General features: G+C 55.0%; 42 protein-coding genes, 1 other RNA gene and 2 pseudogenes (1 of these 45 only partly in view). 27 read left to right on the top strand and 18 right to left on the bottom strand.

What is annotated here, in order from left to right:
* A pseudogene (locus TH25_RS11720) lies at positions 1-379 on the top strand (methyl-accepting chemotaxis protein); the annotation flags it as partial.
* Between the two features lie 115 nt (positions 380-494).
* On the opposite strand, the gene TH25_RS11715 reads toward TH25_RS11720, so the two are convergent.
* The 8 genes from TH25_RS11715 to TH25_RS11680 all read right to left on the bottom strand — a co-directional run bounded on the left by TH25_RS11715 (position 495) and on the right by TH25_RS11680 (position 6,760).
* The gene (locus TH25_RS11715) at positions 495-986 is read right to left on the bottom strand and encodes a copper chaperone PCu(A)C (protein ID WP_181847573.1); all 492 of its coding nucleotides are present in this window, start codon (positions 984-986) and stop codon (positions 495-497) included.
* A gap of 34 nt (positions 987-1,020) precedes the next feature.
* Positions 1,021-1,740 (bottom strand): cytochrome c oxidase assembly protein, encoded by a 720-nt coding sequence (locus TH25_RS11710; RefSeq protein ID WP_114088615.1) that lies wholly within the window; start codon positions 1,738-1,740, stop codon positions 1,021-1,023.
* A 302-nt stretch (positions 1,741-2,042) separates the two neighbouring features.
* Positions 2,043-3,395, bottom strand: a complete 1,353-nt coding sequence (locus TH25_RS11705; RefSeq protein ID WP_114088591.1) for an Nramp family divalent metal transporter — start codon at positions 3,393-3,395, stop codon at positions 2,043-2,045.
* 307 nt (positions 3,396-3,702) lie between these two features.
* Positions 3,703-4,623, bottom strand: a complete 921-nt coding sequence (locus tag TH25_RS11700) for an AraC family transcriptional regulator (protein WP_114088590.1) — start codon at positions 4,621-4,623, stop codon at positions 3,703-3,705.
* Positions 4,624-4,956: 333 nt separating this feature from the next.
* Positions 4,957-5,772 carry a TIGR00282 family metallophosphoesterase gene (locus TH25_RS11695; RefSeq protein WP_114088589.1) on the bottom strand — a complete coding sequence of 272 codons (816 nt, stop codon included), beginning with the start codon at positions 5,770-5,772 and terminating at the stop codon, positions 4,957-4,959.
* A 137-nt stretch (positions 5,773-5,909) separates the two neighbouring features.
* Positions 5,910-6,070, bottom strand: a non-coding RNA gene (gene ssrS / locus TH25_RS11690) — 6S RNA.
* Between the two features lie 59 nt (positions 6,071-6,129).
* Entirely contained in the window at positions 6,130-6,468 is a 339-nt protein-coding gene (locus TH25_RS11685; protein ID WP_114088588.1) for a cell division protein ZapA, read from the bottom strand.
* 4 nt (positions 6,469-6,472) lie between these two features.
* On the bottom strand, positions 6,473-6,760 hold the full coding sequence (locus tag TH25_RS11680; RefSeq protein ID WP_114088587.1) for a DUF4164 family protein: 288 nt from the start codon (positions 6,758-6,760) through the stop codon (positions 6,473-6,475).
* A 239-nt stretch (positions 6,761-6,999) separates the two neighbouring features.
* Here TH25_RS11680 and tkt point away from each other — a divergent pair, with 239 nt between their 5' ends.
* From tkt to TH25_RS11620, 12 genes are all read left to right on the top strand, one after another.
* Positions 7,000-9,009 (top strand): transketolase, encoded by a 2,010-nt coding sequence (tkt, locus tag TH25_RS11675; RefSeq protein ID WP_258549127.1) that lies wholly within the window; start codon positions 7,000-7,002, stop codon positions 9,007-9,009.
* 102 nt (positions 9,010-9,111) lie between these two features.
* On the top strand, positions 9,112-10,119 hold the full coding sequence (gene gap / locus TH25_RS11670) for a type I glyceraldehyde-3-phosphate dehydrogenase (protein WP_114088585.1): 1,008 nt from the start codon (positions 9,112-9,114) through the stop codon (positions 10,117-10,119).
* Positions 10,120-10,241: 122 nt separating this feature from the next.
* Complete coding sequence (locus tag TH25_RS11665) at positions 10,242-10,709, top strand: hypothetical protein (RefSeq protein ID WP_114088584.1); 468 nt, start codon at positions 10,242-10,244, stop codon at positions 10,707-10,709.
* Between the two features lie 60 nt (positions 10,710-10,769).
* Positions 10,770-11,414, top strand: coding sequence for a thiamine phosphate synthase (gene thiE, locus TH25_RS11660; protein WP_114088583.1), 645 nt, complete (start codon positions 10,770-10,772; stop codon positions 11,412-11,414).
* A 148-nt stretch (positions 11,415-11,562) separates the two neighbouring features.
* Positions 11,563-12,129, top strand: coding sequence for an elongation factor P (efp, locus tag TH25_RS11655; RefSeq protein ID WP_114088582.1), 567 nt, complete (start codon positions 11,563-11,565; stop codon positions 12,127-12,129).
* Positions 12,130-12,171: 42 nt separating this feature from the next.
* A complete protein-coding gene (locus TH25_RS11650; RefSeq protein ID WP_258549126.1) occupies positions 12,172-12,981 on the top strand; it encodes an inositol monophosphatase family protein in 810 nt (269 codons plus the stop codon).
* A gap of 241 nt (positions 12,982-13,222) precedes the next feature.
* A complete protein-coding gene (locus TH25_RS11645) occupies positions 13,223-14,749 on the top strand; it encodes an OmpA family protein (protein ID WP_114088581.1) in 1,527 nt (508 codons plus the stop codon).
* A 12-nt stretch (positions 14,750-14,761) separates the two neighbouring features.
* The gene (locus TH25_RS11640) at positions 14,762-15,946 is read left to right on the top strand and encodes a flagellar motor protein MotA (protein ID WP_073954005.1); all 1,185 of its coding nucleotides are present in this window, start codon (positions 14,762-14,764) and stop codon (positions 15,944-15,946) included.
* Positions 15,947-15,950: 4 nt separating this feature from the next.
* Positions 15,951-17,114 carry a peptidoglycan -binding protein gene (locus TH25_RS11635; protein ID WP_114088580.1) on the top strand — a complete coding sequence of 388 codons (1,164 nt, stop codon included), beginning with the start codon at positions 15,951-15,953 and terminating at the stop codon, positions 17,112-17,114.
* Between the two features lie 244 nt (positions 17,115-17,358).
* Positions 17,359-17,895, top strand: coding sequence for a DUF2628 domain-containing protein (locus TH25_RS11630; protein ID WP_114088579.1), 537 nt, complete (start codon positions 17,359-17,361; stop codon positions 17,893-17,895).
* 144 nt (positions 17,896-18,039) lie between these two features.
* Complete coding sequence (locus tag TH25_RS11625; protein WP_073954001.1) at positions 18,040-18,615, top strand: hypothetical protein; 576 nt, start codon at positions 18,040-18,042, stop codon at positions 18,613-18,615.
* Between the two features lie 112 nt (positions 18,616-18,727).
* Positions 18,728-19,912 carry a benzoate/H(+) symporter BenE family transporter gene (locus tag TH25_RS11620; RefSeq protein WP_114088578.1) on the top strand — a complete coding sequence of 395 codons (1,185 nt, stop codon included), beginning with the start codon at positions 18,728-18,730 and terminating at the stop codon, positions 19,910-19,912.
* A 21-nt stretch (positions 19,913-19,933) separates the two neighbouring features.
* Here the strand turns inward: TH25_RS11620 and TH25_RS11615 are convergent, their stop codons facing one another.
* Entirely contained in the window at positions 19,934-20,473 is a 540-nt protein-coding gene (locus TH25_RS11615; protein WP_258549125.1) for an Lrp/AsnC family transcriptional regulator, read from the bottom strand.
* Between the two features lie 484 nt (positions 20,474-20,957).
* Between TH25_RS11615 and TH25_RS11610 the strand changes: the two genes are divergently transcribed.
* The 4 genes from TH25_RS11610 to TH25_RS24910 all read left to right on the top strand — a co-directional run bounded on the left by TH25_RS11610 (position 20,958) and on the right by TH25_RS24910 (position 26,314).
* The gene (locus tag TH25_RS11610; RefSeq protein ID WP_114088577.1) at positions 20,958-22,544 is read left to right on the top strand and encodes a tyrosinase family protein; all 1,587 of its coding nucleotides are present in this window, start codon (positions 20,958-20,960) and stop codon (positions 22,542-22,544) included.
* A gap of 26 nt (positions 22,545-22,570) precedes the next feature.
* Positions 22,571-24,316 (top strand): hypothetical protein, encoded by a 1,746-nt coding sequence (locus TH25_RS11605; protein WP_114088576.1) that lies wholly within the window; start codon positions 22,571-22,573, stop codon positions 24,314-24,316.
* A 67-nt stretch (positions 24,317-24,383) separates the two neighbouring features.
* Entirely contained in the window at positions 24,384-25,988 is a 1,605-nt protein-coding gene (locus TH25_RS11600) for a hypothetical protein (protein WP_114088575.1), read from the top strand.
* Between the two features lie 152 nt (positions 25,989-26,140).
* Entirely contained in the window at positions 26,141-26,314 is a 174-nt protein-coding gene (locus TH25_RS24910) for a hypothetical protein (RefSeq protein WP_181847571.1), read from the top strand.
* A 231-nt stretch (positions 26,315-26,545) separates the two neighbouring features.
* Here TH25_RS24910 and TH25_RS11595 read toward each other — a convergent pair whose 3' ends face one another.
* On the bottom strand, positions 26,546-26,977 hold the full coding sequence (locus TH25_RS11595) for a VOC family protein (RefSeq protein WP_114088574.1): 432 nt from the start codon (positions 26,975-26,977) through the stop codon (positions 26,546-26,548).
* Positions 26,978-27,333: 356 nt separating this feature from the next.
* On the opposite strand from TH25_RS11595, the gene TH25_RS11590 reads away from it, so the two are divergent.
* Positions 27,334-30,816, top strand: coding sequence for an indolepyruvate ferredoxin oxidoreductase family protein (locus TH25_RS11590; protein ID WP_114088573.1), 3,483 nt, complete (start codon positions 27,334-27,336; stop codon positions 30,814-30,816).
* 77 nt (positions 30,817-30,893) lie between these two features.
* Here TH25_RS11590 and TH25_RS11585 read toward each other — a convergent pair whose 3' ends face one another.
* The 4 genes and pseudogenes from TH25_RS11585 to TH25_RS11570 form a co-directional block, all read right to left on the bottom strand.
* Positions 30,894-31,337 (bottom strand): MmcB family DNA repair protein, encoded by a 444-nt coding sequence (locus tag TH25_RS11585; RefSeq protein WP_114088572.1) that lies wholly within the window; start codon positions 31,335-31,337, stop codon positions 30,894-30,896.
* A 95-nt stretch (positions 31,338-31,432) separates the two neighbouring features.
* The gene (locus TH25_RS11580) at positions 31,433-31,678 is read right to left on the bottom strand and encodes a DUF2312 domain-containing protein (protein WP_007090950.1); all 246 of its coding nucleotides are present in this window, start codon (positions 31,676-31,678) and stop codon (positions 31,433-31,435) included.
* Between the two features lie 119 nt (positions 31,679-31,797).
* Positions 31,798-32,958 (bottom strand): annotated as a pseudogene (locus tag TH25_RS11575) (carboxylate-amine ligase).
* Between the two features lie 10 nt (positions 32,959-32,968).
* On the bottom strand, positions 32,969-33,769 hold the full coding sequence (locus TH25_RS11570; RefSeq protein ID WP_258549124.1) for an N-formylglutamate amidohydrolase: 801 nt from the start codon (positions 33,767-33,769) through the stop codon (positions 32,969-32,971).
* Between the two features lie 218 nt (positions 33,770-33,987).
* Between TH25_RS11570 and TH25_RS11565 the strand changes: the two genes are divergently transcribed.
* The 3 genes from TH25_RS11565 to TH25_RS11555 all read left to right on the top strand — a co-directional run bounded on the left by TH25_RS11565 (position 33,988) and on the right by TH25_RS11555 (position 38,307).
* A complete protein-coding gene (locus TH25_RS11565; protein ID WP_114088570.1) occupies positions 33,988-34,749 on the top strand; it encodes a FadR/GntR family transcriptional regulator in 762 nt (253 codons plus the stop codon).
* An 80-nt stretch (positions 34,750-34,829) separates the two neighbouring features.
* Positions 34,830-36,143 (top strand): glycerate kinase type-2 family protein, encoded by a 1,314-nt coding sequence (locus TH25_RS11560; RefSeq protein WP_114088569.1) that lies wholly within the window; start codon positions 34,830-34,832, stop codon positions 36,141-36,143.
* 448 nt (positions 36,144-36,591) lie between these two features.
* Positions 36,592-38,307, top strand: coding sequence for a methyl-accepting chemotaxis protein (locus TH25_RS11555; RefSeq protein WP_114088568.1), 1,716 nt, complete (start codon positions 36,592-36,594; stop codon positions 38,305-38,307).
* A 95-nt stretch (positions 38,308-38,402) separates the two neighbouring features.
* On the opposite strand, the gene otnI is transcribed toward TH25_RS11555, so the two are convergent.
* On the bottom strand, positions 38,403-39,191 hold the full coding sequence (gene otnI / locus TH25_RS11550) for a 2-oxo-tetronate isomerase (RefSeq protein WP_114088567.1): 789 nt from the start codon (positions 39,189-39,191) through the stop codon (positions 38,403-38,405).
* A 75-nt stretch (positions 39,192-39,266) separates the two neighbouring features.
* Positions 39,267-40,190, bottom strand: coding sequence for a transcriptional regulator GcvA (gcvA, locus tag TH25_RS11545; protein WP_114088566.1), 924 nt, complete (start codon positions 40,188-40,190; stop codon positions 39,267-39,269).
* A gap of 122 nt (positions 40,191-40,312) precedes the next feature.
* Between gcvA and TH25_RS11540 the strand changes: the two genes are divergently transcribed.
* Positions 40,313-40,990, top strand: coding sequence for an FMN-dependent NADH-azoreductase (locus TH25_RS11540; RefSeq protein WP_114088565.1), 678 nt, complete (start codon positions 40,313-40,315; stop codon positions 40,988-40,990).
* Positions 40,991-41,072: 82 nt separating this feature from the next.
* Here the strand turns inward: TH25_RS11540 and TH25_RS11535 are convergent, their stop codons facing one another.
* A complete protein-coding gene (locus tag TH25_RS11535; protein WP_114088564.1) occupies positions 41,073-41,981 on the bottom strand; it encodes a LysR family transcriptional regulator in 909 nt (302 codons plus the stop codon).
* A 137-nt stretch (positions 41,982-42,118) separates the two neighbouring features.
* On the opposite strand from TH25_RS11535, the gene TH25_RS11530 reads away from it, so the two are divergent.
* On the top strand, positions 42,119-43,129 hold the full coding sequence (locus TH25_RS11530) for an NAD-dependent epimerase/dehydratase family protein (protein ID WP_114088563.1): 1,011 nt from the start codon (positions 42,119-42,121) through the stop codon (positions 43,127-43,129).
* Here TH25_RS11530 and TH25_RS25255 read toward each other — a convergent pair.
* On the bottom strand, positions 43,112-43,408 hold the full coding sequence (locus tag TH25_RS25255) for a hypothetical protein (protein ID WP_220151398.1): 297 nt from the start codon (positions 43,406-43,408) through the stop codon (positions 43,112-43,114). The two genes, TH25_RS11530 and TH25_RS25255, sit on opposite strands and share 18 nt — an antisense overlap.
* Before the next feature lie 12 nt (positions 43,409-43,420).
* On the opposite strand from TH25_RS25255, the gene TH25_RS11525 reads away from it, so the two are divergent.
* The 4 genes in view from TH25_RS11525 to TH25_RS11510 are tightly spaced (at most 17 nt apart) and all read left to right on the top strand, a layout consistent with a single transcriptional unit that may run on beyond the window.
* Positions 43,421-43,924 carry a lysophospholipid acyltransferase family protein gene (locus TH25_RS11525; protein ID WP_258549123.1) on the top strand — a complete coding sequence of 168 codons (504 nt, stop codon included), beginning with the start codon at positions 43,421-43,423 and terminating at the stop codon, positions 43,922-43,924.
* Positions 43,921-44,862, top strand: a complete 942-nt coding sequence (locus TH25_RS11520) for a phosphatidate cytidylyltransferase (protein WP_181847570.1) — start codon at positions 43,921-43,923, stop codon at positions 44,860-44,862. Before TH25_RS11525 ends, TH25_RS11520 begins: the two co-directional genes overlap by 4 nt.
* Positions 44,863-44,879: 17 nt before the next feature.
* Positions 44,880-45,251: a hypothetical protein gene (locus TH25_RS11515; protein ID WP_114088560.1), complete on the top strand. Its 372-nt coding sequence runs from the start codon at positions 44,880-44,882 to the stop codon at positions 45,249-45,251.
* 9 nt (positions 45,252-45,260) lie between these two features.
* On the top strand, positions 45,261-45,507 hold the beginning of the coding sequence (locus tag TH25_RS11510) for a CDP-alcohol phosphatidyltransferase family protein (RefSeq protein WP_114088559.1). 416 nt of this gene lie beyond the right edge of the window; the window shows 247 of its 663 coding nt (coding positions 1-247); its start codon is at positions 45,261-45,263; its stop codon lies beyond the right edge, outside the window.

Raw genomic sequence — 45,507 nt, 5'->3', positions numbered from 1 at the left:
AAAGGCCACCGATGAAATTGCCGGGCAGATTTCCGGCATTCAGAAATCGACCGGAGAATCGGTTTCGGCCATCGAAATGATTGGCACCATCATTGAAAGCATCAATGAAATTGCCACCACCATTTCGGCTGCCGTCGAGGAACAGGGGGCTGCCACCAACGAAATCACCCGCAATGTTCGCAATGCAGCCGAACGGACCCGGATGGTTTCCACCTCGATCAGCGATGTTGCCGACGAGACCGGCAAAACTGGCGAATTGTCCGGTGAAGTGCTGCAGACGTCGCAAGATGCGGCACAGAAAATTCAGGTTCTCAACAGCCGTATCAACGCGATCCTGGACGATCTGCGCAACAAGGCCCATGACCGCGCAGCTTCATAATATAAACATATGATATGAAAAAAGGCCCGCCACCTTCCTGGTCGCGGGCCTTTTTTGTACAGAACGAAACGGTCGTAAGCCTGCTTCTTCCACATCGGGGTAAAGCGATTTGCCTTTAATGACCGCTTTCCTTTTCAATAACGATCTTGATGGTTTTGTGCCCCGCCTCGCCAAAGTCCAGTGTCAGATCAAAAGACCCGCCCTCTTCCAACGGTTTTTTCAACCCCGACAGCCAGATATGTTCACGCCATGCGGCGAGGCCGACCGGCTTGTTGGGCGGCAATGTGATATGATCCACCCAGCTTTCCACACCGTCTTTTTCCGTGCGGAACCGCACCTTTTCGGCGATGTCGGTACTCGCCCCTTCCAGGGTCACGGCCTTGGTCCCGGCATTGAGGAACGGGCCATAAACCGCCGCGCCCTTGGCATCCTGTGCCGCGGGTGGTGCCCAAAAATGACCAATCATAAGCGTGCCCAGCATATAGCTGTGCGCCGCCGCCTGTGGCGGCAAAAGGCCCGTACCCCCGCCACTGATCACCGCCCCCGCGCCAAAGGCAACGGCCACCGTCATCAGGCATCGACGCAAACCAGTCTTCCCAGGTTTCATAACGCTCCCCTGTTCTGTGTTCCCGGATCCAGGCCTAGTGACGGCGGACGTCATTTTCCAGATCAATCTTTTCGGATTTGGACAATTCATCCTCCTTCTGGTCTGATCCGGCCTTCAATTCGCGGGCATCGGCAATTTCCTGATCGGTCAGGTCCGATTGCCGGTAAAAAGTGTAAGACAGCGTAATGTCTTTTACCTCGGCCGTGTTCGGATCTTTGTGGATCTGGTCGTCAACATATAACACCAGCGGCATACGTGCGCTTTCGCCAGGTGCCAGCTTTTCATTGGTAAAGCAGAAACACTCGATCTTGAAAAAATACTGGGCCGATTTATAGGGGGTTACGTTAAAAACGGCACGGGCGACAATCGTCTCGTCCGAATTGTTTTTGGCGTAATAATAGGTTTTTACCGGCTCGCCCAGTTTGGCTGTTACCTTGCGTTCTTCGGGGTAAAATTCCCACGGCAGGCCACGCGCCACATTGGCATCAAAATACACCTCGACCATATCACCGGCATTGGCGACGGTATTTGTCGCATCAGCCCCCTGCCCGGATGACGAGGCTGCATTATCAGCCGTTTTATTGGGTACCGATATTTGCCGAACCGTGCCGCCCACACCGGTAACGGCACAAAACATGCGATACAGCGTGGGGGAATAAATCACTAAACCCACCATCACGGCAAAGGCACACCCCATCCCAATCAGAGTGCGCCGCTTGCCTTTTTTCGTTCGGTCTTCGGGGCGGTCAGTCATGGCAACATCTTTTGTTGTGGTGACGATCGAAACGTTCCTGGCACCCTGCCCGGTCATCCAAAACGGTCATGATCCCGTGGCAGGAACAAACATTAAAATGCTGATGGTACTATAGCCATCCCGGCCCGCGACGTAATTGCGAATTATTAATCATCACCAGAAAATCGCGGCCAGGGCGAAAATTGGTACCGCGCCCCTGCCCTGCATTCAAGCCCGGACATATAAAAAGGCCGGGAAGCGCCCTCACATTGATGTGAAGTTCTTCCCGGCCTTCGCAGACCCGACAAAAACATTTCAGCCGGTCAAACCGCACCCATCGAAATATCGTAAAGCAGCTTCACATTCAGCGCGATGATGATCAGGGCGATAATGGCGGAAATAAATGTCAGCCAGCGCGGGGCGCACAATTCCTTCATTTTCTGGCGCGATGCGGTAAACATCACCAGCGGCACCACGGCAAAAGGCAACTGAAAACTCAGCACCACCTGCGAAAGAATCAGCAGCTTTGCCGTTTCCGCCTGACCATAAATCACCGTGACGGCAATGGCGGGAATAATCGCCACCACCCGGGTAATCAAACGACGCAGCCAGGACGGGATCGTCATTTTGATGAACCCCTCCATCACGATCTGCCCGGCCATTGTTGCGGTGACAGTTGAGCTTAATCCGCAGCACAAAAGCGCAACCCCAAACAGGATCGGCGCAATTGACGCCCCCAGCAGCGGGGCCAGAAGTTCGTGCGCGATCCCGATGTCATCAACATTGGTCTGGCCCGAGACATGAAAGGTTGCCGCCGCCAGAATAAGAATGGACGCGTTGATCACCAGGGCAAATGTCAGGGCCACGGTCGAATCGAGGGTAGCAAAGCGCAATGCCTCGCGCTTGCCCTTCAGCGTACGGTCATAATCGCGCGTCTGGACAATGCCCGAATGCAAATACAGGTTATGGGGCATCACGGTGGCGCCGATAATCCCCAACGCCAGATACAGCATATGCTGATTGGTCAAAACATCGGTTGTCGGGGCAAAACCGGTAATAACGCCGTACCAGTCCGGATCGGCCATTGCGATCTGGATGGCGAAACACAGCGAAATAACCCCGAGCAGGGCGATAATAAAGCCTTCCACCCAGCGAAAACCGCGACTTTGCAACCACAAGATCACCAACACATCGGCCGCGGTAATGAGAACCCCCAACTCCAGGGGAATGTTAAACAGCAAGTTCAACGCAATGGCCGTGCCAATCACTTCGGCCAGATCGGTCGCACAAATCGCCAGTTCGGCAAACAGCCACAACGGCCAGGACATCCAGGCCGGAAAGGCATCACGGCAGGCCTGGGCCAGGTCACGCCCGGTGGCAATGGCAAGGCGCGCACACAGCGATTGCAAAATCACCGCCATGATATTGGACAACAGGGCGATACACAAAAGCGCATAGCCAAACTGCGATCCACCCGCCAGCGACGTCGCCCAGTTACCCGGGTCCATATAACCCACCGCGACCAGATAGCCCGGCCCGGCGAATGTCAGAAATTTGCGAAAAAATCCCGCATCCGGGGATACCGCAATCGAGCGAAACACCTCGACCAGCGACGGCTGCTCCACTTCATAGCGCCAGTCTCCCGGTTTGCGTTTTATTTCACCCGTATCAGACATGCACCTGCTCCACCGACGGTCGCCCGCCTGTATTTATAATAATTCAAGTTTTGAAAAAGATTGCGACCAGCACGCAAAGGCCGGACGCAAATCCTGACATGTCCCTAATTGTTGTGCGGACTTTAAAAGTTAGTCAAGGCTAAATTTATGCCGTAAGCCCAATTTGCGTCTTCCCGACATCCCCAAAACAAACAAAACGGCAAAAGTTCCCTTCCGGATAAACTTTTGCCCCTGTTGTGGCGGACAAAAAAGCAAATGTGCTGGTCTTACAGGCCATAACGGCGCGGAACCCTTGTTTCAAAGATGTTCAGGCAAGCTCGATCATCCCCGACGCGGCCGAGAGTCGCAATTGTTCGACATCGCGCCGGGGGGGTGCCCCAAACAGGCGGCGATATTCACGGGAAAATTGCGACGGGCTGTCATATCCGACATGATAACCGGCACTTGCCGCATCCATCGCACGGGCCAAAATCAGGGTCCGCGCTTCCTGAAGGCGCAACTGTTTTTGATATTGCAGCGGGCTCATGGATGTTACCGCCTTGAAATGCTGATGCAGGGCCGATGCGCTCATATTCGCCTCGCGGGCCAAAATATCGACACTGAAAGGTTCGCGAAAATGCGTTTTGATCCAGTCAATCGCGCGCGAAACCTGGTTGAGTTTACTATCGGCCATCGCCAGTTGTTGCAGGCGCAACCCCTGTGGCCCATTCAAAAGACGATAAAGGATTTCGCGTTCGATAAGTGGGGCGATTATGGGAATATCCTGCGGCGTTTCCAGTAATTCCAGCAGCCGCACGGCCGCGTTGATCATCGCGTCATCCGCATCACTAACCTGAATGGCGGCCCCAAGCTGGCGGGACGAGGACAACGTTTTGTGTTCATGCGCAGCCATCAGGATTTCAGCCATGATTTTGGTATTGAGCGCCAGCCGCAGGCACAAATAAGGGCTTTCGGCACTGGCAACCGTAATCTGCCCCATAACCGGCACATCCAGCGAGACGGTCAAATACTGGCCAGGACGATAGACATACACCTCGTCGCCCATCATGACCCTTTTTTCACCACTGGCGAGAATACAGACCGACGGCTGGTAAATCACATTCGCCGGTTCCGTCAGTTTGTCCGCCCGCAACAACGTGACGCCGGAAATTGCGGTTTCACAGCGCCTCTCGCTGGTGCAGTTTTGTTTAATCAGTTGTGCAAATTTATCCAGTCCTGCAAGCGCCATTGCATGTCCCCTTATTCATCCGAATGCCCGAAATCGCCGACATTTGGCCAATATCCTGAAAACGAGACATAGGGTGTGATTGCACAAAACAACAGGGCAATTTCACCGGTTTGCAGGATTGTGCAATCTTTGTGGAGGACTGGGCTATCTCCCCCAGGCGGGCCTGCTTTATGTTCCTTTCAGTCCGGTAAACAACCGTGACGGCATCAAAGTTCTTCCCCCCGACCCCGCGATGTTGTCATGGCTGAGAACGGCAAAACGGGCTGATGCGATATCACATCAGCCCGTTCCATTTTGCTTTGCTACCGGATTATCCCGACATACTTTCTGAATTCAGGCGTTCGGCCAGCTTCCGCGCAATCGCCCGCCAATGCGCACCGGCTCTATCCGTTTGGCAAGGCCAGTGGCATCATCGGTTTCCACATAGACCCCGCACACCGTGGCGGGGCCTTCGGCCGGTTCAAAACGGCCTGAGGGCATTTTGGTCAGGAATTTTGCCACCGAATTTTCCTGTTTCATGCCGATCACGGAATTAAAATCGCCGCACATGCCCACATCGGTCTGATAGGCCGTGCCCTTGGGCAAAATCTGGGCATCTGCGGTTGGCACATGGGTGTGCGTGCCCAAAACCAGCGACGCCCGGCCATCACAATGATGCCCGAACGCCATTTTTTCCGATGTGGTTTCGGCATGAAAATCAATCAGGACCGCATCAACATTTTTACCCAGCCGGTATTTGCCAAACAATTTGTTGGCCCCCTGAAACGGGCAGGAAAGCGGGTCCATATACAAACGGCCCATCATATTGATGACGGCAACCTTTTTGCCCGACTTTGCGGTAAAAACACAATCCCCCTGCCCTGGCGTGCCATCGGGGAAGTTCCACGGGCGCAGCAGCGTTTTGTCTTCGTCGATATAGGTGATGATTTCGCGCTGATCCCAGACATGGTTGCCCGTTGTCAGCACATCGGCCCCGGCAGCATAAAATTCGCGGCAAATTTTTGCTGTAACGCCAAACCCGTGCGCGGCATTTTCCACATTTACCACCGCCACATCCACCATCAGGCGATCACGCAACATCGGCAGGGCCTCCAGCGCGGCCTTGCGCCCGGATTGCCCCAAAACATCGCCCAAATGTAAAAGCCGCATTACAAATTCCGTTATTGTCTGTTTGCCGCATGACCAAACGCGACGATACCTACCACCCCACGGGGCAGGTCATCCCCCCGAAACAACAGCATATCATGTACTGCTAAAAACAAAGGCCCGCTTTCCGGTAAAGGAAAGCGGGAGCCACCACTGCCGTTGGCTATATGGTAATTCCTCGTGACCTGCAGGTGCAGGTGGGCGCCGTATAACGAGACCACGGTCCCGCCAGGGACAGCTCCCTAGAGAAATGAGCATCGGCCCCGGGAATTAGCGAGCCTGACGCACAGGGCAGCCCCCTTGACGGACCCACCCTTGATCGCCCCGCAGGGCGCATCGCGGGCGGCATCCGATGCCAACTTAGTCAGCCGAGAGCCTTTGTGCAATAGCCTCGATACGGCCAGCCAGATTTTCCATGCTTTGCGCCATCTGATCGGCCTCGTCCGGCCCAACCGCCCCTTCGGGCAAAGACACCCGGGAGGCCGATGCCAGCTTGTCGTGCATGTCGCTTAATTCATCGGCGATCAGAAGGCTGGTCATGACCAAAAGGCGCTGTTCGCCAATCTGGCCGACCATATGGGCGATTTCACCCACCCGCTCGTCAACATAGGCCGCAAGCTGACCCAGGCGCTCTTCCTGACCATCCTCGCAGGCAACATCATAACTGCGACCATTAATACGGACTGATACCTGTGCCATGAAATTATGCCTGCTTCTGTTCTGTTTCGTCATTCAGGACCAGCCGCAGCTGACCCACCGCACCATCCAGACGGCGCGACACGGTTTCGGTCGTTTGCGCCAGCGCGTCATAGTCGCGTTTCAAGGCATCCAACTGGGCGCGCATTTCTTCGGACCGGGCCTGCGCAGCCGCATGTTCGCTGGCACCAGACTGAAGCGCTGCTTCCGAGCGGGCCAAGCGCGACTCCACGGCTGCCTCCAACGCAGCAAGGGCATTTTCAAGACGTTCACCAGCATTTTGCAGACGTGACATATCGTCCTTCCTGATCCTTCATCATCAATTGACAGGATAGGTTGTGGCAAAGTGGGGCGTCAACTGTTCCGCGATACCGCTTGACCAAAACCGATCCTGATCTATTTCTAGCATGTAAGGGTTAACCACAATCTAAGCAATCGAGACCGTTTTTCGACAGAATTGGTTGACGTATCCCGACAGCGGGGGCATGTTCCGCCCGACTTCTTTGCTTTTTAAGCCATAGTAATCAACGCCAGATAGCGAACCCCCAGGAAGCGCATTCAATGACGAAACCCGTAGAACATAGCCGCATGGCAAATGCCATCCGCTTTCTTGCCGCCGACGCCGTGGAAAAAGCCAAATCCGGCCATCCGGGCATGCCGATGGGCATGGCCGACGTCGCGACGGTTCTGTTTACCAAGTTTCTGAAATTCGATCCGAAACATCCTCACTGGCCCGACCGCGACCGTTTCATTCTGTCTGCCGGTCACGGATCCATGCTGCTTTATTCGCTGCTTTATCTGAACGGTTACGAAGATTTCGATCTCGACCAGATCAAAAATTTCCGCCAGCTTGGCGCGCGTACCGCCGGCCACCCGGAATTCGGTCATGGGGCCGGTATTGAAACCACCACCGGCCCGCTGGGCCAGGGCATTGCCACCTCGGTCGGTTTCGCCCTTGGCGAACGCATCATGAATGCCGCCTTTAACGATGATCTGGTGGACCACTACACCTATGTCGTTGCCGGTGACGGCTGCCTGATGGAAGGCATCTCGCAAGAAGCCATTTCGATGGCAGGCCACATGCAGCTTTCCAAGCTGATCGTCCTGTTTGACGATAACGGCATTTCGATCGATGGTCCGACCACCCTTTCGACCTCGGAAGATCATAAAAAACGCTTTGAAGCAGCGGGCTGGGACGTTCAGCAGATTGACGGCCATGACCCCGAAGCCATCGAGGCCGCCATTGCCAAGGCAAAAACCACCGGCACCCCGTCGATGATCGCGTGCAAAACCGTGATCGGTTTTGGCGCACCGACCAAGGGCGGCACCTCGGCAACGCACGGCGCCCCGCTGGGGGCGGATGAACTGGCCGCTGCCCGCGAAAAGCTTAACTGGTCCTATGGCCCGTTTGAAGTGCCGCAGGATGTGCTGGACGCATGGCGTGCCACCGGTGCCCGTGGCGCGGATGACTTTGCCGCCTGGAGCCAGCGTTTTGACGCCCAGAATGCCGATATTCGCGCCGAATTTGAACGCCGCGTCGAAGGCAAGCTGCCGGAAAACTGGGTCGATGCCTTTAATGCGTACAAAAAGCAGATCACCGAAGAACAGCCGAAGATCGCGACCCGTAAATCGTCGCAGAACGTTCTGGAAGTTCTGACCCAGGCGATCCCGGAAATGATTGGCGGTTCGGCCGACCTGACCGGCTCCAACAATACCAAAACCGCCGTTCAGGAACCGATCTCGGTCCAGAGCGGTTATGATGGCCGCTACATCTATTACGGTATTCGCGAACACGGCATGGCGGCAGCCATGAACGGCCTGGCCCTGCATGGTGGCGTTCTGCCCTATGGCGGAACCTTCCTGGTGTTTACCGATTATTGCCGCCCGGCCATTCGCCTGTCCGCGCTGATGAACCAGCGTGTGGTTTATGTCATGACCCACGATTCCATCGGTCTTGGCGAAGACGGCCCGACCCACCAGCCGGTCGAGCATGTGGCTTCCCTGCGCGCCATGCCGAACGTGCTGATGATCCGCCCGGCTGATGCGGTTGAAACCGCCGAAGCCTGGGCAATGGCGATTACCCATGACAGCGGCCCGACCGTTCTGGCGCTCAGCCGTCAGAATTTGCCGGTGTTGCGCACCGAATATCGCGACGACAACCTTGTCGCCCGTGGCGGTTACATCATTTCCGAGGCCGAAGGCGAAACCCAGGTAACGCTGATCGCAACCGGTTCGGAAGTTGAAATTGCTGTCGATGCCCAGGCAAAACTGAAGGCCGAAGGCATTGCCGCAGCGGTTGTTTCCCTGCCCTGCTGGGAACTGTTTGACGCCCAGTCGCCGGAATATCGCAAAAGCGTTCTGGGTACCGCCCCGCGCATCGCGATCGAAGCCCTCTCGGTCTTTGGCTGGGAAAAATATGTTGGCGACAATGGCAAGGTCATTGGCCTGCATGGCTTTGGCGCATCGGCTCCGGCACCGGAACTGTATGAACATTTCGGCATCACGGCGGATGCTCTGGTCAAAACGGCCAAGGAACTGGTTTAATTTTTGGGCCGGATCGGTAAAATGCCGGTCCGGCCTTTTTGATTGTCCCTTTCGTTGGGTTCGGACCATCCGGTCACAATCAGTATGTATCTGGAGGAATTAATGGCTATTCGTGTTGCGATTAATGGTTTTGGCCGTATTGGCCGTCTGGTTCTGCGCTCCATTATCGAAAGTGGCCGCACCGACGTGGAAGTCGTTGCCATCAACGACCTGGGCGATGTCAAAACCAATGCCCACCTGCTGAAATACGATTCCGTTCATGGCACCCTTGCCAATGACGTCAAAGCCGAAGGCAATGATCTGGTTGTCGATGGCAAGGCCATCAAGGTTTGTTCCGAACGCGACCCGGCGAACCTGCCGTGGGGCGAGCTGAAGGTTGATGTTGCCTTTGAATGCACCGGTATTTTCCTTGATGAAGCAGGCGCAGGCAAACACCTGACGGCAGGTGCCAAACGCGTTCTGATCTCGGCCCCGGCAAAGGGCGACATCAAAACCGTTGTCTATGGTGTGAACAGCGACAGCCTGACTGCCGATGACGTGATCGTTTCCAACGCGTCGTGCACCACCAACTGCCTGGCACCGGTGGCCGATGTTCTGAACAAAACCGTTGGCATCACCAAGGGCTTCATGACCACCGTTCACGCCTTCACCGGCGACCAGAACACAGTGGACAGCCTGCACAAGGATCTGCGTCGTGCCCGTGCGGCATCGCTTTCCATGATCCCGACCTCCACCGGGGCGGCCAAGGCTGTTGGCCTGGTCCTGCCGGAACTCAAGGGCAAGCTTGATGGCACCGCCGTTCGCGTCCCGACCCCGAATGTTTCGATGGTTGACCTGACCTTTGTTGCCGGTCGTGACACCAGCGTTGACGAAATCAACGCCGCGATCAAGGAAGCCGCCGAAGGCCGCCTGAAGGGTGTTCTGGGTGTGAACGAAGCCCCGCTGGTTTCGATTGACTTCAACCACAACCCGAACAGCTCGACCTTTGATGCCACCCAGACCCAGGTGATGGACGGCAACTTCGTTCGTATCCTGTCCTGGTATGACAATGAATGGGGTTTCTCGAACCGTATGTCGGACACCGCCGTTGCGATGGCGAAGTTCCTTTAATCCGGTGTGATACCTGATTTTCTGCCTGATTTTCAGGGGCGGCCTTCGGGTCGCCCTTTTTATTTGCACCTGCCTGCTATATTACGGGCGAATCCTTTTTCCCAAACCGTGCATCATCTGGCATGACACCACATCCACCCCATATCCGCAGTCACAGTTTCAAAGGTGCCGCCATCGCCTGCAAGGTTATGGGGGAACATGCCTTTTTTCTGCATGGTCCTGTTAATGCCGGGCAGGTCATGGGCGCACAATGGTTTGCCGATATGCTGACAGAATTGCGGGCTGATTATCCTGATGCCCGCATCTTAGGGGTGCTGGATTGCCGAAACCATACCGGGCAGGCCTTGATGGCACTGGAATGTGGCATTGACCATGTACTGGTTGGTACCGTTCCAATAGCGGCATTTAGCGCCCTGCAAAGCATCGCCTCGCAAAATGGTTGCCACATCTGGCGTGACATTGGCCCCTCGCCCGATACGGAATCATCGGCTGAGATGCTGCCTGCCGCTTCCCTGTTTGATATGAAGGACCATTACCTGCCCGCTTCCGAATGTAAAAAGCGGCTATTGGCCCATCTGGCACAGCAATGATTGCCAATCGGGCCCTTGCAGGTTAAACAGGGCACAGCATTTCCATCAGGACAGATCACTGTGAATAGCGACGCGCAAACCGGCCTTTACCTGCTAACCCCTGCCAAAATCGATCTTGAGACATTCCCGGCATTGCTGGCGGATGTTCTCGATACCGGGGCGGTGGACTGTGTGCAGCTTCGCCTGAAAGACATTGACGATAACGGCGTTGTTGCGGCGGTCAAAAAGCTGCTGCCGATTTGCAGTGAACGCGATATTCCCCTGATTTTAAACGACCGCCCGGACCTTGCGCATAAAACCGGCTGTGATGGCGTGCATATCGGCGAAGACGACGGCAGCTATGACGAAGCCCGCAAAATCATGGGCGAAGAACATATTGTTGGCGTTTCATGTTATGATTCCCGCCACCGGGCAATGGAACTGGGCGAAAAAGGGGCCGATTACGTGGCCTTTGGCGCATTTTTCCCCACCAAAACCAAAGACCCGCGCACCTGGGTGGAACCGGAAATCATTGAGATCTGGACAACCTTTACCACCGTTCCCTGTGTTGCCATTGGCGGCATCAATGCCGATAATCTGGCCCCGCTGGTTCAGGCCGGTGCCGATTTTGTCGCAATCAGCGGGGCGGTCTGGGACCATCCTGACGGGCCTGTAGCCGGGGCAAAGGCCATTCGTGCTGCCATAGCGGCTGCCAGCGCGGAATAACGCCCTTTTGCGGCAGCCATGCACACACACAAAGGGCGACATGCGTTTGTGACCCATCAATAGGCTTGCGGCGAACCCCGCAAACTGATAGGTAGACGCCACTTTTTTCCACATTGTGAATCTGTGATCTGAAAGAACGGTTGGTGCCATGAAAATCAACGGCAACGAAATCCGTCCGGGTAACATTATTGAACATAATGGCAGCCTGTGGCGCGCAGTAAAATGTAACGCAGTAAAGCCGGGTAAAGGCGGTGCGTTCAACCAGGTTGAACTCAAAGACATCCGCAACGGCACCAAGCTGAACGAACGTTTCCGTGCCTCGGAAACGGTGGAGCGTGTACGCCTCGACCAGCATGAATATACCTATCTGTTCGCCGAAGACGACATGGTGACGCTGATGGACAGCGAAACCTTCGAGCAGATCACAGTCAACAAGGACCTTATCGGGGAACCGGCTGTCTTTTTGCAGGATGGCATGGTTGTGACCGTTGAATCCTTTGAAGGCGAAGCCCTTAGCGTCAGCCTGCCGGAACATGCCGTGTTCCAGATCGTCGAAGCCGACGCGGTTGTGAAGGGTCAGACCCAGTCTTCTTCCTACAAACCGGCCGTTCTTGAAAACGGCGTTCGCATTCTGGTGCCGCCGCATATCGAATCCGGTACGCGCATTGTCGTGAATACCAGCGAAAGCACCTATGTCGAGCGCGCCAAAGACTAACGCCGCATTCCTTTTTACTTCTTAAATACCGGGAGATGAGCCGTGCGTGGCGCCGCCCGTCGTTCAGCCAATATCAATGTCATGTTCAAGGCCGTCGAAAAGGCGGCCTATGGACTTAAGCGCGACTTCGGTGAAGTCGAAAACCTTCAGGTTTCCATGAAAGGTCCGGGGGATTTCGTTTCTGCCGCCGATCATCGTGCCGAAAAACGCCTGCGTGAAGAACTTGAGCGGGCCCGTCCCGGTTATGGTTTCATTCTCGAAGAAGGCGGTGAAATCAAGGGGAGCGATCCGGAACACCGCTGGATCATCGACCCGCTTGATGGCACCACCAACTTCCTGCACGGTATTCCGCATTTCGCCATTTCGGTTGCCCTGCAAAAGGGCGACGAAATCATTGCCGGCATCATCTATGACGTTGCCAAGGATGAATTCTTCTGGGCCGAAAAGGGTGTTGGGGCGTATCTTGACAACCGCCGCCTGCGGGTTTCGGGCCGTCGCCGTTTGAACGAATGCGTTCTGGCCTGTGGCGTCCCGCATATCGGGCGCGGCGACCATGCCGCCTTTGAAAAACAGCTTCATGCCGTTATGGACCGGTGCTCGGGCGTGCGCCGTTTTGGTGCCGCATCGCTTGACCTGGCCTATGTCGCGGCGGGCCGTTACGACGGATACTGGGAAACCCACCTCAATGCGTGGGATATTGCCGCAGGCCTGATCCTGATTTCCGAGGCCGGTGGCTATGTTCGCGACATCAATGGCGGGACCAATATGCTTGGTACCGGCAGCGTCGTTGCCGCGAACGACTATATCCAGCCGGTTTTGGCAAAAACCCTGAAAAAGGCGACCTCGGCCTAAGCCGTAACCCCTTTGAACACCATCGCGAAAAGGCATTCACAGATTATTGTGGATGCCTTTTTTGTGTTCAGGTCAAACCGGTTGTCGGCAACACTGTGGTAAGTTATGGTGCGATGGGACCGTCGGGGAAGAAAAAACCGCGGCGGAACAGGGGTGGCACGGGCCGTGCCGTAAGATCGTCACAAAAAGCATATTCAATGTGTGCGGTCGCGAAACAGGATAACAAGGGGCCTGCGAATAGATGACGGGGAATACGAAGATTTCGGCGATTGCCATTGCGGCGGCGCTCGGAACATTGATGGCGACCAGCCAGGGCGCGACTGCCGCGTCATTTTCCCCGGTGATGCCGGGTAACAATGTACAGGTAGACCTTGGCGTTCTTGACCGGCTTGATACCCGGGATGCCCCGGCTACCGGCTTCCTTTCGTCACAAAACAATACCCAGCGCATCGAGATTGACCGCCAGCTTGTCATCTATCCCCGCACCGCGCCCAAGTCACGTTTTCTGGCACCGCAGCTTTTGCTGACGCCGCCGTCTGATCCGTCGCGAATCGATACATCTGGCAGCGACAGCTATACCTCCTCCGGCGCGGATTTTGGCACCGTGGTTATTGACGGGGCCGGTATCGTGCCCTCCGAAAATGCAACGCCACAGCGTGCGCCCTTCCACCTGAACCCGCCACAAAACCAGGAACGCATCCACCTGCGCCCGCCGGCTTCCTATCCGGCCCGGCCTGCGGTGGAACGCCTGGAAACACCCCCGGCGTCACAACCATTTTTCAGTCGCGGCAATCTCGGGGGCAGCCTGAACAGGCAGGACCTTGACGATGACGGCGCCCCGCAGATCATTCATCTGGTTGCGCCCAAGGCGCATAATGTTGATGGCCTGCCCCGCAATCGCCCGGCACAGGCAACCCCGGCAGCCACCGCAACACAAGGCAACGTAACAGCGGCGCAAAACCGGCAGGCGGCCCCCCAACAAGCTGCAACAACAGCACCGGCCAAGGGCGGCCCCCTGCTTGCTGAAAACGACGTGAAACCATCCGTTCCGGCGCCCCCGAAAGTGGCCAAACCCGACAGCAAAACGCCAAACGAAACGCCAAAAAACAAAATACCGGCACCCGAGGTAAAAAAAGCCCCGCTGCCCAAAGCCGACAAACCGGCACCGGCCCAGCCAGCACCGGACAAGGCCACAGCGCCCCAGCCGCTGACAAAGGATAATGCGGTTAAACCGGCACCTGCCCCGGCACCGGATACCACCACACCGCCGCAAAAAATGCCGGATCAGCAATCGGGCACTCTGCCCAAGCCGCCGGCATCTAAAAAAGCGGCCCACAATAACGACCCTGCCCCCGAGCCCCGGGTAAAACCGCAGATACCGGCGCGCGAAACCGCATCGGTCCCAACGGCGGACCCGGCATCAGCCCCGGCAAAAAAATCCGGCCCTGCACCGGCAGGCGGTGATTACAGCCTGCCTTTTGCCGCTGATAGCTTCGAGCTGGACGCAAGTGCAAAAAAAAGCCTTGATAAGGTGATAGGCAACCTTGCCCAAAATGGCGATTTGCGTGTTCAGCTGCAGGCTTATGCCGCCGGTGAATCGCAAAATGCCAGCAAGGCGCGCCGTCTTTCGCTTTCGCGTGCCTTGCAGGTTCGCTCCTATCTGATCGATGGCGGCGTTCGCTCCACCCGGATCGATGTCCGCGCGCTGGGTGCCAATGTCCCCTCTGGCCCGGCCGATCGCGTCGATATTAAAACCGTTCAACGCTAGGATTTATCTGTCATGAGCAACAATGCGTCCAACGGCGCGGCAAATACTCCGGCAATCACCAAACCGGGCGCCTATCTGACCCGGATGGGTATTTTTACCGCCGTTATCGTCGCCATCGCAGCCCTGTTATATCCGACCCTGTCAGAAGCCTTTCTGGCAAGTGCCGTGTTGAACGGCCTGATCATCGGCGTGTTCATCATCGGGGTGGTTTATACCTTTCGCATGGCGTTTAGCCTGAACCCCGAAGTTTCCTGGATCGAGGATTTCCGCCGTAACCGCCCGGGGTTAAGTTCGCAGGATACGCCAAAGCTTTTGGCCCCGATGGCACGCATGATGCAGGAACAGCGCCGCGACCGGCCGCAGCTTTCCACCCTTGCGACCAGCACCATCCTTGATTCCATCCGTTCCCGCCTGGATGAAAGCCGCGAACTTTCGCGCTATCTGGTCAGTCTTCTGGTGTTTTTGGGCCTGTTGGGGACCTTTTGGGGCCTGCTGCAAACCGTGAATTCGGTCGCCGATGTGATTGGCAATGTCAATGTTGGTGGCGGCAGCAATATGGAATTGTGGTTCGGCCAGCTTAAGGAAGGTTTGGCAAAGCCGCTGAATGGCATGGGCACGGCCTTTTCATCCTCGCTGTTTGGTCTGGCAGGATCGCTGGCCCTTGGTCTTCTTGATATGCAGGCAGGCCAGGCACAAAACCGATTTTTCAATGAACTTGAAGAATGGATGTCGAGCTTCACCCGCGTGTCCTCTGGCGGGCCGCTTTCGGATGGTGAACAGTCGGTTCCGGCCTATCTTTCGGCCCTGATCGAACAGATGGCCGACAATATGGAAGGGTTGCAAAACTCGATCCAGCGTTCTGAATCCTCGCAGATCAAGTCGCACAATACCCTGATCGACCTTGCCGACAAACTTTCGACCCTGACCGACCAGATGAAGGCCGAACAGCAATTGATGGTCAAACTGGCGGAAAGTCAGATGCACCTGAAACCGGTGCTTGATCAGCTTTCCGATTCCATGCGGGGCGGCAGCTTTGGCATTGATGATAATACTAGGGCGCATATCCGCTCGCTTGATAACCAGTTGGGCCGGGTTGCCGACGAACTTTCGATGGGTCGCCAGCAGCAGACCCAGGAAATCCGCAGTGAAATAAAACTTCTGGCCCGTACCATCGCCGCGATTGCCGAGGAGGGTTAACCTCATGTCAGGCTTGTCTCGCCGCCGCAATCGCGATGTCAATACGTGGCCGGGTTTTGTCGATGCGCTCGCCACCCTGCTGATGGTGATCATCTTTTTGCTGATGATCTTTGTTGTCGCCCAGGTTTATCTTGGCGCGGCCCTGTCGGGCCGTGACAAGGCGCTTAGCGATCTGACATCCCAGGTCAATGAACTGACCAACCTTTTGGCCCTGGAACGCAATAATAACCAGGAAATGCAGCTTGAACTGACCCAGCTCACGACCGAGCTTTCAACCACCAGCGATGATCGCGATGCGTTGAAAAACCGTGTCTCATCGCTGGCAGAAAAGCTCTCCTCGGCCCAGGCTTCCGCCGAGGAACAGGAGAAAAAGCTTCTCGCCGCCCTCGCCGCCCTGGAAGACAAAAAATCCGAACTGGCCAAGGTGCAGGAAACCGCGGATGCGAAGGAACAAAGCCAGGAAGAGCGCATCGAACAGCTTTCAAAGCTGCTGGCCCAGCGGGCCAGCGAGCTTGATGACCAAAAAGACATCAGTGAATCGGCCCGCGCCCAGGTGGAAGCCTTAAACCAGCAGCTTGTTGCCATTCGCCAGCAACTGGCAAAACTGCAAGATGCCCTGGAAATCTCCGAGTCCAAAAACAAGGATCAGGCCGCACAGATCGTCAATCTCGGCCAGCGCCTGAATGCGGCGCTCGCCTCCAAGGTGGCGGAACTGCAACGCTATCGCTCGGAATTCTTTGGCCGTTTGCGCCAGGTCCTGGGCGACCGGCAGAATATTCGTGTCGTGGGCGACCGTTTTGTCTTCCAGTCCGAGGTTCTGTTTGCCTCCGGTTCGGCCGATATTGGTGACGAAGGCAAGGTGCAACTTACCAAGCTGGCGGATACGCTTAAGCAGATCGCCAAGGAAATTCCCAGTGACATTGACTGGGTGATGCGGGTTGATGGCCATACCGACAAGGTGCCCATTCGCAATAACGAGTTCAAATCGAACTGGGAATTGTCCGCCGCACGTGCCATTTCGGTGGTCAAATTCCTGATCGAACAGGGTGTGCCGCCCAACCGGCTGGTCGCCGCCGGATTTGGCGAATATCAGCCGCTCGATAACCGGGATGATGAAATCGCCTATCGCCGAAACCGGCGCATCGAATTCAAGATCACCGAACGATAACGTGAAAAGAGCTCCTTCGGGGGCTCTTTTTTTTTCGCATCCTCCAAAGTCGCCCGTCACGTTTTCAGCGCTCCGGACACAACCTGGAGATAAATCCGCCAAATTCCTGCCACCTTTGATCGGTAATTGAAAAACAGTCCAAAAATAAAACAACTATGGGCCAAATCATTGAAGCATAAGCCGAAAAAGGCAGCTTCACACGAACGAGCAAAAGCAAGCAAACGAGCAGAAGGGGATTTTCCCAATGACTGAAAACGCGACAACCGTAAATACGGGGAAAGATTACAGCCCGTCCTGGCAGCGACGGTTTGAAATGCTGGACTATCTGGAGGCCGACAAGCTTTCCTATGATGCCATGCGGAAAACCGACAAATACAAGGCCCTGAGCTTTGGTGAAAAATTCCGTGTATCGCGGAACTTTCTGGCGCTCTTTTTTGGCAGCATTTATTATTTTTGCAAGGGGATGTGGGCCAAGGGCCTTTTCATCATCGCGGTATCAAGCATTTACAGCATGCTTTTGATGACGATTGAGGCAGCAGCCGGACGCCTGTTTATACCGTCTATTGCTTATTGGCTGCCACCGGGAATTTTCACATTCCTGCTGGCAAACTACGATTACTACCGCAAGGAAAAACTTGGCGAGAAAATCTGGTCCGTCATCCCGGCGGTTTTCGGCGAGATCAAAGTCATCTTGCCGATTGCCGTTATTGCCTTTGCCGCAAACATCTATTTTGCCTATCAAATCACGATGATGCTGCCCGATCCCTATTTGGGTTACTAAACCAGCACGATCATTCAACAGCGCATAACCTTCCGGGTTGTGCGCTGTTTTTGCGAAATATTGGAACTTTAAGGCACCTGTTTCGTTAGATGTTATTCAACCCAAAGGGGTAAAATAACAGCGAAACCAAAGCAGGAGCGGTCGATGTCTGACGAACAGGAAAAAAACAGCCGCCAGATCATCGGTGTTTTTGACAATGCCGATCATATGCACAATACCGTTTTGGCCCTGCAAGAAGCCGGCTTCCGTCAGGATGACATGAGCCTGATCGCCAATGAGCATACGATCAACGAAAAACTCGGGCAGTTTTACCAAAAAACAGACGACCTTGAAAAAGACCCCTCGACACCCAAAATCGCCTATACATCGCCCGACCCCACCGGCGATGCACAAGGCGCGCTGATTGGCACCCCGATGTATGTGGCCGCTTTTACCGCTGCGGGCGTCATGATTGCCGCTGGCGGACCAATGGCTGCCACAATCGCCGCCATCGTGGGCGCAAGTGGTGCCGGTGCCGCCCTTGGCGGTGTGATGACAAAGCTGTTTGGCACGCAAAATTCAGACAAAATCCAGCAAAAACTGGAAACCGGTGGTCTGTTGCTGGTGGTGCGCTGCGACACTGACACGACCGAGGAAAAAGCCCGCGAAATTCTGTCACAACAGAATAACGCCGACATTTTTTCCTATGACCCTGCCAACATACGCTTGGCGTCGTCCTGAAAAGAACCCGCCACAATTGTAAAATACAAGACGGCCTGAAAACAGTTTTCTGGATTGAAAACAGAATATTGGCTAACGTCTCGCGGTTATTCCCATCTGCCGGAGCAGAGCGATGCTGCGAGACATGTCCGCCCAAACCTTTTTTATGGGGTTCCTTGCCGCCTTTGTCGGCACGGCCAGTGCCTTTGCCGTCGTTCTCCAGGGCCTTGCTGCCGTAGGGGCCACCCCGTTCGAGGCGGCATCGGGCCTGATGGCGGTATCGGTGGCAATGGGCCTGTGTTCCATTATTCTGTCCCTTAAAACCCGGATGCCCATCAGTATTGCCTGGTCCACACCCGGAGCAGCCCTGCTTGCAACATCCGGGACCATCGAGGGCGGCTTTCCGGTGGCGGTTGGCGCATTTGTCATTTGTGGCATCCTGATTTTCATCTGTGGTATCTGGAAACCGCTTGGCAAAGTGGTTGCCGCCATTCCCGGCCCGCTTGCCAATGCCATGCTGGCGGGGGTGTTGCTGGGTCTTTGCCTGGCCCCGATCAAGGCAATTGCCTTTAATCCGCTATTGGGTCTGCCAATTTTCATTACATGGCTGGTTGTGGGGCGATTTAACCGCATCCTGGCTGTTCCAGCAGCCCTTGGCGCGTTTGTTCTGGTCCTGGTCTTTGGCGTCACGTTTCCAGAGGGTGCCGTAACCAACCTCAATCTGTCGCTTGCACCACCGGTCGAATTTGTCATGCCGGAATTCACCCTGGCCGGACTGATGGGTATTGGTTTACCGCTGTTTATAGTGACAATGGCCTCGCAAAATATTCCCGGGACGGCTGTTTTGCGCGCCCATGATTATAACACCCCACCCGGCCCGCTTTTTGCCGCAACCGGCATTTTCTCGCTGCTTTCCGCCCCCTTTGGCGGCCATGCGGTGAATTTGGCCGCAATCACCGCCGCCATGTGTGCCGGCGAGGATGCCCATCCCGACCCGAAAAAACGCTATTGGGCCGCCATTTTTGCCGGGATGTTTTATGTTCTGTTTGGCCTGTTGGCCGGGGTGATCACGGCCCTTGTCAGCCTGGCCCCTTCCATCCTGATCGAGGCGGTAGCAGGCCTTGCCCTGATCGGGGCCTTTTCCGGCTCCGCCCTGGCCGCCTTTCGCGATGACAACAACCGCGAAGCCGCTGCCGTCACGTTTCTGGTCACGGCATCGGGTCTGACATTTTACGGCATATCGGGCGCGTTTTGGGGGCTTCTTGCCGGTGTTCTGATCTATACCCTCACCCATCTTAAACAGCGTAAAGCAGGGTAAGATGCTCAGGATCAGGACCTGTTAATTATCGATCAGTGGCAATTCCCAATTTTGACGGATCGAACGCACAACCAGTTTCGAGGAATAATTCTGAATCGGAATGTCCTGATAGGTTTCAAGAAAATGGTAAATGTAATCGGTATATTCGTTTGCATCCCGGAACTTGGCGATGATCAGGAAGTCGAATTCGGCTGACATGAGATAACAATGCTGAACCTCGGGCCGCGTTTCGAGAATGCGCTGCATCCGCCGGTCGATATCGGGGGAATCTTTTTCCAGCTTGACCATAAAAACTGCCGTTACCTGGAACCCCAATTTTTTCTCGTCAAGCAGCGCGCGCCGCGCCTTGATCACCCCGTCCGTCTCAAGACGCTTGATCCGCCGATAGCAACTGGTGGAGGAAAGTCCTACGCTCTCGCTGAGGGCATCCAGATTCATCGAGCAATCTTCCTGAAGCTTCGCCAGGATCTTCAAATCAAGTGCGTCTGCCATAAAACTTTCACCTTCCCCCTTCAGGCGCAATAAATCGGTCACGAAATCCCGGATAATGCAAAATTTCATGCACGCTTCCCTAGCGGGACCACACTACCGCACAGAATCGAATGATCAACAAAATTCGTCGCGCCAAACGCCTGAATTGAAAAAACGACCGCATCTGCGAAATCTGAATAAAGTTTCAGCAATACAGTTACTTGATCCGATATTCCAATTTCGATTCGGAATTTGCGATTTGCAACGCAGCACCCTGCCCGGGCGCTGCTGGAATATCCTTATCCCCTGGCAATAAATCATCATTCGTCCGGCCAAATTGCAAAAATGCAGGCGCAGGTTTCTGAAGATTGCAAAATCTATCCAAAATGATCGGTTAAAATGTTTTCCACCGGGGATTGATAACTCTCGCGCAGGTCGCGTTGCGGAATTTGGGGGGAAACCAGTGATTATTGCCAAGCCAACATGGGAGGACGACGTCAGGGCTCTGTTTGAAACCCCTTACTGGGTATCATCAGGCGAACAGGCGAAAATCATACGCCAATGGATTGGCTCCATGACAGCATACCTGGTCAAACTTGATAACGTATCTTCCGTTCGGGAATGGTCTGTCACCATCTATCATCATCTGACAGCGCGGACCATGCTGCTGACAACAGACGAGCAGCAACTTTGGCCCCTGGAGGCGCTTGAGACCTTCAGGCTGTGGGTCAATCAGGGCTGGCGCATTGACCGTAATTCATCGTTTGACAGGGCCAACCGCCTTTCACCGCCCAAACTGCCCGACCCTGTTTTACGAATTCGCCCCGACATTCGCGCGCTTTCCGAAGCGGAACTTAACATGTATCGCGCCCGTCTCGACGATGTGATGCAAACCGGCCATCTCGATACCGTGACGCCCTGGCAGAAATATTCAAATATTCACACCAACTGGTGCTTCAGTCACCAGGAGGCATCTGTTCTGTGGCACCGCGCCTATCTGTTGTATCTTGAGGAACTGATCGATCATCCTATTCCCTATTGGGACTGGATGGCAGAAAATGCCGACACGGATGGCAATCCCGAAGCGGGCCTGCCACAGGCCTTTATTGACGAAACCTATATTCACCCGGGAACCGGCGAAAAACGCCTTAATCCGCTTCGTTACGCTGCCGCCACGGCTGACAATGCCAAACCCTGTGTTTCCGGACAAACAGACACGCCTGATTGCCGCTATGTTCAGCGTAATCCGCTGTTTTACACGGTCGGCCCTGATCATCGCGCCGAACGTTCCGCGCTCTATGCAACGACCCGCATTTTTCAGCAGAAGATCATCGACGCGCTGAAACTTGATACCTTCAGCATCCCACAAAACACTCTCGAATATCCCTGGGTCAATATCCCGGCTGTCGATCCGCTCTTCTGCTCGTTTCATGCCAATCTTGATCGTATGCTTGAAGTCTGGATGAGAGCGCATCCTGCCGTCAAGTTTACCACCCAGACCCTGTTGCAACCTTTCCTGGGTGCCGGCGCCAAAAGCATCCATTTCACCACTTCCGCACACTGGCGTTACACCTCGATCGGGGAAATGGCCCAGGACAGCCGCCGCATTGGCTATGACTACGGCAAGCCGGTTGCAAGGCAGTTCAAGGGAGCCAATAACCATAAACCGTTTGCAGCAAAATCGGCCCCCCTCCCGTCAACCGATCTGTCTGGCCTTCGACATCTTCATTTGCGAACAACCGACATGGCAGAAGGGCCCTGGGTTGTTTTTGATGACGTTGGCCGTTCGCATGACCATTACCACATCGATGTTTTTATCAATCAGCCCGATGCCCGCCCAAGCGATGCCAATAGCTGCAACATGCATTATGTCGGTCGTTTGAAGCGGACCGGCACCGGACCTGTCGATGACAAAAAACAGTATCTGCCAACCGGTGTCTCTCACCGGCTGGACGCAACAAATGTCATCCGCGCGCTCAATCTTGCGCTCACAGACAGCCCGACGGTCTCAATTCTTGTCACCGAGATCGATAGTGGCCGCCTTTTGTCTGTCGAGGAATATGCCACGCGACCCGGCTTCGTCCCGCAACTGATCTGGGACGAACCACCGCAACCGATGACAGAAAATATGGCGCATCCCCTTAGCTGCTCTATGCACTAACGTTTAACCTCTCCTGGAGATCAGAAATGAGCACGCCTTTTACCAAATTCACCTCGCCCGCCCATCAGGCGCCAAAAGATTATAAAAAGCTCGGGATGGAAAACGAACTTCCGCAGTTCGAAAACGACTGGAATGCTTATGTTGCCGGGTGGACGGAATCCTCGATCATCGGCAATCCCTGGACGGACCTGAACGATGCCCCGCGTTCGGAATATTATAACCCTCTGGTCGAGGGATTTGGCGAGGCAGGAGATGCCGTTATCACATGGACGCCTTTTCCCAACCGTTTGATCACCTTTTTTAATTCGCCAGATGCCGCAAACAACCCGCAACTGGGCGGCAAGCCGCTCACCATGAATGACGTCATGAGTCTTGCGGATACGGGAAAAATCTCGGTCGATGGCAAGGACCTTTACCTCTATGATCCAAGCGGCACCCAAACGATCCTGCAAATTCCGGTAACGCTGTGCCCGCAGATTGACTGGGAAGGCAAATATCAGGATTTCTCGCCCTCCGGTCCCCGCGGCTGGCTTGACGAATATTGTGAATGGTCGATTACCTACGATGGGTCCGGGGCCATGCGCAGCGTCATGTTTACCTGCGAAAACCCGGCTTACTATCTGGCAATGTGGCGTATTGATCCTAAGGCCGTTCTCGGCCTTTATCAAACCTATATTGATCCGGCCGTGAAGCTGGAGGATCTTTATCTGCGCTATACTGCCGACGTCCCCACCGGAAAAAAAGGGGATCCGGTGATGGATCCGACCACCGGTCGTCCGGCCTATGATGTGACCAATAAATGGAATAATGGCACCGTTCGTGTTCCGGGCCAGTCTGGCGGGGCCATGCACCTGACCTCTGGTCCAAACACGCTTAGCGCGGAAGTTTATCTTGCTGCCGCCGCAACCATTCAGCGGCCGGATGCCAGTAGCCGCAACGCGCAAAGCCTCATTTGTTGTGCAAAATATGGCCAGAATTTCCGAAATTCCGACCCGCATATCGGTTTTGTCGCCAACCGGACCGCGGGTGATTCACTGATCTCGCTGACGGATCCGGTCGGGCTTTATATCCAGCAACCCCAGAACTTTGCCAACTGGAAAGGACCAAACGGAGAAGATGTCAGCCAGTATTGGCACATCACGCGCGGAACCGCAGGAACCGGCCCCAATGGGTCAGACCAGATTCTGCATGCCATTTTCGAGATTCCCGAAAGTGCCGGTTTCACAATCAACGATGTCACCATAAACGACGAGAAAATCGCCCATGTCGGTGACATCGCCAATCAGATGCACATTGCATTGTCGGTAACAGAAATGGCACCAAGCCCGGAACACCCGCTTCAGGCCCCGATGAAATGCGTCACCAGCAAAACCAGCGGCATTCAACCCTGGCCCGTTCAGTTTATCCCGCAGGAACTGTTTTATGGCCTGTCCCCAACCGATCTTCCCGCACTTCTGAAGCCAGGCACAACGCACAGCTTCACCCTGATCGTGCAGGGGGCGGATGTAAACACAACACCGGAAACAGCACGAATAGAGTTCTCGGTTGAAGGAATCACAGCCAAAGTGACCGAATTTCTACCCGAGGCAACACCCATCCCCGGGAAAACCGACGGGGGCGGCACACAAGGCTTCCAGGTTGACGTTTCGGTCGCCCCGTCGGTTCCGGCCGGACCGGTACAGATGCGCGTCCTGAACCCGGCAGAACCGGCCAACCCCAGCGATCAAGAACATCCCTGGGAAAGCGGCCTTGCCATCGTCGCCAACAGCTAAATATGGAAACGGTATCCGAGGGAGGGGGACTCCCCGGATACCTTCAAGACACAGGGGAGTCCATACCATGTTAAAGCACCGTATCGGCATCACCGTCTTGCTTGCCGGCACGCTGGTCCTGATTGTCTATGCCCTTTTATGGGTCATTGACGTTCCGCGAAGCAACGCGCAGGAGATGCCGGCAACCGAAATTGCCCAGTCAAACGACACCTGCTTGAACAGTTTGAGCTTCGATCCCACCAGCGGCGGGTTTCTGACCAGTGATACCCTGATGCTGCCGACCCAGGAAGGCAATAACTGCTATGCCTGGCAAATGTTCATTGCAATGAACTGGCCAACCGACCCGGGATGGCCTGCCACCCCCGATCTTGCCGGGGAGCCGGACAGAAACATCGATGTATCGGCATGGGGGGTGCCACAGGATGCCACCAAACCGATGGCCACTGTACCTGTTTGGGGCAGCTACAAGGCAGCCCAGGCGATCTTTTTGCCAAATGCGGCAAAGCCGACCGGTTGGGGCGTTGACCTGCCTGCCCCGTCTGGCTGCCAAAGTAATGCAAAACTGTCAGGCTATGCGACGGGCAGCACAAAATATCTGACCGCAGTCTCAAAGAGTGCGATCAACCCGGCACATCGTTTCCATTTGTCAACCGGAACACTCGATACGCAATCCAACGAAATCATGGAGGCGACGGGCGGATGGCTTACTGATCAGGATGGCAATCTGGTTTTCTTTGAACGCCGGGTTGGCAAGGCCGAATTTGATTATATTGTCTCAAACTCACTTTATGATGCGGCAGATCAGCTCCGCGTTGCCACAAATGCCGATCAAAAAAACCCGGCCGGGCTTTCTCTGCCAGTCGGAGGATACCTGCGGCGACCCCCATCAGAACCCCAAAATCAGGCAGAACTGGGCGCGTTCGAGCTTAAGGCCGCCTGGCGCATCCTGACCAAACATCCAGAGCAATATCAGCGCTATCTGACGACGGTTGCCTGGTTAAAACGCCCGGATACCGGGGAGTGCACCCAGGAGGTTATCGGTCTGGTTGGCCTTCACATCATTCACAAGACCGATACGTTCCCGGATTTCATCTGGGCGACTTTCGAGCAGGTTGACAATGTACCCGATGATCAGGCTGCCAAGCCGCCATATGGCTATTCTTTCAACAACCCTGATTGCACGGGAAACGACTGCACGCCGAACCAGCCGCGGATCGACTGTAACAAAGACACAGGTTGCAAAGATCTGTTTCCCCGCAATCAGCCGGTACAGGTGACGCGGGTACAACAAACCACGTCCGCACTTACCAGCCTCAATACTGACATCCAGAACAAAATTTCCCGGGAAACCGGCGGAAAATCCGTTTTTCAGTATTACAAACTGGTGAACGTCCTTTGGGATGGCAGCCCCAATGGTGCACCAGACCCCGAACCTGGCGCCAATGCGAAGGTCCCGCTCCGCTACGGCACCTTTGAATCGCAAGACAGCCTGAAGGTCGCCAATACCACGATGGAAACCTACATCCAAAATCAGTCCTGCAACTTCTGTCATATGAATGCGACCATCGCGGGCAGCACAACCCTTGCCTCGGATTTTTCATTTCTCTTTCAGGATGCCGGGTCGGCAAAGAACCCGTCACTCGTCAAAGTCGTCCGGGACGTTAAGCCATGAAACTCTTGCCATCATCGCAAGCCTCGCGGCTTTGCCTTTCAAAGGGTGCGATGATCAAGCCCCGTGTCCTGAATGATCCGCTCGAACGAAAAAACAGGTTTCACGAGAATCACAGAATATTGTGATGTCGATAATATTCACGGAGATCCGTTATGGCCGTAAATCACAGAAAACTTGAACATTCCATCAATGCACTTGCCAAAGAGCTGAGCCGGGCCGAAAACACATCAGCGCAATACAGGGAGGCCGCACTTTATATTGCAGCGGCAAAAGATGCCCTATACACGCTTCAAAATGCTCCCCAGCCGGAATTCACCCGTGAATAACGGCATCCCTGGAAACATTGAAGCCCATAACTGAACCTTGCCCCCCCCTGCGACAAACCCCCTGCGCAACAACCGCGATAACAATTGTTGCGCAGGGGACCAGGTCATCAATCGGCCCTGGAAACTGAAAAGATAAAGAAAAAACACTGGCAAAACATTGGCACATTCCCGGTTGGTTGGAACAGGAAGCCCGGCAAAGGCCTGAAATCCCCAAAGCAACCGTTGCCCGTTTTAATTTTGCGGCGGAATGATCATGTGCCCGTCTTTTGTGATGGTCCAGAACGGATTATAGGCCACCTCCCAAGGGTGGCCGTCCGGGTCCAGAAAATAGCCGGAATAACCGCCCCAATTGACCTTTTGCGGCGGTTTTTGAATATGTGCCCCGGCCTTTTGCGCCGTGGCAAAAATATCGTCTACTTCGGCTTCACTTCGTGCATTATAGGCCATCGCCATACCGGAATATGTCGCCCCGTCATCCCTGAAATGGCCGTCCTTTGCCATTTCCGACCGAAGGTAAAGCCCGAAAATCAGACCATTCATCTGATAAAACGCCACGTCATCGGTGGTAAAAACCGGCTTCCAGCCCAGTCCGGTTTCATAAAATGCGCGCGCCCTTGCCATATCGGCCACGGCAAGGGTCATCAGGCTTAGTCGCTGCTCCATCGTCTTTCTCCAACCAGCAAACACCCGTCCCGTAACATTTTATCAGCCCCTTGCGGCCCTTACGAGAACAGACTCGTTGCCACGCAGCATTTCGCATTGCACACCATACGCAATATAATTGCGCGCAAATCGGTACCGGAATAAGCAAATAACAAGTTGACGTTACGTCAACCCGTGCAATCGGGCGTTTTGATGAATGCACTGCGACAGTGATTGAAAAAAGGTCAGCATTCATTACCATTATAGTCAAAATAACGGGCATTTCGCAGTACCGCCTTACGACCCATATTAAACAATAAAAATGCGAAAACCCGCGAGGCTTCCCCGCAAGAGACAAGACCAGAGAGGTCATCAGCATGGCTAAGTTGGCAGCAGTTACCCTGGACGACAAATATACCCTGGAAGAAGGCCGCATTTACCTGACGGGCATTCAGGCCCTTGTTCGCCTGCCTTTGATGCAGCGCCAGATGGATGCGCGCGCGGGCCTGAACACGGCAGGCTGCATATCGGGCTATCGCGGATCGCCGCTGGGCGGGCTTGACCAGCAATTATGGCGAGCCAAAAAATTCCTGACCAAACAGCAGATCGAATTTCAGGCCGGCGTAAATGAAGACCTTGCCGCCACTGTGGTTTGGGGAAGCCAGCAGGTCAATATGTATCCGGATGCCAAATATGATGGCGTTTTTGGCATGTGGTATGGCAAAGGCCCGGGGGTGGACCGCTCTGGCGATGTTTTCAAACATGCCAACTATGCGGGCACATCGCGCAATGGCGGTGTGCTTGTTCTGGCCGGGGACGACCATTCGTGCAAATCATCCACCCTGCCCCATCAAACCGAATATGCCTTTATCGATGCCCAGATCCCGGTTTTAAACCCGTCCGGCGTGCAGGATATTATTGATTTTGGCCTGCATGGCTGGGCCATGAGCCGCTATTCCGGCTGCTGGGTGGCGATGAAAACCATTGCCGAAACAGTCGAAAGTTCTGCCGCTGTTGACGTGGCACCCAACCGGGTCAGCCCGGTCATGCCCGATTTTGCCATGCCCGAAGGGGGTGTTCACATCCGTTGGCCCGACACGCCAAAGGAGCAGGAACACCGCCTGATGAAATACAAGCTTTACGCCGCCCTGGCCTATGCGCGTGCCAACAGGCTGAACCGCATCGTGATCGACAGCCCGACCCCGCGCCTGGGCATCATCACCACCGGCAAGGCATATCTGGATGTCATGCAGGCCTTTGATGACCTTGGCATTTCCGAACAGGATGCCGCCGATATTGGCATTCGCGTGCTGAAGGTCGGCATGAGCTGGCCGCTGAACCGCGATGATGTGCGCGAATTTGCCAAGGGGCTGGAAGAAATCATCGTTGTTGAGGAAAAACGCGCGGTGATGGAAAACCAGGTCAAGGAACAGCTTTATAACTGGCGCGAAGATGTCCGCCCCACCGTCATTGGCAAGTTTGATGAAAAGGGCGAATGGATTTTGCCCTCGATGGATGAACTGACCCCGGCCCGTATTGCCCAGGTCCTGGCGGCACGCATCAACCGTTTCTTTGACAGCCAGAAAATCCACGACCGCATTGAATGGCTGGCGCAAAAGGAAAAGGAAATTGCCGAACCGCGCCCGGATGTGGCCCGCATTCCCTGGTTCTGCCCCGGTTGCCCGCATAACAGTTCCACCAAGGTGCCCGAAGGCAGCCGCGCCATGGCCGGGATTGGCTGCCATTACATGGTCAACTGGATGGACCGTTCCACCGAAACCTTCACCCATATGGGCGGCGAAGGTGTGACCTGGATTGGTCAGGCCCCCTTTACCACCACCAAGCACGTTTTCCAGAATTTGGGCGATGGAACTTATTACCATTCCGGCTCGCTCGCGATCCGCGCGGCCATCGCATCAGGGGTGAATATCACCTATAAAATCCTGTTTAACGATGCCGTTGCCATGACGGGCGGCCAACCGGTTGATGGCCCCTTAAGCGTGCCGCAAATTACCCGCCAGATGGCCGACGAGGGTGTAACCCGGATTATCGTTTTGTCAGACGAACCGGATAAATACCCGATTGATGCCCATTTTGCCCCCAATGTCGATATTCGCCACCGCGACACCCTGGACGAAACGCAAAAGGAATTGCGCGAAGTTCCCGGTACCTCGATCCTGATTTTTGACCAGACCTGTGCGGCGGAAAAACGCCGCCGCCGCAAACGCAAATTGATGGTCGATCCGCCCAAACGGGTTTTCATCAATGATCTGGTTTGCGAGGGCTGTGGCGATTGTGGTGAAAAATCCAACTGCCTTGCCGTTGTACCGGTCGAAACCGAATTTGGCCGCAAACGCGCCATTGACCAGTCGGCCTGCAACAAAGATTTTTCCTGCCTGAACGGGTTCTGCCCCAGCTTTGTCACCATCGAAGGCGGCGCCCTGCGCAAGCCCGAAGCCGCCGCCAAAGGGGATAATCACGGCGATGCCGTTTTCGCATCCCTGCCCAAACCAGCCCTGCCCGCACTCACTGAACCTTGGTCGGTTCTTGTGACCGGTGTGGGCGGTACCGGCGTTGTTACCATTGGCGCGCTTTTGGGCATGGCCGCCCATATTGAGGGCAAAGGCATTGTCGGGCTGGATATGGCGGGCCTGGCGCAAAAAGGCGGGGCTGTTGTCAGCCATATCCGCTTTGCCGACCGTCAGGAAAAACTGCATGCCGCACGCATTCCGGCGGGTGAAGCCAATGTGGTGCTGGGCTGTGACCTGCTGGTCGCTGCCAGCTTCGAGGGGCTGGCGAAAATGCGCCGCAACTTCACCCAGGCGGTGATCAATACCCACGAAACCATCACCGGCGCCTTTACCCGCAACCCGGATTTCGAGCTTAAAAGCAACGAGCATAAAAAGGCCATTCTGGATGCCTGTGGCGATGATGCCGTCAATTTTGTGGAAGGCAGCGATGTCGCCACCCGCCTGATGGGGGATTCCATTGCCACCAACCTGTTTATGCTGGGTGTGGCGTGGCAACGCGGCCTGATTCCGATTACCGAAGAAGCCCTGATGCAGGCCATCGAGCTTAATGGTGTAGCGATTGACATGAACAAGCAGTCCTTTTATTGGGGCCGCCTGTTTGCCCATGACCCGCAAAAGGTGATTGATGTGGTCGGCCCGGATGAAAAACAGGCCCATCCGATTGCCACAACCCTTGATGACATGGTGGCAAAACGCAAAAAATTCCTCACCGGCTATCAAAACGCCGCCTATGCCCGCCGGTATGAATCCCTGGTGACAAAGGTGGCCCAGGCCGAAAAGAGACTGGGTGACGGGCAGGATCACCTCGCCAGGACTGTGGCAAAATATTACTTCAAGCTGCTGGCCTATAAGGATGAATACGAGGTCGCCCGGCTTTATACCGACCCGGCCTTTACCGCCAAGCTGCGCAAAAACTTCACCGGGAATTACAAGGTCAAATTCCACCTCGCCCCGCCTGCCCTTGCCAGTAAGGATGCGGAAACCGGCAATCTGAAAAAGCAGGTATATGGTCCCTGGATGATGTCGGCCTTTGCTGTACTGGCAAAATTCAAGTTCCTGCGCGGCACGGCACTTGACCCGTTTGGCAAAACCCATGAGCGCAAAACCGAACGCGCCCTGATCACGCACTATGAAGAGCTGGTTGATGAAGTGCTGGCGGGACTGAACCCCGACAATATCCGCATTGCCGGGGCGCTTCTGGCCCTGCCGGAGCAAATTCGCGGTTACGGCCATATCAAGGATGCCAATATCGCCAAGGTCAAACAGCGCGAAGAGGAACTGCGCAACCAGTTCCATAATCCGCCGGAACACCTGCAAGCAGCCGAGTAAAACCCGACCTGATCACGACAAACGCCGCAGCATCCCTTTTGCTGCGGCGTTTTTTTGCCTCGCGGAAATATCCGGTATCAGGAAATCAGCATATCCATCTTGTCGTCACCGCGTAACCGCCCGGCGGATAACCGGCCAAAATCAATCAACAGCTTTTTTCGGCGTACTGCATTCAGCTTGCACTCTTCGGCTGGCCTGACAATCGCAGCTTCAAATCTGTCCGCCACAATCAGCCCCTCTTCTTCCGGGATCAGATCACGGGGAAATTCCATTGGCACGGCGAAGAAAAACCGGTCGCAATAATCGCGATATGTTTGCCATTTGGCATCAACACGAAAATCCTCGACCGATGATTTCACCTCCACCGCCCACAGTTCGCCCTTTGGCCCCAATGCCAAAACATCCAGCCGCCGCCCATTCCCCAACCGCAATTCCGTGATGCAGGCCATGTTATGGTGATGCAAAAGCCTGCACACCCCCTCGGTCACTTCGACAGTAATTTCAGGGCGGGATCGGGTCATAGTCGAATACTCCGGCAATTCATAAAAAAAGGGCCTGCTGTTTTCAGCACGCCCTCTTTTATCAGTTCCCGCTGTCAGGATATGGCAGCAGAGAGTTAGCTCATCCCCAGTGCGCGTTTATACACTTCAAGGATTTCTTCCTGTTCGGTGCGTTCGTGGTCTTCCATTTTGCGCAGGCGGATAATCTGGCGCAGGATTTTCACGTCATAGCCAAGGGCTTTGGCTTCGCCGTAAACTTCCTTGATATCGGCCATCAGGTTGGCCTTTTCTTCTTCAAGGCGCTCGATACGCTCGACATAGGATGCGAGCTGGTCGGCTGCAATTCCTCCGACTTCGGTCATTCTCTGATCTCCGATGATATGCGGGTGCGTTGCGGATGCCCGAAACGCGAAATTTCAATGCGGCGCGACGATACCCAAAGCACCAAATGATGACAAGCCTTCAGAGCGCCGATAAACGCCTAAATCGATGCGGTGCTGGCAGGGCTGGTTTCCGCAATCAGATAATCCGTCACCTTGATCAGGGCATCACGCGGGCTTTCGCCGCGTTCGATGGCGGCGTTATAGATGTTGCGCTGGCGTTCGGAACTGGTGCCGCGCTTTAAAATCCGGCGGGCATGTTCAATTTCGGCAACACAGCCAAAATGTTCGGCATCAGGGCGGACAAGCTCCAGAATTTCTTCAAGCAAATCGGCATAGGGCACAATTTCGCCGCGGCCAAAATCGATCAACCCTCCATTATCGCTATTGGTACTGCCATAACGGCAGGCCCGCCAGCGATTTTCGCGGATCAGCATATTGGCATAAATGCGCCAACGTTGATTATTGCGCCGCAGACGATAAAGCATGCGCAAAATACAGCGCGTGATGGAGGCCACACAAATCGCGTCTTCCAGATTGGTACAAACATCGGCAATGCGCATTTCAAGGGTCGGCCAGCGGTCGCTGGGACGCAAATCCCACCATAATTTGGTGCCATCCTCGATCACACCGGCATTGATCAGCATATCGACATGGCGGCGATATTCCGCCCAAGAGCCGAAAACCTCCGGCAGGCCGGTGCGCGGCAAATTATCAAACACCGACAGGCGAAAGGTTTGCAGGCCGGTATCGCGCCCGCGTCAGAACGGCGATGACGTGGTCAGGGCCAAAAGATGCGGCAGGAAATAGGCCGCCTGCGCCATCAGTTCGATGCGCAAATCATCATCCTCGATCCCGACATGAACGTGCATGCCGCAAATCAGCAGCCGTTCCACCACCGTGCGCAAATCGCGCGCAATAGTGCTGTAGCGTTCGCCTTCGGTGTGTTTCTGGCTGTCCCAATGGGCAAAGGGATGTGTCGATGCCGCCAGAAGCGCCATATCATAGCGCCCGGCCACATCACACAAAACCGACCGCATATGTGTGAGTTCTTCTCGGGCATCGCCCGCACTGTGGCACACTTTGGTGCCGATCTCGACCTGGCAACGCATGAACTCGCTTGAGACATGATCGCCCAGTTCCGCCTTGCAATCCTTTAAAAAGCCTGCTGCCGGGTCGGTGGCAACATCGCGCGTTTTGCGATCAACCAGCCAGAATTCCTCTTCAATGCCAATCGAAAATGCCGGTTCCTTGCGCGATATTGCGGGCAATTCAGTCCCTCCGGAGTTTGTAAAGGTTCGGGTCGGCCAGGATGCTTTCCAGCGCATCGCCCAAAATACCCGCCCATTTTTCACAGCCATCGTCAGTATCAATCAGGTCCTGGCGAATTTCAACCGACACGCACGGCAGGTTGGCGGCCTCGGCATGATGGTCAATGGTGTAATCAGCCATGTGACGGCCCGAATAGGGTTCGTTATCCCCAATGGTCAGATCCGGGTTCTGGCGACGCAGATTTTCGAGCAACGGTAGCGGAATACGGTCATCCTGATCCCACAGAATGCCAATCTCCCACGGGCGTTCAAACCCCTGAAACACCGGGGTAAAACTGTGGATCGCGACAATGGCCGGGGCAATTTTATGGGCATGAAACCGGGCAATGCGTTCTTCAATCGCCCAGTGATAGGGCAGGAAAATTTCGCGGATGCGCTTCATATGTTCGCGCGGCGACACATTCTGGTTGCCCGGCACCACGGTTTTATCTGCCACTTCGGGCATGCCGGTCGGGTCCCAAAGCTGGCGGTTACAATCAATCACCAAACGGGAAAACCCGCACAAAACCGCCGGACAGTCAAAGCGTTTGACCAGAATTTCCGTCACCTTGCGCGCGCCAATATCCCAGCCGATATGGCGTTTGCGTTCTGCCTCGGGCAGGCCGAGTGTGCCCAGCGATTTGGGAATCGCCCGCGAGGCATGATCACACACAAACAGCGCATGTCCCGCCCCCTCATCATTGATAATTTCATACGGTGCGGGGTCTTCACTGCACAGCAGTTGCGCGGGATGGTGGCTCACGCGAATTCTCCTGATTTTTCCGAAATATGAAAGGCACGGCAGGCGGACCGCCATGCAGGCTGGAATCTTTCACGAATGCCTAGCAATTTGCGGGGATTCTGGCAAGTCGCTGGATATAAAGCCAGCAAGCAATTCATTTTCACCCAAACTTGCCGTACAGTGGTATGACCAATGATGACTGAATAACCAGTGGCACGATCACGGAGAACCCGTTTCCCATGCAGCCGACGCCGGACCAGCCTGACGCTTCCAATATCCATCAAGGCGAAAATGAGCGCCCCAAACGCGTTGCCGAGCGCGTGGCAGATACCCTGCTGGCCCGGTTTGCGGCAGGAGAATACCTGCCTGGTGAACGCCTGCCCGGGGAACGGCAACTGGCCGAGGATATGAATGTCAGCCGGGTTTCGGTGCGCGCGGCCTTGCAAAAACTTAAAACACGCGGCTATTTGCGCGCCGTGCAGGGCGGCGGGACGGAGCTGTTATCCTCCACCGGCATCGAAATGGATGTCGCGATGACCGACCTTGTCCGTGGGTCGATCACCAATCTGGCCGACCTGATGGAGCTGCGCCGCACCCTTGAAACCTGGGCGGCCCGCCGGGCGGCGGAAAATGCCACCGACGAACAACTGGCCGAATTGCGTGCCACCTTTCAGCAGGCACACGACCCGCGCCGACCCGCCAAATACCGTACTGAAGATGACCACCGCCTGCACATGATGATCGCACGCGCCAGCGGCAGCATCATTTATTATCACCTGATGAAAATGCTGCATGATGTGCTGCACGCCGCCCTTGATGAAATCCGGTTTCATATCTTTGCCGGTCCGCAGTTTGACAACATGGTCCAGAACCATCACCGCGCCATTATCGATGCCATCGCCGCCCGCGACCCGGACCGCGCCGAACAGGCGATGTATGAACATCTGGGGGCCGTTATCAACCATGTGACCGAACGCACCCCGAAGGCCTCTGGCGGCTGACGGCGCGACTGACACCCACAACGCCCCGCCGTCCCCGGCAACCTGATTACGACAGATGACGCACAGACGGAGCCCCGCCCATGACCCTGCCGAACAACAGCCTGTTCGCCTCGCCGCGCGATATTTTACACAAACTGATGACAGCAGCACTTAAGGCCGCTGACCCTGCCGTACAGATCCCGCATCACATGCCTGCCCGGCCCAAAGGCAAAACCATCGTGATTGGTGCTGGCAAGGCATCGGCCCATATGGCACGCAGCTTCGAGGAATGCTGGATAAAGGAAAATGGCAGCAGGGATATTGCGAACCGGTTATGCGGCCTTGTTGTCACGCGTTATGGTCACGCGGCCCCATGTAAGCATATCGAAATTGTCGAGGCATCCCACCCCGTACCGGACGAAGCCGGGCAAAAGGCCGCCGGGCGGATTTTGGAAATGGCGCAAAATGCCGGGCCCGATGACCTGATTATCTGCATGATTTCCGGGGGCGGATCGGCCCTTTTGGCCCTGCCCGCACCAGGCATCAGCCTTGAAGACAAACAGGCGATCAGCAAGGCCCTGCTGAAAAGCGGTGCCACCATTTCCGAAATGAATTGCGTGCGCAAACATCTTTCCGCGATCAAGGGCGGGCGGCTGGCACTGGCCGGGGCCCGGGCCAAAATGATCACCTATCTTGTTTCCGATGTGCCCGGTGATGACCCGGCCATCATCGCATCGGGGCCGACCGTGCCAGACCCGACAACCCAAAACGATGCCCTTGCCATCCTGAAACGCTATGACATCCCCCTGCCCGAGGCTGCAAAAAAGCTGCTGGCGGATCCGGAGCATGAAACCGTCAAGCCCGGCCAGGAGTGTTTTAACGACAATGATGTCGTCATGCTCTCGCGCCCGCAGGATTCCCTGCTGGCCGCTGCCAGCACAGCCCAGGATATGGGCCTGAATACGGTCATTCTCGGCGATGCCATCGAGGGGGAATCGCGCGAAATTGCCATAATGCACGCCGGTATTGCCCGACAAGTAAAAACGCACGACCAACCGGCACAAAAACCCTGCATCCTGCTATCGGGCGGGGAAACAACCGTAACCGTACGCGGCGATGGCGGACGGGGCGGCCGCAATGCCGAGTTCATGCTGTCGCTTTTGCTGCAATTGCGCGACGAAGCGGGCTTTGCCGCCCTTGCCATTGATACCGACGGCATTGATGGCAGCGAGGATAATGCAGGCGCGATTATGGATGAAAAAAGCTGGCAAAAAGCCCGGGACCGGGAAATCGACCTTGCCGATTATCTGGATCGCAACGATGCCTATAGCGCCTTTGAAAAGCTTGATGACCTGATCGTCACCGGCCCGACACTGACCAATGTGAACGATTTTCGCGCGATCCTGATTTTTTAAGTCAAGCTGCCCTCAACGACCACATGGAGTCCCGGCCCCTGGATCTGCCGGGATGGTCATTCATGAATTTATCACACACCATTGTGCAAGCTTGTGATTTAAACCTATACGCGAGGGTTGGGATTCTTCATTTTCGCGCAAATCTTTTTTCACAACTCCCGCCATGAAACAACAATTCGTCCAAAAGCATCATCAACGAAAAAAATGTTTTATTAACAATATCATAAGAGATTGAAAATTCCTGCATCAGGAATGATCGCAGGAAATCAGATACAAAAAACCCATCATTTCATCATAAATGAAAAAATAGAATCTGAAATCCACTTTCAATTCATAGTAGAATAACCCCCGTTTACTACATGCGTATACCAGCAAACTCGCACCACGCGAGAACCATTCTCCATGTTCGCTCTGCACTCTTTCGGTTGCACTTATAGAGGAGGACAAGATGTCTCTGCACAATGTCAGACTGAAACTGAAAGTTCTGTTCGGGATCCTGAGTCCCTTGGTATTTCTGCTGTTGCTGGCAGGTGTTTCCATATTCAGCATTCGCTCCATGCTTTCAACAAGCAACTGGGTCGAACATACCAACAAGGTGTTGATTGATGTGGAGACGATCACGGCTTCTGCGATCAACATGGAAACCGGCATGCGCGGCTACCTTCTTTCGGGAAAAGAGGACTTTCTGGAACCCTATGAAGAGGGAGAGAAAAACGTTTATTCCCAAATCGATAACCTGAAAGAAACTGTTTCCGACAATCCCGCCCAGGTCGCGCGCCTGAATGAAGCAGAAAAGACCCTGAGGGACTGGCAGGCCAATGTCACCGAACCGATGATCAGGATCCGGCGCGATATTGCAACAAACCAGACCACCAGTGAAAGTGGCATTACAACGATGGACGGCCTGTCCGACCTGGTGGGCCAGGCCAAAGGAAAGGCCTATCTGGACAAATTTCGTGCAACCATGAGAGACGTTCATCAGGCTGAGGCAAAGCTGCTTGATATCCGCAAGGCGCAAAATCAAAGTACGGTTTTCTATGCCTATGCCATGATTGCCGGTTGTGTCGTCATCGCCCTTGCCGTGGGCACGGGCATGGCCTTCATCATTGGGGGTGCCATCGCGTCTCCCATTATCCGGATGACAAAAACCATGCGCACCCTGGCCTCGGGTGACAAAACCATCGACATCCCCGATACCGAACGGGGGGATGAAATTGGCGAAATGGCGACAGCCGTGGAAGTCTTCAAGGACAGCATGATCAAGGCGGACGAACTCGCCGCCCGCGAAATCGAACAAAGCAGGGAACGCGAAGAACGGGCCAAAAAGATTGAACAGGCCACCCGGGATTTTGATGCCGTTATCGCACAGGTCCTGACCGCTGTTATGTCTTCGGCATCACAAATGGGCACGACTGCAACCTCGATGCTGGATACCGCAAACAACACCAACCATCGCGCCGCCACCGTTGCCGCCGCCTCCGAACAGGCTTCGGCCAATGTGCAAAGCGTTGCCACCGCCACCGAAGAACTCTCTTCCTCGATTAACGAAATCAGTCGGCAAATTACACAGTCTTCGGCCACAGCACAACGTGCTGTCGAAGAGGCCGAAACAACCAACAACCAGATGCAAAGCCTGGTGGTTGCAGCCCAAAAGGTGGGTGAAGTGGTCAGCCTGATTTCAAATATTGCCCAGCAAACCAATCTTCTGGCGTTAAATGCCACCATCGAGGCCGCCCGTGCGGGCGAAGCCGGCAAGGGATTTGCCGTTGTCGCCAACGAGGTCAAGGCCCTTGCCACTGAAACCGCCCGGGCCACCGGCGAAATCAGCCAACAGATTGAAAGCATTCAAAACGAAACGAAATCGGCGGTCAATGCCATCGCGTCGATTACCGAAATCATCGACGAAATGAACGCCATTACGGTTGCCATTTCATCGGCGATGGAAGAACAGGATGCCGCAACCAAGGAAATCACCCGCAATATCCAGCAGGCCTCAACCGGCACCAACAATGTCAGCGAAAACATCATCGAAGTCCGAAATTCGGTCGGAAATACCGAACAGGCCGCCGGACAGGTCAGCGATGTTGCGCGGGACCTGACGAGCAAGGCGGACGATTTAAAGGCACAGGTCGATACCTTCCTGAGCTGCATGCGCGCCGCCTGATGGATGCCCCGGCCAGAGACCTAATGCCCGTTTCTGGCCGGGCACCCTTTTGCGCCATTTTACGGCGGAATTTTAATTCCAGACATGCCGTTTTTTCAGGATGCCGTTCCCTGCCAGGGGGAGAGCCAGCCCAGCCCTTCTTCGGTTGTGCCCTGGGGTTTGTATTCGCACCCGATCCAGCCGTCATATCCCAGCCGATCCAGCAAATAAAACAGGAACGAACAGTTAAGTTCGCCCCGGTCCGGTTCATGGCGGCCCGGCACACCGGCAATTTGTACATGACGGATTTTATCAAAATGCCGGGCAAGGCGGGATGCAATATCACCACCCACAAGCTGGGCATGATAAATATCAAACTGCAAGGCCAGCGCCGGATGATCCAACTGATCGAGGATAACCGCCGCCTGCTCGACCGAATTAAGCAAATAGCCTGGCATATCAACGCCGTTGATTGGTTCGATCAAAATGGTCACACCGGCCTTCCCGGCCTCGTCTGCGGCATAAAGCAGGTTATCGCAATAAAGGCGCGCCAGTTCGCCGGGGTCTTCGCCCTTTGCCATATTGCCCGCCATGCAATGGATCATGTCACACTCAAGCGTGGTGGCGTAATCCAGTGCCCTGAAAACGGAATCGCGGAATTCCTCCTCCCGGCCCGGTCGGCAGGCCAGGCCACGATCCCCGGCCTCCCAGTCCCCCGGCGGCAGATTGAACAAAACCTGCTTTAGCTCGTTTTCATCAAGGTGGCGTTTAATATCGGCCATTGGCATGTCATAGGCGCCAATATATTCCACCCCGGAAAATCCCGCTGCCGCCGCAGCGGCAAAACGCTTCTCAAAGGGCAGATCGGCAAACAGAAATGACAGATTGGCACAAAACCGGGGCATGGCATGGTCCCCTTTCCGGGATGATCAACAACCGCTGAATCATTTCCTCTCGCCCCATCGCCGTCAATATCGAATTTAGGCCTCCGGAGCGCTTTTCAAACGGGCCGATGTTTCAAGCCCGGCCATCCTTACCTCATCTGCCAGCCAGCGGCCAAAGGCATCCACCTCCCGGCTATTGGCCCCATTGCCCCGATGCACCAATTGATAATAATGCCCTTCAATCAACGGTCCAAAAGGCTGGCATAACAGCCCGTTTTGCCGTTCCTGCGCGGTCATTTCCAAACTGCACAACACAACGCCCTGTCCGGCAATCGCCGCCTGAATGGCGTGGCTGTCCTCGCTAAAGGCCAGGCCCGGCTTAAGGGCGATGCCCCCAATTCCCGCCTGTTTAAACCAGTGCGACCATGTTGGCGTCACATCATCGGGATGGGCCCAGTCCAAATGGAGCAAAGGCAGGTTGTGCAGGTCCCGCACGGTTTGCAATCCCAAAGCCGGGCTTGCCATCGGGGCGAAATGTTCGCGAAACAGCCGCTGCACTTCCAGCCCGGCATAGGGCCCCGCCCCGTAACGAATGGCGGCATCGGCAATATTTGCACGCAAATCAACCGCCTCGACCGATGTATGCAGACTGAGGTGAATATCGGGATGTGCGGCCTGAAACCGCGAAATGCGCGGCAACAGCCACTTGGCCGCAAAGGATGGCAACACCGAAACGGTCAAGCGACGCTGGGTTTTATACTGTTTGAGCCGGTCTATCACGCGGCCAAATTCGGCAAATCCATCCCGTAATACCGGGAAAAGTTCCTGCCCCGCCGGGGTCAGCACAACCTGTCGTGGTTTGCGCACAAACAGGCGCAGTCCCAGTGTTTCCTCCAACAAACGGATCTGATGGCTGATCGCGGTGGGTGTTACCCGCAATTCATGTGCCGCCTTCTTGAAGCTCACATGCCGGGCGGCGGCCTCGAAGGCGCGCAATGTCGCAAGGGGCGGCAAAGACATAAAGATGAACCACACTCATCTGTTAACTGAGATATTCGATTTTGCCAGATACCAAAAATCCCTCCAAAACTAGCATATCGCACGACACAACGGATGACATTTTTTCATCACAGGAGCATCACATGGCAACCATCCTGCATATCGACAGCAGTGCGCGCCCCGGCCGATCCGATACCGCTGCGCATGGCTCCCACAGCCGCCGGTTAACGGCCCGCTTTGTCGCCCGCTGGCAGCAACACCGCCCGGACGACACCATCATCTATCGCGATGTCGGCGCGCATCCACCCAAACCGGTGACGGGTGACTGGATCCACGCCGCCTTTACCAAACCCGAAACGCGCGAAAACTGGATGCACGATGTTTTGCGCGAAAGCGATATTCTGATCGACGAACTGTTACAGGCCGATATTATCGTGGCCGGGGTGCCGATGTATAATTTCGGCATGCCCGCCCAAATGAAGGCCTGGATTGAAAATATCGTGCGTGTGGGCCGCACCTTCGGCTTTGACCGGGGGCGCGATGGTGTTCCCTACTGGCCGATGGTCACGGGCGATAAAACCGCCATCGTTTTATCCTCGCGCGGTGATTACGGTTATAATCCCGGCGAACGGGTGGCCCATCTCAACCATGTGGAAGGCGGCGTTTTTACCCCGCTGGAATATATCGGCATTACCAACCATCACAGCACCGCCATCGAATATGACGAATTTGGCGATGACCGGATGCAACATTCCATCGCCACCGCCGAGGCCAAGGTAGATCGCCTGGTGCAATCGTTGCTGCCGCGCTTTGCCGCTTAAACCCACAGGCAAGCACAACATTTACAGGGCAGCCGGGTAAACCCGCTGCCCTGTTTAACGCCGTCCAAATCCACTCACCTTTTCAGGCCAATTGCGGGTCTGGTTTTTGCGTTCGCCAATATGTTTTCATCCCCCTCACCAAGGCATCAAACACCGTACGGCAGCGCAAATTATTGCGCAAATCCTCATGCATGGTGACCCAGCTATCAAGGGCAAGCGAAAATTCCGGCAGCACCCTTTGCAATGCAGGTTCCCGCAACGCCACGCCGACCTGGCACATGCCAATGCCATACCCCGCACGGATCATGGCAAGGTGCGATAAATGCTGGTCGGACCGAAATGAAAACCGGTGTTTCGCCAAGGGCCAGGGCAGTGAATGCAATAACCGCAAATCACGGGCATCGCGATCAACCCCGATCAGGGCATGGTCTGCCAGGTCTTCAAAATCCTCCGGCGCACCGTTTTGGGCCAGGTAATCGTGATGGGCATACATCCCCAAATCAATCGCACCAATATGCTTTGCCACCAGCGCATCCTGACTGGGCGGCACCATGCGAATGGCAATGTCGGCATCCCGACGCAACAAATCTTCCATCCGGTTGCTAAGGGCCAGTTCTATTTCAATATCGGGATGGTCATTTCGCAGGGATGTTAAAATAGGGGGCAAAACCTCAACCCCGATCACATCACTTGCCGTTATGCGCACCGTCCCGCGAACATCATCACCCAACCCGCTTGCCGCACGCGACAGCATATCTGCCGCCGCCTTCAGGGTTTCGGCATGGGGCAACAGGTTTAACGCCGCATCGGTCGGCTGTAATCCGCCCGAAGACCGCGTAAACAAAACAACATTCAAATGATGCTGCAATTCATCCATATGGCGGCCGATTGTCGGTTGCGTCAGGCCCAGTTCACGGGCCGCCGCCGACAATGACCCTTGCGCCATCACGGCCAGAAAACTCCGATAAAGCCCCCAGTCAGGATCTGCCATTCGCCCCTCAAATGCGTTCATACGTCCATACATTTTTGTATGGATACTATTTATACTTATAGAATACTGTTTATCTCCACTTGGCAATACCCTGTGTTGGTCATCATCAAAACCAATTCACCAACATAGGAAAAACCATGCAACACCCCCATAAAACGGCCCTTGTCATTGGTGCAAATGGCGGCATTGGCCATGCCGCAGCCCACGCACTGGCCACGCAGGGCTGGCGCATTCGTGCCTTTGCCCGCATCATCCCTGAATCAACCACACAAAATACGGGTGCCATCACCTGGATTACCGGGGACGCATTGAAGGACAGCGATGTTTTAAATGCCGCAAAGGGCGTTGATGTCATTGTTCACGCTGTTAACCCGCCGGGCTATCGCAACTGGGGCAAGCTCGTGCTACCCATGATCGACAATACCATTGCGGCTGCCATTGCCAATGGCGCACGCATTGTTTTGCCCGGTACGGTTTATAATTACGGCCCCGACGTTTTCCCTGAAATCGACGAAGAAAGCCCGCAACACCCCATTTCGCGCAAGGGTGCCATCCGGGTTGAACTGGAACAGCGTTTGGAACGTGCCTGCGCCCGTGGTGCCCGTGCCCTTATTGTGCGCGCCGGTGATTTTTTCGGGCCGGGTGCCAAAAACAACTGGTTTGCGCAAGGTCTGGTTAAACCGGGCAAGCCGGTATCGTCCATCATCTATCCCGGCAAACGCCATACGGGGCATCAATGGGCGTATCTGCCCGATGTTGCCGCCACAGTGACCCGGCTTCTTGCCCGCGAAAACGACCTACCTGGCTTTGCCCGCTTTCACATGAACGGCCACTGGGATGCCACCGGCATGGATATGATCAACGCCATCCGCACCGCATGCGGCAAAAAGCACATCCCGGTCCATTCCTTCCCCTGGCTGTTAATCAAACCGCTAAAACCGTTTGTCCCATTTCTGCGCGAGGTTGATGAAATGAAATATCTATGGCGGGAACCCGTACGCCTGAAAAACGACCGGCTTGTTGCGTTTCTGGGCACCGAACCCCACACGCCGCTGTGCGACGCCGTCCACCAGACACTGGCATCAATTGGCTGCCTGCCGAAAATCAGCCCTGTCCCGACCCCGGACACATCAAGCATTCGTCAATAGGGTTTTGATTACAGGCAATGCCATCAGATAAAACCAGAATGCCTGACAGACTCCCCGTTGCCAGATGCAACAACAAAATTTCTTGTCTTCACAATTTAATTGCATAACCTTCACGCGGGATGCACTTAAAGTTGGAGGCTGAAAATTTCTCTTCTTGTTAAAATCACGGCCTTCCTCATTGTTGGCGCAGCGAAAATCATCACCGCTGTGCGAGGCATTTGGGTTAATGGCGAAATAGAAAACCGGCAATGCGTGTATTTCGCCAACCACAATAGCCACGGTGATTTCATTTTGCTGTGGTCGGTTCTGCCCGCCCCGATCCGGGATAAAACCCGCCCGGTTGCCGGGGCGGATTACTGGCTTGGTTCACGTCTAAAACGATTTATTGGCACGGCAGTTTTCAATGCCGTTTTAATTGAACGAAAAGCCAGCCTTCGGCAAACCAACCCGATTGAAAAAATGGCAACAGCCCTTGACCAAGGCAGTAACCTGATCATTTTTCCGGAAGGAACGCGCAACACCACCGATAACGTCTTATTGCCGCTAAAATCCGGTTTGTTCCATCTGGCGTCATCCCGCCCGGATATCGACCTTGTCCCTGTGTGGATCGAAAACCTGAACCGGGTTTTACCCAAAGGCACCTATTTACCCATCCCCATGATATGTACCGTCACCTTTGGCAACCCGATACACCTTAATCCCAAGGAAACCCGGCAGGATTTCCTGAAACGGGCCGAAACAGCGTTGCTGGACTTACATTCACGTGACGGCGAAACGGCGGATTGCCCCATATGAATAACCATTTCCTTATTCTCCTGATCGCGGTCCTTGCTGTCCTTGGCGTTGCCTCTGTCATTGGCTATTTCCTCAAATTACGCGCCCGCGATACCGGCCCGGACAGCACGATTGAAAACCTCAACGCCCGAATAAAGGCCTGGTGGGTTATGGCAATTGTGCTGGCGATTTCTTTCATGGCAGGACGTATTGGCGTTGTTATCCTGTTTGCAATCTGTTCATTTGCCGCTCTGCGCGAATTTCTGACCCTGACCAACATCAAGGCCGCCGACCACTGGGCACTGGTTGTGGCGGTTTTTATTGTATTGCCGCTGCAATATATATCGGTGGGCATGAACTGGTACGGCTTCTATTCCATTTTCATTCCCGTTTATGCCTTTTTGCTGATGCCGATCATTTCCGCGCTGCGGGGCGAAACCGGCAATTTCCTGATCCGGGTGGCCGAAGCCCAGTGGGCGCTGATGATCGCCGTCTTCTGCGTTTCCCACGTTCCGGCGCTACTAAGCCTCAACATTGCCGGATATGAAGGCAAAAACCTGTTTCTGATCTTTTTTCTGGTCGTCGTTGTCCAATCCAGCGACGTCTTGCAATATGTGTGGGGCAAACTGATCGGCAAACACAAAATTGCCCCCAATCTGTCGCCCTCCAAAACCCTGGAAGGGCTGGTTGGCGGGGTGTTATCGGCCAGCCTGCTGGGGGCCGCCCTGTTCTGGATTACGCCATTCAACGTTATTCAGGCTGCCGGATTATCGCTTGTCATTACCCTGATGGGCTTTTTCGGGGGGCTTGTCATGTCCGCCATCAAGCGTGACCGGGGCGTGAAAGACTGGGGGCATATGATTGCCGGTCATGGCGGCTTCATTGACCGGCTGGATTCCGTGATATTTTCCGCCCCGATTTTCTTTCATATCGTGCGCTTTTACTGGGACATCCATTGACCACAATCGCAAACAGGATGTTAAAAAGCACGATCGTGCATGTCGGTTTCGCCTTCATCGCGATGGGCGGCTGGGCCATGTTTGCCAATGCCAGCCACCCGCTGCTGCAACAAGTTCTGGCCGGCCTGGCACAGGGGACAATGTCGGCCCTTCTGACGCTGTTTTTAAAAAGTGCGACCGACGGGATGCGATTACGGTTTCGCGGGAAAGCGCGCTACTGGCTGCCACCCCTTATTGCCATTCTGGCCTCGATCAGTTTTCTGGTCTGCGGGCACTGGCTGGCGCACACCCCGGAAATCCTGCTGACAATTGCCGTTCCTGCAACGGTCTCCAGTTCCTATGTTTTTATCTATAATTTCATGCGTCTTCACAATCGTGCCGGGGGCTAAATATTTAACATGCCAGATCTGAAAAACCGTCGCCCGTTAAACAGCCGAAACACAAAATGGGCCGATCGCATCAGCCGGGCGCTTGCGGCACGCAATATTTCCCCCAATCAGATTTCCATCGCCAGCATGGTCGTGGCATTTGGTGCTGGCGCGGCCTTCTGGCTGACACATCTGGTATCGGACAGTCGCCAGACCGCCGCATTGTTGCTGATTGCCGCCCTGTGCTGTCAGCTTCGCCTGCTATGCAACCTGTTTG

It is taken from the genome of Thalassospira profundimaris (assembly GCF_003326755.1).
In the GTDB taxonomy this organism is placed as follows: Bacteria; Pseudomonadota; Alphaproteobacteria; order Rhodospirillales; family Thalassospiraceae; genus Thalassospira; species Thalassospira profundimaris_B.
This window is presented reverse-complemented; position numbering and strand designations above follow the sequence as displayed.

Excerpts from the sequence above, each read along its gene's own strand:
- TH25_RS11615 (WP_258549125.1), bottom strand. The coding sequence starts at position 20,473 with ATGAAATTTTGCATTATCCGGGATTTCGTGACCGATTTATTGCGCCTG.
- TH25_RS11610 (WP_114088577.1), top strand. The coding sequence starts at position 20,958 with ATGACAGCATACCTGGTCAAACTTGATAACGTATCTTCCGTTCGGGAA.
- TH25_RS11535 (WP_114088564.1), bottom strand. The coding sequence starts at position 41,981 with ATGGCAGATCCTGACTGGGGGCTTTATCGGAGTTTTCTGGCCGTGATG.
- TH25_RS11695 (WP_114088589.1), bottom strand. The coding sequence starts at position 5,772 with ATGCGGCTTTTACATTTGGGCGATGTTTTGGGGCAATCCGGGCGCAAG.
- TH25_RS11530 (WP_114088563.1), top strand. The coding sequence starts at position 42,119 with ATGCAACACCCCCATAAAACGGCCCTTGTCATTGGTGCAAATGGCGGC.
- TH25_RS11640 (WP_073954005.1), top strand. The coding sequence starts at position 14,762 with ATGAGCAACAATGCGTCCAACGGCGCGGCAAATACTCCGGCAATCACC.
- TH25_RS11580 (WP_007090950.1), bottom strand. The coding sequence starts at position 31,678 with ATGACCGAAGTCGGAGGAATTGCAGCCGACCAGCTCGCATCCTATGTC.
- TH25_RS11520 (WP_181847570.1), top strand. The coding sequence starts at position 43,921 with ATGAATAACCATTTCCTTATTCTCCTGATCGCGGTCCTTGCTGTCCTT.
- TH25_RS11715 (WP_181847573.1), bottom strand. The coding sequence starts at position 986 with ATGAAACCTGGGAAGACTGGTTTGCGTCGATGCCTGATGACGGTGGCC.
- TH25_RS11710 (WP_114088615.1), bottom strand. The coding sequence starts at position 1,740 with ATGACTGACCGCCCCGAAGACCGAACGAAAAAAGGCAAGCGGCGCACT.
- TH25_RS11665 (WP_114088584.1), top strand. The coding sequence starts at position 10,242 with ATGACACCACATCCACCCCATATCCGCAGTCACAGTTTCAAAGGTGCC.
- otnI (WP_114088567.1), bottom strand. The coding sequence starts at position 39,191 with ATGCCCCGGTTTTGTGCCAATCTGTCATTTCTGTTTGCCGATCTGCCC.
- gap (WP_114088585.1), top strand. The coding sequence starts at position 9,112 with ATGGCTATTCGTGTTGCGATTAATGGTTTTGGCCGTATTGGCCGTCTG.
- TH25_RS11705 (WP_114088591.1), bottom strand. The coding sequence starts at position 3,395 with ATGTCTGATACGGGTGAAATAAAACGCAAACCGGGAGACTGGCGCTAT.
- TH25_RS11560 (WP_114088569.1), top strand. The coding sequence starts at position 34,830 with ATGACCCTGCCGAACAACAGCCTGTTCGCCTCGCCGCGCGATATTTTA.
- TH25_RS11595 (WP_114088574.1), bottom strand. The coding sequence starts at position 26,977 with ATGGAGCAGCGACTAAGCCTGATGACCCTTGCCGTGGCCGATATGGCA.
- TH25_RS11630 (WP_114088579.1), top strand. The coding sequence starts at position 17,359 with ATGACTGAAAACGCGACAACCGTAAATACGGGGAAAGATTACAGCCCG.
- TH25_RS11605 (WP_114088576.1), top strand. The coding sequence starts at position 22,571 with ATGAGCACGCCTTTTACCAAATTCACCTCGCCCGCCCATCAGGCGCCA.
- TH25_RS11685 (WP_114088588.1), bottom strand. The coding sequence starts at position 6,468 with ATGGCACAGGTATCAGTCCGTATTAATGGTCGCAGTTATGATGTTGCC.
- gcvA (WP_114088566.1), bottom strand. The coding sequence starts at position 40,190 with ATGTCTTTGCCGCCCCTTGCGACATTGCGCGCCTTCGAGGCCGCCGCC.
- TH25_RS11620 (WP_114088578.1), top strand. The coding sequence starts at position 18,728 with ATGCTGCGAGACATGTCCGCCCAAACCTTTTTTATGGGGTTCCTTGCC.
- efp (WP_114088582.1), top strand. The coding sequence starts at position 11,563 with ATGAAAATCAACGGCAACGAAATCCGTCCGGGTAACATTATTGAACAT.
- TH25_RS11600 (WP_114088575.1), top strand. The coding sequence starts at position 24,384 with ATGTTAAAGCACCGTATCGGCATCACCGTCTTGCTTGCCGGCACGCTG.
- TH25_RS11635 (WP_114088580.1), top strand. The coding sequence starts at position 15,951 with ATGTCAGGCTTGTCTCGCCGCCGCAATCGCGATGTCAATACGTGGCCG.
- TH25_RS11515 (WP_114088560.1), top strand. The coding sequence starts at position 44,880 with ATGTTAAAAAGCACGATCGTGCATGTCGGTTTCGCCTTCATCGCGATG.
- TH25_RS11625 (WP_073954001.1), top strand. The coding sequence starts at position 18,040 with ATGTCTGACGAACAGGAAAAAAACAGCCGCCAGATCATCGGTGTTTTT.
- TH25_RS11585 (WP_114088572.1), bottom strand. The coding sequence starts at position 31,337 with ATGACCCGATCCCGCCCTGAAATTACTGTCGAAGTGACCGAGGGGGTG.
- TH25_RS11645 (WP_114088581.1), top strand. The coding sequence starts at position 13,223 with ATGACGGGGAATACGAAGATTTCGGCGATTGCCATTGCGGCGGCGCTC.
- TH25_RS24910 (WP_181847571.1), top strand. The coding sequence starts at position 26,141 with ATGGCCGTAAATCACAGAAAACTTGAACATTCCATCAATGCACTTGCC.
- TH25_RS11540 (WP_114088565.1), top strand. The coding sequence starts at position 40,313 with ATGGCAACCATCCTGCATATCGACAGCAGTGCGCGCCCCGGCCGATCC.
- TH25_RS11565 (WP_114088570.1), top strand. The coding sequence starts at position 33,988 with ATGCAGCCGACGCCGGACCAGCCTGACGCTTCCAATATCCATCAAGGC.
- TH25_RS11590 (WP_114088573.1), top strand. The coding sequence starts at position 27,334 with ATGGCTAAGTTGGCAGCAGTTACCCTGGACGACAAATATACCCTGGAA.
- TH25_RS11700 (WP_114088590.1), bottom strand. The coding sequence starts at position 4,623 with ATGGCGCTTGCAGGACTGGATAAATTTGCACAACTGATTAAACAAAAC.
- TH25_RS11555 (WP_114088568.1), top strand. The coding sequence starts at position 36,592 with ATGTCTCTGCACAATGTCAGACTGAAACTGAAAGTTCTGTTCGGGATC.
- TH25_RS11680 (WP_114088587.1), bottom strand. The coding sequence starts at position 6,760 with ATGTCACGTCTGCAAAATGCTGGTGAACGTCTTGAAAATGCCCTTGCT.